The following is a 57,671-nucleotide window of genomic DNA, read 5'->3' as shown; positions in this document are numbered from 1 at the left end:
TCGCCGACCACTTCCATGTCAGGCTGGACCTGAAGGTAGGCAGATACGCCGATTCGCACCATTTCATGGTCATCCGCGAGCAATACCCGGATCATCTCGATTCCTCCGTTTCTTCAGATGGTGTTGCGGTCTCCGGCTCGATTTCCTTTAGTGGAATCGGAGCGGTGTCCGCTTCTTTTTCCGGCTGGCCGTCTTCTTCGGGGCGGGTCACCGGAAGCTTCACTTCGACAATCGTTCCCTGCGAGGGCACTGAGACGATCTTGCATGTGCCTCCGATTTCAATGGCGCGTTCGCGCACATTGCGCAGGCCGTAGGAGCCGCTTTTGCCGTCGCCGTCCCGGAACCCGATGCCGTTATCCTGGACGCGGAAAATCGCTAGTCCGTCCCGCTCGACGAACAGCACATCGAGCTCGGTCGCCTTTGCGTGGCGCAGCGTGTTCGACAGTGTTTCCTGGGCGATCCGGAACAGATGGTCTTCGGCTCCCTTGGACAGCGGAACGTCCTCGATGCGCCCGCGGATCGTAAAGTGGACCTTTTCATCCAATTCGTGAAGAAGTCCGCGGAGCCCTTCCGAAAGTGTCTTGTTGTTGAGCGGAGCGGGGCGCAGATGGAGGAGCAGCGCCCGCATCTCGAGCTGTGCCTGCTGAACGGTTTTTTCGACCTGTTCGAGCGTGCGCGAGGGGGCGCCGGTCTCTGCGCGTTCCCGTTCCGCCATCGCGGACAGGAGCATCGAGGCGGCGAAAAGCTGCTGGGAGACGGAATCGTGCAGCTCGCGGGCAAGCCGCTGACGCTCCTGTACGAGCCGTTCCTGGACCATCTGCTCCTGGTTTTCCGCCCGCTTGTCGGAAATCTCCTTCAGGCGTTCGCGTTGTGTTGTGAGAAGTTCCTCCACTTCACCGACTGCCCGCTCGGTGGGACCCGGGAGTTTGCGCTGCTTTTTGCCGGGTGCCGTCTCGAGCAGGCCATACAGCCGCTGTTCGACGGCGCGGATGTTCGTGCGGATGATCCCGGACGCCCAGAAGGCGAGCATCCATCCGGCCGCAATGGAGCCCGCGACGATCCAGACCGCAGCCGGGAGGCCGTATTGCTCCTCTTCGATCAGGAACCACCAATCGTCATCCGGCATGCCGAGCAGCAAGAACACAATCGCAGCCGAGACGGTGAGGAACAGGGTGGACAGGGTGAAAGCGCGTGCGATCAGGTGCTTCATTTGCGCGACACCTCCAGGTCCCCGAGCCAGGAGGAGACAGTGATGATCAGCTCGGCAGCCGGGCGCTCTTCTGTCCCGTAGCCGTCTTTCATATGCAGCTGTTCATTGAAGATGCGGTTCTGGTGGCGGCCGAACAGCCGGGAGTCGCCGAGAAGTGACGTGTAGTGGACGCGCACGGGAATTTCATACGGCACGTCGATCCTGACCTTGCCGATGCCCTGCCGGATCGAAATGAATGACGTCCCTTTTGGAAGTACGGTCTCCGTCACATCAACATGAATGTCGCCGAAGACCCCCTGGATGTGGACATCTTCCCACTCATAGGAGCTGAATGGCGTCGATTGCACGGAAAACAGCCGGTTTTTCAGGATGCCGTTCGGTGTTTCCTTTCTGGCATCCCGGAGCGGCCGGGTGATCTCCTCTGCCGGCACGCCTTTCCAAAGGCTGATGAAAATGTAGGCCAGCACGGCGAGGATTAGCAGACGGAGGCTCCAGAGGGAGAGAATCGCAATCCCGAGGAAGAACAAACCCGTCCAGAGGATCCATTTATTGCGGTGGCGGAAGCCATAATACGCCAGCCCGCCGCCGAGGATGACAAAGATGATGTTGCCGTCCCTGAAAAAGGCGGCTTCAATGAACACGAGCAGCACGAAGCTGATCACGATAAACCGGAGCTGGTCGGCCGATGGATGCATGGCGGGTTCCTCCTTTCGGGTGGTTTCAGTAAAAGCGGACATGTAGATCCGCATGATGCACAAAAGAAGGGGGAGACCCCCTTCCTATCTTACAAAATCCTGGAGCCGATGTCCCCGTCAGACGGTTTCTTTGTCGGCTTTTCCTGTGTTTTCTGCCTGTTCGATGATCGCAAGCGCGTCCAGCCGGCGCTCCATCGTGTCATGGCTATGTTCTTTCTCGATCTTATCGCCGATCTGCTCGACGTACGCCTTCATCTCGGAGTAAGGAGCCATCCCGCTGCTTTCATCCTGGATCACCTGGTCCATGCGGCGGTGGGCACGCGTCACGTTTTCCTTGCCCATCAGCTGGAGCTGGCGCACTTTCATGTCCTTGATCTTGTGCTTCATCTCTTCATACTTGCGCTCAAGGCCGATCAGTTCGGCATCCGTTTCGGCAAGCGTGCGGTCGAGTTCGTCGACGCGGTTGCCATAGGCACGGATTTCGTCCTGGGCGAAGGCGACCAGGTCTTCAATGCCCGCTTTCTCGGCAATTCCAAGCTGGTTGCGGCGCTTCTCAAGCATGGTTGCCGCTTCTTTCCGCTCTTTCTCAAGCTCTTCCTTTAGTTTTGCCTGACGGTCAAGCAACCGGCCAGTTGCTTCGGTCTGCTTTTCCGCCTGGCGGAGATATTCATTCAAAAGGGAGACGGGGTTTTTTTCTTCCTTTTTGTCGAGCAGCTCATGAAGGTCGGCCTGGACAGAGTATTTGATGCGGTTGAACAGTGAGTTCATATCGTTTTCCTCCTTATTGGGAACTTATTTCGTGATATTTTTCCATTCCCGTTCGAAATTAGCGAACGGGTCGCTATCTTTTTCGAACAGGACGGCTTCACGGGCATTCCACTTCTGGTACACGTACCAGAGTGCCGCGATGGCGAGCAGGCCGATGAATGCCGGGATGTTGCCGATGGCTGTCAGAAGGCCGATGATGCCGACCGCTGCCCAGCAAAAGCGTGCGAAGCCGGAAGTGCTCCGCTTGTAGTAGTGGTAGCCGGCATACATGATGGCGGCTGAGATGGCGAGACCGATGATCGCGCCGAGGTTGGCAAGGACGGTGATCCCTGCGACGATTCCGATAGTAATGAGAAGAAATTTCTTCAAGGTTTCCGCCTCCTTTCGTTGTTAACATTATTGTAGGCAGGAACTCAGGTTTTCCGAACGGGCTGCATGTTGATTTCCGTCTAGGTCCGGAGGCTGATTTTCACTCGGACCGGCAAGTCGATCCGGACGCCGAATGATATGGACGATGAGAACGTTTTCATGATACGATTCTTTCAAGAATAGTCTTTCTATTGTGATAAAGGGGGAGAGAGAATGAGAGAAGTCGTGATTGTCGAAGGCGTGCGTACGGCAGTCGGGCGGCGCAAGGGGGCGCTGTCGGAAACACGTCCTGACGAGCTGGCGGCGGTCGTACTGGATGAACTGGTGAAGCGTGCGGGGGTCGGGAAGGACAGGGTGGAAGATGTAATCCTTGGCTGCGTGACTCAATCCGGGGAACAGGGCGGCAACATCGCCAGGACCTCCGCTCTGATCGCGGGATTCCCGATCGAGGTGCCGGGCGTCACGATCGACCGCCAGTGCGGATCCAGCCAGCAGGCCGTCCACTTCGGTGCACAGGCGATTGCCGCGGGCGATATGGACATCGTTATTGCAGGCGGCGTCGAAAGCATGACGCGCGAGCCGATGTTTTCGAATGTCGGAGACGCCAGGCCGAGCGAAAAGCTGACCTCCCAGTACGAGATCATCAACCAGGGCCTGTCTGCTGAGCGCATCGCAGAAAAGTGGGGCATGAGCCGCACCGAGCTGGATGAATACAGCGCGAGAAGCCACGAGCGCGCATTTGCGGCAATCGGGGAAGGCCGGTTCAAAGATGAGATTGTACTCGTGGAAACGGCGGACGGCAACGTGTTCGATACGGACGAAGGCCCGCGGGAAGGCTCGACACCGGACGTGCTCGGCGGCCTTAAAACGGTGTTCAAGGAAGACGGAGTGATCACGGCGGGTAATGCCAGCCAGATGAGCGACGGCGCATCCGCGGTACTCCTCATGTCCCGTGAGAAGGCTGACGAACTCGGACTCAAGCCGAAGGCCAGAATCGTCGCGCGTTCAGTTGTCGGATCCGATCCGACACTGATGCTGACGGGACCGATTGCTGCAACGGAGAAAGTATTGAAGAAAGCCGGCCTCGCGATCGGGGATATGGACACCTATGAAGTCAACGAAGCCTTCGCGCCTGTCCCGCTTGCCTGGCTTAAAGAAACCGGTGGGGATCCGGAAAAGCTGAACGTCGACGGCGGCGCCATCGCACTCGGCCATCCGCTCGGCGCAACAGGAACAAAACTGCTTGTCACACTCATGAACCGCCTGGAACGGACCGGCGGGCGATACGGACTGCTTGCGATCTGCGAAGGCATGGGCATGGCCAATGCCACAGTCATTGAACGAATTGATTAATAATCATTAATTATACCGAATGAGCATTCAGTCAGGTTAGGGGGATTTGAGTTGGACATGAACAATGTGAAGGCGATCATCACCGGCGGGGCGTCAGGTCTTGGCGGTGCGACCGCGAAGCGGATCGTCGAAGCCGGCGGCAGGGTCGCCATCTTTGATCTGAATGAAGAAAAGGGCACAGGGTACGCGGCTGAGCTTGGAGAGGGCAACGCCTTCTTTTATCAGACGGACGTTGCAGACGGGAAAGCCGTCGAGGCGAACGTGGCGGCGGCAAAAGAAGCGATGGACGGACTCAACACCGTCGTTAACTGCGCCGGCATCGGCACGCCGGGCAAGCTGATCGGCAGGAAGGGCGTCCATCCGCTTGAGCAGTTCGAGCAAGTGATCCGCGTCAATCTGACCGGCACCTTCAACGTGATCCGCCTCGCTGCGGACGCGATGACGGACAATGAGCCGGGCGAGGACGGCGAACGCGGCGTCATCATCAACACCGCTTCCGTCGCCGCCTTCGAAGGCCAGATCGGCCAAGTCGCCTACAGCGCGTCCAAAGGCGGCGTCGCCGGAATGACGCTCCCGATCGCCCGCGAACTCGCGGCATACGGCATCCGTGTCATGACGATCGCCCCGGGCCTAATCAACACGCCGATGTTCGACGGCCTGCCGGACAGCGCCCGCACTGCGCTTGAACAGACCGTGCCGTTCCCGAAACGCCTCGGCCAGCCGGAAGAATACGCCCAGCTCGTCGAATCGATCGTGACAAACCGCATGCTGAACGGCACCGTCATCCGCTTGGACGGCGCCATCCGGATGCAGCCGAAGTAAGGGGGAGTTGGGTTGGAGGGAGCGGACGCGGAATTGGGTGTTGCAGTCGCGGATTTGCGGGTTGTCGGCGTGAATTTGCAAGTTGCCGCCGCGAAACCGACAGTTGCCGCCGCGAATCCAATCCACCCGCCCCAACCAACCCGTATATAAAGAAGGGAGTGATCGCCATGCCGCGATACCGATGGGAAACCGAAGAACATGATCTGTTCCGGGAGTCGCTCCGGAAGTTTCTCGAAAAAGAAGCCGTGCCGCATTATGAACAATGGGAACAGGACCGCCTCATTCCAAAATCGTTCTGGAAAAAGCTCGGGGAGATGGGGTTCCTCTGCCCGCAAGTTGATGAACAATACGGCGGGCTTGGCCTGGATTTCAGCTTCGGCGTTGTGATCGAAGAGGAGATGGAGCGGGTAGGTGCCGGGCTCACCGGCGTCGGCCTTCATAACGACATTGTCGTACCGTATATCGAATCGTACGGGACCGATGAGCAGAAAAAACGTTTCCTGCCGGGCTGTGTGACAGGGGATGTCATCACCGCCATTGCGATGACCGAGCCCGGAACCGGATCGGACCTTGCCAACATCAAGACGACCGCGATCAAGGACGGCGATCATTATGTCGTGAACGGCCAGAAGACGTTCATCACAAACGGAATCAATACGAACCTGGCACTGGTTGCGGTAAAGAGCGATCCTAAGGCGGAGCCGAAACACCGCGGGGTGAGTCTGCTTTTGATTGAAGAGGGAACACCAGGATTTACAAAGGGCCGCAAACTCGACAAGGTCGGCATGGACTCGCAGGATACGGCGGAGCTTTATTTCGAAGATTGCCGAGTCCCGGCCGTGAACCTGATCGGCGAAGAGGGCAAGGGCTTCCACTATATGATGGAAAAGCTGCAGCAGGAACGGCTCACCGTGGCGATCGGCGCCCAGACCGCGATGGAGGACATGCTCGAGATCACGATTGACTACGTCAAATCCCGCGAGGCGTTCGGCCGCCCGGTCGCCGCGTTCCAGAACACCCAGTTCAAGCTGGCGGAACTCGCGACAGAAGCGGAGCTCGGCAAGGCATTCCTCGAGTCGCTGATCGCCGATCATCTAGATGGCAAGGACATCGTGACGAAGGTGTCGATGGCGAAGTACTGGATCACCGAGACCGCGCGGAAGGCGGCTGCCGAGTGCATGCAGCTTCACGGCGGCTATGGCTATATGGAAGAATACAAGATCGCCCGCTGGTACCGCGATATTCCGGTCATGTCGATCTACGCCGGCACGAATGAGATCATGAAAACGATTATCGCGAAAAACATGGGACTGTCGGGAGGAAGGAAGGCATGACCAGCATGAAAGAAACCCGTAAGCGAAATGCCGTCCGCCCTCCAGGCGGGGGATTCCTGGAAGGCATAAAAGTGCTCGACGTGACATATTATCTCCCGGGACCGTATTCGAGTTACCGGCTCGCTGAAATGGGCGCCGACGTTACAAAAGTCGAGCCGCCCGGCGGGGAACCCGCCCGCCGCCTGGCCGGAGGGCTGATCCATGAAAAGAAAAACGCCGGCAAGACGATCGTCGAGCTCGACCTGAAGTCAGATGAAGGCCGTGAGAAGATGAAGGAATTCATTCGCGGCACCGATGTCCTGATCGAATCGTTCCGCCCCGGTACGCTGGAGCGGCTCGGCTTCGGAGAGGACGAGCTGTTTGAGCTCAACCCCGGACTCATCTACTGCTCGATGACCGGCTACGGCCTGGAGGGTGAGTTCGCCAGGGCCGGCAGCCATGACCTCAATTATCTGGCGCTGTCCGGTGTGCTTTCGCAACTTACCGATGAAAACGGCCGGCCGGTCCAGCCGAAAAACACGCTGGCCGACTTTGCCGGCGGGCACTTTGTCGCGGAAGCTGTGCTTGCGGCGCTTGTCAGGAAGATGAAAACCGGGGAGGGCGCCCGACTCGATGTTTCGATTACCGATGGCCTTACGCATTGGCAAAGTGTCCACAAAGCGTTCGAAGAAGCCGGCCTGTCCGACCGCGGAGTGCCGGATCTTGACGGCTCCCGCGCCCGATACGCCATCTACCCGACCGCAGACGGCCGGTACGTCGCGCTCGGTGCGCTTGAGGACAAGTTCTGGTACGCCTTCTGCGACTTCGCGGGCCATCCGGAGTGGAAAAAACGCGACGACATCCACGAAGAAGTAGCCCGCTACTTCGGGTCGGAACCGCTCAGCCACTGGCTTGATGTCTCGCTCCGGACGGACTTCTGCCTGACCCCGGTTCTGCGTCCGGGTGAGCTCGATGATCATCCGCACTGGAAGAAGGACTGAGCAGGGCGTAATCTTCAAACTCGGGGGCCTAATCTTCAAACTCAAGCGTGTAATCTTCAAACTCAAGCACCTAATCTTCAAACTCACACGGGATAGCCGCCAGCCATGCCATGCAGCACCCCACGCAACCAGACCTTCACCATCGCCAATCCACCATACAAAAGGAGATGGATTCAAATGATGAAGACGCCGCTGCTCTTGAAGACGTTCGTTGACCGCGCGGAGCGCTATTTCCCCGACAAGGAGATCATCTCGAAAACCGCCACACAGACGCACCGCATTCCATACCGCGAATTCGCGAAGCGCACCCGGAAGCTCGCTTCTCTCCTGACCGCACTCGGCATGGAGCGGGGGACGAAGGTCGGTTCGTTCGCATGGAACACGCACCGACACCTTGAGGCTTACTTCGGCGTCCCGTGCGCCGGCGCGATCCTGCATATGATCAACATCCGGCTGTCACCGGAGCACATTGTATACGTCATCAACCACGCAGAGGATGAAATCCTGCTAGTCGATGATGACCTGTTCCCGCTAATCGAGAAGCTCGCGCCGCAACTGAAGACGGTCAAGCACATCGTCGTTATGTCGGACTCGGACAAGCTGCCGGAAACGGCCCTGGAAAACGTCCACTCCTACGAGGCGCTATTGGCGGAAGCGGCAGACGACTTTGTATTCCCGGATGACCTCGACGAAAACACCCCTGCCGGCATGTGCTACACAAGCGCCACGACCGGCAATCCGAAGGGCGTCGTCTATTCGCACCGCGGGCTCGTCCTCCATAGCTACGCGCTTGGGCTTGCCGACGGCATGGGGCTGTCGGAGCGCGACATCACCCTATCGGTCGTTCCGATGTTTCATGCGAACGCCTGGGGCCTGCCGTTTGCCGGTGTCTTTTTCGGCATCACGCAGGTGCTGCCTGGGCCGGGCGGATTCAATTCGGACGTCCTGCTCGATCTGATCGAACAGGAAAAGGTCACGCTTACCGCGGGCGTGCCGACGATCTGGCTCGGCGTACTGAAGACCCTAGAGCAGAAGCCGCGTGACATCAGCTCGCTGCGCGCCATCGTCTGCGGAGGATCCGCCTCGCCGAAGGGCCTGATCAAGGCGTTCGAGGAAAAGTACGGCGTTCCGTTCATCGTCGGCTACGGCATGACCGAAACGTCGCCGCTTGTCAGCTTGTCGAACTACACCTCTTCGGTGGAAGAAAAGACTGCCGAAGAGAAGCTCGACCTCCGCGCCTCGCAGGGCATGACGATTCCGGGCATCGACACCCGCGTCGTCAACGAGCAGGGTGAAGTGCCGTGGGACGGCAAGACAATGGGCGAGCTGACCGTCCGAGGCCCGTGGATCGCCAGCGAGTATTATCGGGATGAGCGCACGAAAGACGCCTTCCGCGACGGCTGGCTCTACACCGGCGACATCGCCGTCATGACGCCGGAAGGCTACATCAAGATCACCGACCGGACCAAAGACCTGATCAAGTCCGGAGGCGAGTGGATCTCCTCGGTCGACCTCGAGAACGCCCTTATGACGCACCAAGACGTCTTCGAAGCCGCTGTTATCGCGGTTCCGCACGAAAAGTGGCTCGAGCGCCCGCTTGCCTGCGTCGTCCTGAAAGACGGCATCGAGCGGAACGAGGAAAAAAAGCAGGAACTCCTCGGCTATCTGGAAGGACAGTTCGCCAAGTGGTGGGTCCCGGACGATGTCGTCTTCCTGGATGAAATCCCAAAAACCTCCGTCGGCAAATTTCTCAAAGCGAAGCTGCGGGAGCAGATGGGGCAGACGGTCTAACCTTTCATAAAGATGCGATAAGAACCGGGCGATGCCCGGTTTTTCCATTTCTTGAAAATGCAATCAGAGGAGGGGATTGCGCTTTATTTTCTGTAGATTTCGTATTGACCGCCTACTCCTATTCACTTATATTTATACATATTCAAATTTCGACGGTCTTCGACCTCTAGGAGTGACATCATGGCCAACATCTCAGAACCCATCCGCAAAAAGCGGTTTAAATTCGAAGTCCCGCATCCATTTGCCATATTGTTCGCAGTGATCTTGCTGACGGCGCTCAGTACTTATCTGATTCCGGCTGGCGAATATGAGCGGACGACAAACGAAGAGGGACAGACCCTGGTCGTGGAAGGCTCCTATCAGCAGATTGAGTCCAACCCTGCCGGATTCATGGATATCTTCAAGGCGATCCATGCGGGCCTCACAACCAGTGCCGGCATCGTCTTCTTTATTTTCATCGTCGGCGGGGCGTTTAACGTCTTCAAGGAGACCAAAGCGATCGAAGGCGCATTCGGCTCCGTTTCGGGGAGGCTGGAGGGCCGGGAGATGCTGATGATCCCGGTGTTCATGATGTTCTTCGCCATCGGGGGCGCGACCATCGGCATGTTCGAAGAGGCACTGCCGTTTATTCTGATCCTGGTGCCGCTTGCGATGATGATGGGCTTTGACTCGATGACCGGTGCCGCAGTGGTCATGGTCGGAGTCGCCACCGGATTCACCGCTGCGTTCATGAACCCGTTCACGGTCGGCGTTGCACAGGGGATCGCCGAACTTCCAACCTTCTCCGGAATGGTGCCGCGGATCTTCTTCTGGTTTGCCTACGTGACGGTATCGATTCTCTTCGTCATGCGCTATGCGGCAAAGGTGAAAAAGAATCCGGAGCTGAGCGTGACGTTTGAAGAAGACAAAAAACGCAATGTGGACAAGGCGGCCGCGCTGGATATGAAGCTGTCCCGCAGGCAGGGTGTAACGCTTCTGATTCTGCTGGCCACATTCATCGCCCTTGCTTACGGTGTCATCAAGTACGGATGGTATATCCAGGAAATCTCCGCGCTGTTTGTCATCATGGCGATTGTAATCGGAATCGTAAACCGCATGGGGATCAACGGGACGACGATGGCGTTCGTCCGGGGATGCGAGGAGCTGATCGTCGGCGCCCTTGTCGTCGGATTCGCTTATGGTGCGGTCACGTTGCTTGAAAACAGCAACACGATCGACACCATCCTCTATGGCATCTCGGGCCTTGTATCGGAGCTGCCGACCGTGATGGCCGCGGGTGCCATGTTTGTCGTTCAGGCGTTCATGAACCTCATCGTTGCTTCCGGCAGCGGCCAGGCCGCACTGACGATGCCGCTTATGACGCCACTCGGCGATCTGCTCGGCGTCAGCCGCCAAACAGTGGTCCTCGCGTTCCAGATGGGGGACGGCATCACGAACATCTTCTCACCGACAAACGGGTTGCTGTTCGCGGCACTCGCCATGGCCGGTATTTCCCTTACGAAATGGTTCAAGTGGATGGCACCGCTGTTCGCCATCCAGTTCATCATGGCGATCATCATTGTCACGATCGCCCACCTGTTTATCTGGCCGGCATAATTGGCACATTCGGGGCGGCGGTTGCCGTCCCTTTAAAATGGAGGAGTAAAGAATATGAATCAACCATTATATGAACGGTTCAGCCAGCTGCAGGAGGAGCTTGTCGCCATCCGCCGAGATCTTCATATGCATCCGGAAGTCGGGCACACCGAGGAGCGGACACCGGCGTTTATTGCCGAGTATCTCCGCAATCTCGGCATCGAGGTCCGCACCGCTGTCGGCGGCCGCGGGGTTGTCGGGACGCTGAAAGGCGGCAAGCCCGGGAAAACCGTCGCCCTGCGAGCGGACTTTGACGCGCTGCCGATCCAGGACGAAAAAGAGGTTCCGTACAAGTCGACTGTGCCGGGCGTCATGCACGCCTGCGGCCACGATCTTCATACAGCCACGCTGCTGGGCGTGGCCAAGGTGCTTTCTGAAGTCCGCGATGAACTTTCAGGCAAGGTCGTCTTCCTTCATCAGCACGCTGAGGAAACGACGCCGGGCGGAGCGGACTTCATGATCCAGGACGGCTGCCTGGACGGGGTGGATGTGATCTACGGCGCTCATGTTATGGCCGATGAGCCCCTGGGAAGCGTCGGGGTGATGGAAGGCTATGCCTCTTCTGCACAGGACGATTTTGAGATCACGATTTTAGGCAAGGGCGGCCACGGAGCGGCGCCGCACACAACGATCGACCCGCTCGTGACCGGCAGCCAGCTCGTCGTCAACTTCCAGCAGATCCTCAGCCGCCGCGTGAACCCGATGCGCTCGGGCGTCATCACGGTCGGCTCGTTCCAGAGCGGGGACGCGACAAATGTCATCCCCGACAAGGCGGTTCTCAAGGGCACTGTCCGCACCTATGATCCGGAGGTGCGCGATCTGATTGAAGAAGCGATGGAACGCCTGACCCGCACTACCTGCGAAGGAAACGGCGCGGGCCATGAATTCAACTATGTCCGCGACTGCCCATCCATCAACAATGACGCAGAGGAGACAAAGCGCATTGCCAAGGTGGCGGCTTCCATCTTCGGCGCTAAAAATGTCCGTTACGTTGAACCGATGTCCGGCAGCGAAGACTTCGCCTACTACACCGAGCACGTGAAAGCTTCTTATTTCATCGTCGGCGGAGGCAACCCGGAGATCGGGGCAGACTTCCCGCACCACCATCCGAAATTCAATGTCGATGAACGTTCGATCCAGTACATCGGCAAAACCTTCATCGGCGCGGTCCTCGACTTTCTTGGGGACACGGCGGCAGAGGATAAAACGACAGAGATTCATGCATGAGGAATCGGGCTTCGGCCCGATTTTTTCATTTTTGGAAGGTGATATCATGCCTGAAGCATCCGGCGAGTAAATTGAAGTAAAGCAAGCTTCGGGCGCTGCAGTTACATAAGGGCGGATGGGACAGACGGATGATCCAGTCATAGAAAAGGAGGAGTTGTCATGCCGGCTGATATTTCGGGTAAAGACGCGGTGTCTCGTGCATTGACGGTCTATAATGACGGGTTTGCGCTGGTCAAGGAAACGAGGAAGTTGCCGGAGTTTCCTGTGGACGGGGTGCTGCGGTACCTGGACGTCGCACAGCGGATCGAGACGGAGTCCATCCTCGTAGAGGGGCTCAATATCCGTGAGATGAACTACGAATACGACCTCGTGGACAAGAATAAATTGCTGGAGAAGTATATCGGGCGCGAGATTACGATTGTCGACCCGGAGTCCGGGAAGCGGATGCGCTACCGCCTGCTCAGTGTCGCGAACGGCATAGTCGTCGAAGATCTGGAGACGGGCGAGATTGTCCTTGATCCGGAAGGGCAAGTCCGTCTGCCGGAACTCCCGGGGGGCCTGATTTTGACGCCGGCACTTGTCTGGCATGCGGCACCGCCCGGATCGGACGAGGTGCGCGTGAGCTACCTGACACAGGGGATGACATGGGAGATGGACTATGTCATCTCGCTGCCCGCCGAGTCATCCGGCGAGGAGACATTCAGCCTGACCGGCTGGATGACGCTCCGGAACGAGTCGGGGATGACGTATGAGGATGCAGTCCTCCGAGTACTAGCGGGGGAGGTCCACCGTGCGGAAGACGCGGATCCGTATGTCCTCTACAGCGCCATCCCGGAGCGCGGCATGCCGGAACAGGAATCCTTCGCCGACTATCACCTATATACGATTCCGGGCACCGTCACCATCAAGGATCGTCAGCAAAAACAGATCCTCCTGATCGGCGCGGAGGGAGCGAAGGGCCGCACCATTTATGAAGCAGGTCCGTATGACCGCAACCCGGCAATCTATTTTGAGTTCGACAACACCGAAGCAAACGGCCTCGGCTTCCCGCTCCCGCAGGGGACGGTAAAGTTCTACCGGAACAATTCTTCCGACGGTACGGCAGAGTTTATCGGTGAAGACCGGATGGATCACACCGCCACGGGGGAGAGGGTCCGTCTCCGTCTCGGCAATGCATTCGACATCACCGTGGATTCAGGCCTCACATCGTCCGGGAAAGAGGGGCGCTACGATCTCGAGTCCTATATGTATGCGATCCGCAACGCGAAGGACGTGCCCGTGACGGTCATCATCCGCCATCCGGTCCACGAACGACACTGGGACATTGCCGAGTCCGACCACCCGGCGGAGCGGGAGTTCGGAGATGTCCTGATTCCCGTCACGGTGCCGGCAAACTCTGAAGAAATCGTCCGCTTCACGCTCCGGATCGACCGGTCGGTCACCATCGCCGACGAAGAGGAATAACCGGGAACCTTCCCGGGCCGGCTGCGTCTCTATGAATCTCGGGAGAACATCCCGTGCGTCCTGCAGGCCGTACGGCACGTGCGACGCACGGCACGTCTTCCCAAAACGTACATTCTTTAGTAAACTGGCTAAAGGAAAAAATTCGGAGGGAACTGATGGAAAACTGGATTACCGACATCATGGAACAGTTCGGTTACCTCGGTGTATTCGTCCTGATCATGGTGGAAAACGTGTTCCCGCCCATTCCGTCCGAAGTGATTCTGACTTTCGGCGGATTCATGACAACAGCGAGCTCACTGACAAAGGTCGGCGTTATTGCGGCAGCGACCGCAGGGTCTGTCGGTGGCGCGGTCATTCTATATGGGATCGGCCTGCTGCTTGATGTGGAGCGGCTTGAGAAGATCGTCGACCGCTGGGGCAGAGTGCTCCGGCTGACGAGGGAAGACATCCACAAAGCAGATGCCTGGTTCGATAAGTACGGACCGTGGACGGTGTTTTTCTGCCGGCTCGTGCCGCTGATCCGGAGTCTGATCTCGCTTCCGGCAGGGATGTCGAACATGAACTTCCTGTTGTTCCTTCTCCTCACAACGCTCGGCAGCCTGATCTGGAACACCGTTCTCGTATCGCTCGGAGCGGCTGTCGGTGATAACTGGGAAAGCATCGTCCATTATATGGATATCTATTCCAACATTGCATATGCCGTCATAGCGGTGCTGGGGATTGCAGCAATCATCTGGTACATTAACTTCAGAAGAAAGCGGGCTTAATAAAGTATGGATTGGTTTGACCTGTTAAAAGCCATTATTCTGGGGTTCGTCGAAGGGATGACGGAGTTTGCTCCGGTCTCCTCGACGGGCCACCTGATCATCGTCGACGATATGTGGCTGAAGACCGAAGAATTCCTCGGCAAGTATCCGGCGAATACATTCAAAATCGTCATCCAGCTTGGATCGATCCTGGCCGTTGTCATTGTGTTCTGGAAGCGGCTGTTCAGCCTGATCGGGCTGTACCAGGTGGAGACGCGCGAAGGCGGCAGCACCCGGTTCAACCTGATGCACGTCATCATCGGCATGCTTCCGGCGGTCGTGCTCGGATTTGCGTTCAAGGACCTGATCGATGACTACCTGTTCGGCGTCGAAACTGTCATCTGGGCGCTGGTCGCCGGGGCGATCCTCATGATCGCGGCCGACAAGTTCGGCCCGAAGACGCCGAGCGTCACGTCGCTTGACCAGCTGACGTACAAGCAGGCCTTCTCGATCGGCCTCGTCCAGTGCCTTTCGCTCTGGCCGGGCTTCTCGCGCTCCGGCGCGACCATCTCGGGCGGCGTCCTGTTCGGCCTGAACCACAAGACTGCCGCCGACTTCACCTTCATCATGGCCGTCCCGATCATGGCCGGTGCGAGCCTCGTCTCCGTCGTCAAGAACATGGACATGATGTCGATGGACTACCTGTCGTTTTATGTGGTCGGCTTCGTGAGCGCGTTCCTGTTCTCGCTCCTGTCGATCAAATTCTTCCTGAAACTCATCGACCGCATCAAACTCACCCCATTCGCCATCTACCGCATCGTCATCGCCGCGGTTCTGGCGTGGATCGTGTGGATGTAATGTAATAACCCCGCTGCGGCGGGGTTTTTTGTGTGGGCGTAACACTCAGACGGGCGTGTGTAACACTCACGGGCGGTTGTGTAACACTCAGGTGGGCTTGTGTAACACTCACGGGCGGTTGTGTAACACTCAGCTCCCGTTCCGTAACACTCACGGTTTCAGCAGTTGGTTGAGCGCTTCAAAGTCAGTGTAATCAATCCGGTAAAGGGTATGTTTTCCACCTTTCCCCTCGACCTTGGTCAGCCGCATCCGGCCCAGCAGCCTCCATGCACTCTGTCTGTGAATGCCGAACAGCGCGGAGCATTGCTGGACAGTAATGGTTTCACTCCGCAGCAGAAACCAATCCAACAATGCATGTCCGTAGGAGGGCGTCCCCTGAAATTTGCAGTTCTCACAGCTCCATCGCCGCTCCGTCGATTTAACCAGCCGAGACCCGCATCCGCAGCGCGGCCCCCACTGTATCGTCGCAGGATCAATCCCATAACGCCCACAGAGTGGGTAAGGGATAAAGCGGGAGCGGCTTTTTTCGATCGTATTGACGAGAAGCCGGACGTCCTTTGAGCTAAGAACAGGCTCGGCCTGAACAGCAGACCGGATAAAACCGCGAAGTTCCCGCAGGCTGATGATTGGGAGATTAGGTGGACCTTCGATCACCGGATTGGTCGTGAACACGACAGACCCGTCAACGGGGGCCCGGAACCCCCTCGTTGCCAGCCAAAGGGTAAAGCTATCCCGCTGATCTTCAAATTGAGCGGCCGGACAATCCATCACAAGTGTGACTTCGCCGTTTTCGACTTTTTGAAGGGCAGCCGGATTCTGGACAAACCGCAGCCTTCCCGCGATCTGCTTGGACTCAAAAATCAGCACACCATGCCTGAGTACCATTACAATATCCATCTGGATAAACACGGAAGGGGACAATGGCAGGCCGACGTCCCAGAAAATCGGGGTGTCTGGAGGCAACCCTGCAGACTGAAGCACCTCGATTACCCGCTCTTCGCCGGCCATTCCGGCACGACGGTTCCTCTGCTGTTGTTCCAGCTCGTCCCGCTTTGGTTCCCATTTCGGAAGCACCGCCATCAATCGCTCATGAGCATAAACATTCCAGTAAGCAGACCCTTTTAGAGAGATTTCCCCCACCATCCCCGCTCCTTTTCATCCACCATACCACTGAACATCCTGATCGGAAAGAGGCCTGGAAACCGCATTACACCGCGGATTTGGCCGTTTTTCAATCTTGCGCCTGATCAGGTAGCCAAGTTTTAATTTTGCCTATGTAAAATGAGTGGTTGGACCTATATGGCGTGATAGAGCAATCTACTTCGACCTACGAAAGACTTCAACATTTCACCCCATTGAATCACACGGCATCCACTCCGTTTGGCATCCCTTTTCCCAATGATTCGACAGCGCACTGGATCTATATGACTGAATATTAGAACAGTTATTGAGCAACTCCATGAACCTTGCTATGCTTGCGTTGAACATACCGAAGGGGAGTGGAGATAGATGAAGAAGTGGGTTGGCGTGACGGCGGCAATCGCCATGGCCGCAGGGATCGCCCTGCCGGCAGCACCGGGGGAGGCGCTGGCGAAGGAAGAGTCGCACCATGAGTTTTCAATCAAGGGCTTTACTGATTATGCGGAGCTGACGAAGAAGCTTCAGCAGATTGAGAAGACGAGCAAGGGGCTCGTGTCCGTTGACGTGGCGGGCCAATCGAATCAAGGGCGTGACATTTATACGGTGCGCGTGGGCTCGGGTGAAAAAGTCATTCTGATCCAGAGCGAGATCCACGGCAACGAAAAGACCGGGACTGACGCAATCCTGAATCTCCTGAAGACGGTATCGGGCAGTTCACCTTATGCGCAGCAGCTGCGCGAAGAGATCACGTTCGTCTTCATGCCGATGATGAACCCGGATGCATCCGTTGGGGACAAGCGCCGCAACACGATGACATGGTCGGAAGTGGTTGAGGACTTCCCGCAGCTTAGTGGTGCACAGCCTTCCTGGAACTACCTGGACGACCGGATCCAGCAGAATTATGATTACAGCCAAAACCCGGGCTTTGACGTGAACCGTGACTTTAACCCGGATCTTAATTACGTGCCGCAGCCGGAGGACTTCCCGGGTAGCTCGAGCGATCCGGGCTGGTTCATCACGCCGGAATCGCAGACATCCCGTGACGTTTACAAATCGCTTGTTGCTGAGTTCGGCAAGGTCGATGTCTTTATCGACCTACATCACCAAGGGATCTACTACGTGGATGGCACTCCAGACGAAGTGACGCTGTCGCTATCGGCGCAGTTCGTCCCGGACCCGTCAAGCCCTGAAGGCGCAGAGTACGCCGAGTACGCGGACAAGTACAACTATGACTTCTCGCGCCAGCTGAACGTTGCCGCCTACGACGCGCTGCAGGCCAAGGGCAACTCGGGCTTCAGCAACATCTCGCTTTATTCTCAGGGACTCGATCTGCCGGGAACGGCACTCGGCTCGTACGCCCTGAACGGCAGCGGCACCGTCCTGTTTGAAGTGAAGGGCCAGACCCAGTCGTATGGCCAGAAAGAAAGAGGCCGTCTCGTGAAAGCGGTGGAGACCGGACTTCTCGGCATCGTGAATGCCGTCGCGGACGACTCTGTACATGACCTTAATCCGGAAGATTACGAAGACATCCCGCTGACGTCTTACCGCCCGGCGGAATAAAGGCTCCTGCGGACGGGTCCATGCCTGGAGATGTTACGGACAGGACCCGGTCCGTTGCGGGACGGAACGGACGGGGGAAATGATTGCGGAACCGATTAAACAAAGGGGAGTGGGAACATGAAGAAACAGATGATCACGCTGGCTGCAGCGGGGGCGCTCCTGTTGAGCGCGGCGCCATTGCAGGCGGATGCGGTGGGGAACGGACCGAACTACGGGGGAAATGAAACGATCAACACGTCGATCCTCCATACGTACAGCGAGCTGGCGTCTTACCTGCAGAAGCAGGAGGCCAAGCAGCAAGACATGGAGCTTGAGGTGATCGGCCAGTCGGTCAAGGGCCGCGACCTGTACCTCGTGAAGTATATGAAGAACCCGGAAAACCCGACGATCCTTTTCCTGACGCAGCAGCACGGCAATGAGCAGCTGACGACGGAAGGCGCGCTTGAGTTCATCAAGCATCTTGGCACGGGCAAGATGAAGGGCGTGACGGACAACGTCAACATCCTCATCGTGCCGATGCTGAATCCGGACGGGGCAATGGGGGATGTCGACTTCTCGCTGGATGACTATGTCGCTTCCGGGGACCGCCACCTGACGCGCTACAACGCGCTCGGCGTCGACCTGAACCGCGACCACGTCACGAAGATCCAGCCGGAAACACAGGCGCTGCACAGCAATGTCATGCAGAAGTATGACATTGATTATATGATTGATCTGCATCATCAGGGCACGCGCAGCGAACGTGACGGAGAACTTGTATCCGGCTCGATTCTCTACCCGACAACACCGAATGTTGATCCGGAAGTGCTCGAGGGCTCGAAAAAGCTGGGAGCGGTCGTCTTTGATGCCGTTGACTCCACAGGCTGGGGCCACCTCGGCAAGTATGTCGGCGGCACGGCCGAGACGATTTCCCGCAACGGCATTGCGGTTGAATACGGCATTTCCACGCTTCTCTTTGAAATGCGCGGCATGTCCGACCATGAATACGAACCGTATGTCCTCGGCCAGAAAAGCAATGGCTACCTAATCAAGCAGACGATCACCACACTTGATTCAACTGTCCGCGCAATTGCGGACGGCTCGATCGAGACAAAGGATACCTCGTTCTGGGATACGCTCGCGGAACAGAGGAACCGTCAATCTGAAGATGAATAAACCTTTAGCCCCGGCCGCTTCGGCCGAGGCTTTTTATATCGTCCACCGATTGTAAAGGTTCGCCCTATTTCACCAATTAGAACATATTGAAAACACCTTCAATTCTTCGCCAGTCCACGATATACTGTGCAAAGCGTAATTTTCTGAACGCTAAATTGACCGAATATTATTTGTCATCTAAGAAAGGAGATAACATGGAAACGACCAAGAAAAAAGGGTTCGTCCAGAAATTCCTAGATACGATCGAAACGGTCGGGAACAAGCTGCCCCATCCGGTCACACTATTTGCCGGGCTGGCGCTTCTCGTGCTCGTCCTTTCCGCAATCGTCTCGTCCTTCGGCATCTCGGTAGAACACCCGGGTAAAGAAGGGGAAATCATCGAGGTCAAGAACCTCCTCAATAAAGAGGGAATCCATTACATATTCACGAGCATGACCGATAACTTCATCGGCTTTGCGCCGCTTGGCGTCGTGCTCCTCACAATGCTCGGCATCGGGGTCGCGGAACATTCCGGCCTCATCTCTGCGCTTCTGCGCGGCTTCGTCATGTCGGTGCCAAAGCGCCTCATCACGCTCGGCCTCGTATTCGCAGGGGTTATGTCGTCCGTCGCATCCGATGCGGGCTATGTCGTCCTGCCTCCGCTCGGTGCGGTCATCTTCGCCGCGCTCGGCCGGCACCCGCTAGCGGGTCTCGCTGCCGCTTTCGCCGGCGTATCCGGCGGATTCAGCGCGAACCTGCTTTTGTCGGGAACGGACGCGCTCCTCGGTGAGCTGACGATTCTTGGCGCTGCGATCATCGACCCGGCATATGCTGATGGCATGAACATCGCCATGAACTACTACTTCATCATCATCTCCGTATTTGTTCTGACATTCGTCGGTGCATGGATCACGGAGAAAATCGTCGAGCCGCGTCTCGGCGAATACAAGGGCGAGTTCCGTGAAAGCATGGACAAGCTCACGGCTGTTGAGAAAAAGGGCCTCGTCTGGGCAACGGTTTCCGTCGTTGTCGCATCGGCTCTTATGGCATTGCTTGTCCTGATCCCGGGCGCTCCGCTCCGCGGCGATGAGGCGGACATGCCGATTATCCGCTCGCCGTTCATGAGCTCGCTCGTGCCGATCATCGCGATCCTGTTCTTTATCCCAGGCCTTGTCTACGGAATGGTCACAAAAGCGATCCGCAATGACAAAGACGTCGCCGAAATGATGGGCAAGACGATGGCATCGATGGGGATGTTCATTGTCCTCAGCTTCACCGCTGCCCAGTTCGTCGCCTACTTCTCCGAATCGAACATGGGCCTTGTCCTCGGCGTGTACGGTGCAGAATTCCTGCAGAGCATTAACCTCACAGGCATTCCGCTCGTCCTGCTCTTCATTCTGATCGCCGCGTTCATTAACCTGTTCATCGGTTCCGCTTCCGCGAAGTGGGCCATGATGGCACCGATATTCGTGCCGATCATGATGCAGCTCGGCTACTCGCCTGAGCTCACGCAGATGGCGTACCGCATTGCGGACTCCTCAACGAACATCATCTCGCCGCTCATGACGTACTTCGCGATCATCATCGCGTTCGCACAGAAGTATGACAAGAAAATGGGGATCGGGACACTCGTCTCCACGATGTTCCCTTACTCCATGGCGTTCCTGTTAGTCTGGTCGGCTGTCCTCATCATCTGGATGCTTCTCGGCCTCCCGCTCGGACCGGATGCACCGATCTACTACAACGGAAACTGATCATAGGGAACCCCTTCGCTTCGGCGAGGGGGTTTTTGTGTGGGGTGAGACGGGTTTGAAGATTAGCCGCCTGAGTTTGAAGATTAATGCCGTGAGTTTGAAGATTACGTCCCCGAATTTGAAGATTAGCCCGTTCCCTCCCTGGCGGGGTTTTTTGTGTGCATCCGCGGAATTGCATTGACCGCGCAGTGTGAGTTGAATATATTGGACATATTGTTCAGAAAGATAGATGGAGGGGATCCGGATGGGAAGAAGATGGGACACGCCGGAAGCGCGGAGGGCGCTGATGAGTGAATTGGTCAGCTGGGACAGCCGGACGCTGACGGAGGGGGAGCGGCTGTTTGCGCAGCGGCTTGAAACGAAACTGCGGGAGATGACGCATTTCCAGCAGCATCCGGAAAGGATTGGGCTCCATGATGCCGGCCTCGGCCGCCAGACTGTGACCGCACTCTATAAACATCCGGATGCGGCAGACACGATTGTGCTGATCAGTCACTTTGACACAGTTCAGACCGAGGAATACGGTGCCCTTCAGGCGCTTTCCACGCTACCTGAAGAGCTGACCGCCAAGCTCCACGGGGTCAAAGATACGCTTCACGCCGAAGCACGTACCGACCTGGAGTCGGGAGAGTACCTGTTCGGCCGCGGCACGATGGACATGAAGGCAGGGCTCACCGCCCATCTTTCATTGCTCGAGCAGGCGATTGACGAAGACTGGCCGGTGAACCTTCTTCTCCTGACCGTACCGGATGAGGAAGTGAACTCAGCCGGGATGCGTGTTGCGGTCGATGTCCTGCTCGATATCGCCGAACGAGAAGGCCTCACGTACAGCCTGTTTTTGAACGGGGAGCCTTCCTTCACGCAGCAACCGGGAGACGCGAAGGAGTACATCTACTCCGGGACGATCGGCAAGATCATGCCGGCCGCTCTGTTTTACGGGAAGGAAACCCATGTCGGAGAGCCGCTCCAGGGCCTGACCGCCAACTATATCGCTTCCTATCTGACACAGCGGATGGAGTTCAGCGACCTCTTTGAAGAAACCGCCTTCGGAGAGAAGACGCCGCTGCCGGTATCGCTTTACCAACGGGATCTGAAGGATCAATACTCCACCCAGACCCCGTACCGCGCTGCCGCGCTCTACAACGTCTTTCTCTTCAAACGCACCGCGGCGGACGTCATGGAAACGTTCGAGCAGGTCGCGAGAGACGCGGCATCCGCCTGCAACTCGGCCTACCGCGAGTTGTGCAGCCGACATGGCGTGAACGGGGTCGGCGAGGTAAAGGTGTACCGCTACGAGCAGATCGTGGCACACGCTGAAGACAAGCTGGGCGCCGAGGCGGTCCGCAAACTCAAGGAAAAAGCCATCGCCAGAGCCGGAGCGGACGAGCGGGCGCAAAGCTTTGCCGTCGCCGACCAGCTGATGATCGAATGCCAGGAACTGTCTCCGGCAATCGTCCTCCTGTACGCGCCGCCTTACTACCCGGCAGTGAACTCCACGGAAGACGCGCTCGTCCGGGACGCGGTTGCCCTCATGCAGGACACCGCCCGCAAGCTCGGCACCAAACTCGAGCAGATTCACTATTTTAACGGCATCTGCGACTTGAGCTATGTGAATTACAAGGACGACAGCGAGGGGTGGACCGCCTACGAGCGCAACACCCCGGTCTGGAGCGACACGTACACCATCCCGTTTGAAGGCATGCGGAAACTCACCGCGCCCGTATTGAACGTTGGGCCACTGGGCCGCGACGCCCACCAGCGCACTGAACGCGTCCACATCGACAGCGCCTTCCGCAGGCTGCCGATCATGCTGGAGACGCTGATCAGGAAGATGTTTATTGAACGCAATGAACAGGCCGCAACCCAAAATAATCATTGATCCTGAATGCGTGCTAATCTTCAAAACCGGAGCGGTAATCTTCAAACTCGGGACATGAATCTTCAAACTCAGGCGGGTAATCTTCAAACTCAGGACACTAATCTTCAAACCCGTCTAATAACGCTCGTATGAATGCCCCGCCAGCCGGGGCATTTTTCAATTTTGACATGCAATAATGCTTCAAAATCCAAAGATGCCAAGTTGTCTTCCGGCTTGTTCCCCGATATGGTATGGTTCGGAAAAAGGAAGGGGAGGATCCGTTGGGGAACGAATCGATGTCGGTCCTTAAAGGGAATGCGCATGAACGGCTGCTTGTCCGTGTTGGCAGCCGTCACCGATCTTACACAGATATTCAGGGGAAAATGAATTCCATCAAGGCGGGAATAGCGGGAGAAGAAAAGGTCCTGAACTACATCCGGCGACTGAAAGTCCCGTGGCCCATTCTTTGGGATGTCAATTTGGAAGTCACGCCCGGGCAATACGTTCAGATCGATGTCCTGATCCTCCTGCCCTCGGGAGCGGTTATTTATGAAGCCAAGAATATGGCCGGAAGGCTCCGGTTTGAGGAACACCCCAAGAGGCTGGACAAGGTAGATGAACATGGAAGCATCACTGACCGCTACGACTGCCCCATGCTGCAGTTGCAGGACGAAATCGCCAACCTGCAGGTCTGGTTTCATCTGCACGGTATACCGTTCGGGGCAGATGGCGCTGTCATCATGACGGGAAGTGCGATCATCGAGAAACCTCCAGCCAATGGACGCATCTTCAGCCTCCGTGAAATCCGTAGACACCTTGCCGAAAAAGAGAAGAAGACGGGAATGACCGTCCAGGAACTCCGTCAACTTGCCGACTACATCCGCCGCCATAACAGGCCCTATATCGCCTTCCCGCTGATCGGACGGTTTGGCATTTCTGCCGAAGAGGTTGAGTGGGGGCCGCTCTGTGAAACTTGTAATAGCCGGCTCGGACGAAAAAGTGAACGGGTCTGGTTGTGCCCGGCCTGCAAATGGAAAACTGCCGACCCCTTCACCCGCACATTGCAAGACTGGTTCACCCTAAGGAGCGGGACGATTGTGAACAGACAGGTCCGGGAGCTGTTCGGCATGAAAAGCCCGGGAGCCGCCTCCCGTCTGCTTCAGTTCTATCCACTGAACAAAGACGGCGACGGGCGGTCGACCTGTTATGCCTGGGACTATACCACGCCCCTGACGCGCCGGCAGGAATGAGGAAAGGGGTTCGCCGCGGCGAACCCCCTTTCTATTTCGAGTGAGTTTGAAATAAAACGGTCTGAGTTTGAAGAATAGGCGTCCGAGTTTGAAGATTAGGGCCTTCCTTCATCACCTGTGGTGTACGAAAAATGGTCCCGTATTCCGCAGCGGAATACGAGACCATGATTAGGCCTTTTTCACGAATTCAGATTTCAGTTGCATGGCACCAAATCCATCGATCTTGCAATCAATATTGTGGTCACCATCAACGATGCGAATCCCTTTTACTTTCGTACCGATTTTGAGGACTGAGGAACTGCCCTTCACTTTTAAATCTTTGATGACGGTCACCGTATCTCCATCTTTCAAAACATTGCCGTGGACGTCTTTTACAACGTTTTCCTCACTTTTTTCACCATCTTCATGTGTCCACTCGTTTCCACATTCAGGACATACGAATACATTGCGGTCCTCGTAAGTATACTCCGATTGGCATTTGGGGCAATTCGGCAAAACAGCCATGATCGTTTATCCTCCTTCAGATAAAAGTCTGCAGCATCAACTACAACATTCTATATGATTAGCCAGAAATGGCAAATTAGCACCACAAAGAACAGGGTTCCGCCATCCCCGACGGAACCCTGTTCTCATTCATACCTCTATAACTTCTCCAGCTTCCGCCAGCCTCGCACTCCCGCCGAACGCTTCCTGCGCGGCCGACAAGATCAGCTGCACGTCGCCTTCCTGCGGCAGGTGGGTCAAAAGCAGCCGCTTCGCACCGGCGAGCCGCGCCAGCTCACCGGCCTCGCTGCCCGCCATATGCCCCGGCGACTTGCCCTTATATTCCTCATACAGATTCGCCTCGCTCACAAGCAGGTCGGCGCCCGACGCGAACTCCGCGAGCGGTTCATGGAACTCCGTGTCTGCGGTGAAAACGACCGCCTTGCCATCGACCTCAAACCGTGCCGCCAGGCAGTACACCGGGTGCACCGTCTCGGCGAATGTCACCGAAAACGGGCCGATTTCGTAGGTCTCATCAGGCGCTACCGCATGCCCCTCGGCAACTTCCTTATACGTCAGCTTCCCGAAGCCGTCCGCATCCCGGTCATGTGCGTAAAACGTCAGCTTCCGGAGCGGCCGCCCCGTGTAGTACGCAATCAGATGATGATACTGCAGGCTCCCGATATCCGCCACATGATCCGCATGATAATGGCTGATCACAACTGCATCAATCTCATCAAGCCTGATGTACCGCTGCACCTGCGCCAGCACCCCGCTCCCGCAGTCGAACAGCACCCGGAACCCTTCATGCTCGATCAGAAACGATGACGTCGCCGACTCCGCCTTCGGATAACCACCCCAGATCCCGACAGGAATCACCTTCATCCAAATCCCTCCTCTGAAAACTCGTTACCCTCAGTGTACCACCGGAGCATGCGGTGAACCCTTTTGGGGAGAAAAGCCGTGCGTCATACCCGCAGGGCAGGCCGGTTGGACGAGCGGAGAAACCCCTGAATCTCGTCATTCGTGCCTCCGATTTCGTCATTCGGCCGATGAATCTCGTCATTCCCGCCCCCAGTCTCGTCATTCAGCCGTCCAATCTCGTCATTCGCCTACCCAAGCCACCTGTCCATGCCCTTCCGCCCTTGACGCCGAAATCCATCCCAATCATAGTTATAGGTAGAAAGAGAAGGAGGCAGGCGTCATGGCAGAACGGATCCTGATTGTGGAGGACGAGGAGAATATCGCGCGGGTGCTGCAGCTGGAGCTTGAGTTTGAGGGCTACGAGGCCGGGGTGGCGCATGCGGGTGACGAGGGGCTGATCAAGTTCCGCGATGGCGGATGGGATCTCGTGCTGCTCGATCTGATGCTTCCGGGGCTGTCCGGGCTGGATGTGCTGCGCCGCATCCGGGCGAGTGATACGGCTGTTCCGGTCATTCTCCTGACGGCGAAGAGTGATGTGGAAGACAAAGTGGCGGGGCTGGATCTCGGAGCGAACGATTACGTCACGAAGCCGTTCGAGATCGAGGAGCTTCTGGCGCGCATCCGTGCGACGCTGCGCGTGGCGCAGGCACTCGCCGGACCCAAAGAAGAAGCGCCGGAGCATATTCATTCGTTCGCGGGACTCACGATCAATGAAGAAACGCGCGATGTAACCCGTGACGAGCGTTCCATCGACCTGACCCCGAGGGAGTATGACCTGCTGCTGTATCTCCTCAAAAACCCTAACCGGGTATTCGAACGTGACCAGCTGCTGGATGCGGTATGGGGGTTTGACTACTACGGCGATACGAATGTTGTGGATGTGTATGTCCGTTACGTTCGCAAGAAGATCGGTGACGGGCTCATCCATACGGTTCGCGGGGTCGGCTACGTGCTGAAGGAATCACCGAAATGAAGCTGAGGACGAGGATCCACGTGTTCACGACACTCCTCATGTTCCTGATTCTCGCGGGCTTAAGCATCGGCATCTACTTCCTGTTCGAGAAGATGACGTACGAACGTCAGGCGGACCAGCTGATGGCGAGGGGCGAGGAGCTGACCGCGGCGCTGCAGGAGACCGCAGCAGAAGATAAAAACATGGTCATCAGGGCCTACATGCCGCCGGACGGCTCGCTGCTGATCGTGGGTTCAAACGGGCAGGTGATTGATGAAGTGGAAAGCGACAGGCGGCTGCGCGGCTTCCCGGCTGAACCCGATGGAAGCGGCCCGTATACGATCACCGATGTAAAAGGTGTGCCTGCCGTAACAGTGGCCATGCCGTTCATCAGTACAGGTGGAGAAGTGGCCGAGCTCCGCATCACACAGCTCGCCGACGACATTGCGAACGAACTTTCCACACTCAGACTGATCCTCATCGGCCTCACCGCCGCTGCGATGATCCCGGTCATTGCATCGAGTGTTGCGCTCGGACGCATCGTCACCCGGCCGATCAATGAACTGACCGGTACGATGAGGGACAACCGTGAAAAGGGGACTTATGAAAAGATCGATGAAAGCCGCGGCAAGGACGAACTGCACGAAATGACCCTTGCCTACAACGACATGATGGACCAGCTGGGCCGGAACTACGAAAAGCAGGAACGATTCGTGTCTGATGCCTCGCACGAACTGAAGACGCCGATCACCGTCATCGAAAGCTACGCACGTTTGCTGAAGCGTCGCGGGTTCGATGACCGGAATGTCGCGGATGAAGCCGTCGGGGCCATTTTGTCGCAGGCGGTCCGCATGAAAGACCTGACGGCACAGCTCCTGGACCTCGCACGATCCGACCGGGCTGCAGCCTACTCCTTTAAACAGGCAGACATCCGGAAGATTGCAGAAGAAACAGTCCAGCCGATGCGCCAGGCATACGGCCGGGAATTTTCGATCGAAGGGCCTGAAGAACTCCTTGCCGTTACCGACCCGGACAAGCTCCGTCAGCTGCTGTTCATCCTCTTGGATAACGCACGAAAGTATAGCGACGGAGCAGTCCGGCTTATATTGGAAGAAAGCGGCGGCCGCGTCGAACTCGCCGTTGCCGACCACGGGCCGGGCATTCCGGAAACGGATCTTCCGCATCTCTTCGACCGCTTTTACCGCGTCAACAGCGACCGGAACCGCAAAACCGGTGGCACCGGTCTCGGCCTCGCGCTGGCCAAGGAAATCTCAGACGGCCTTGGGGCGGATATCAGTGTGGAGAGCGTCGTCGGTATCGGAACGGTATTCAGGGTGGGCTTGCCGAAAGAGCGCCAAGAATAAGTGGAGCATTCTCAGCGTTTTTTAATTTTCACCCTCTATAATGGGAAGAAAGGAGGGGGTCGTTCAGCATGGATAACCGAAAATGGCTATGGCTCGCGGCAATCGGAGCGGCAGCTTTGATTATGGTCGTGGTGTCTGTCATGGCGCTCCGCGGCGGCGAGGCGATGGCGGCAGATGATGTCGAGCAGAAGCTTCTGAATATGTACGGCGGCGAGGTGCAGGAGATCGTGCAGGACGGCGACCTCTACCGCGTCACGCTGGAACGTATCGACGGGGTCTTTGAGGCGGTCGTCGACAGCGACGGCGGCGCCATCATCTCGATGGAAAAGACGGGAAGCGTCGATCCGATTCCGGAAGACGACATGAAAGCGAAGATCGCTGAACAATACGGCGCAGAGCCGTCGGCGATCGCGCTGAAGGATAACGTCTACAGCGCAATGGTCGAAGAAGAAACCCGCACGACCGAAGCAGAGTACGACGCCGTCACAGGGGAGCAGATCAAAGAATCTGTGACAGAAAAAGAGCCTGCCGCACCACCGGAAAAGGAAGAGACACCGCCGGCACAGGAAGCACCGAAACCATCCGTCCGGCTCACCCCGGGCGAAGCGGCGAATATCGCCCTCAAGGAGGTTGCGGGCGAACTGGACGATGACATTGATTTTGAAGAAACCCAGGACGGCGGCTATTACATCGTCCAGGTCGAAACCGCGGATGACCGGGAAGCTGACATCCAGATCCATGCCATCACCGGCAAGATTCTGACCGTAGCTTGGGACGATTAATAAATGAACCATTCAGGGCCGGGGTGATTCCCGGCCCTTCTTACATAAAAAGGGGGAAGCGAACATGAATGTGGAGCTGACACGTTTCCGGGTAAAGCCAGGCATGTCCGAAAAGGTGGATGAATGGTTGGCGTTTCTGAAAGAACATATGGAAGATGTGCTTGTCACACTCGAGGGTGAGAAAATGCATGTGGAGACCATTTTTCGCGAAGTGCTGGACGGGGAGGAATATTTATATTGGTATTCCATTCAAGGCGAGGGCGGCCAAGAAGTTGAAGAATCGGACCACTGGATCGACAAAAAGCATCTTGAGTACTGGGATGCGTGCATCGACCCGGATTTCCGGCCGGTTGACCTGAAAACTGAAGTCGTGATGATTCCCGGAAAGATCCGCCAGGCAATGGATTAATTCATTCTCATCAATCTCTAATCTTCCCCTCAGCGTCCCTTAATCCTCCCCGGATAAGATGAAGACAACAACAAACAAGGAGGAACACAACATGAAAAAACGTTGGTTTATTGCACCGGTCGCAGCAGGGGTATTGGCATTCGGAGGCATGGCAGCTTTTGCAGAAGACACAGGGAAGCTCGCACCGATCGAAACGGCGGAAGCGAAAGTGAAGCAGGTGACATCCGGATGGATTTCGGCGGATAAAGCCACAACGATTGCACTTGAAGCGGCAGGCGGCGGAGAAGTCCGGGAAATGGAACTGGACCGTGACGACCGTGAGTACGAATTCGAAATCCGGGGCGAATCCGGTGAAGTGGATGTCAAGGTCGATGCAAAATCCGGTGATGTGCTCAAGACCGAGCGTGACGACCAGGATGATGACCGCGACGACCGGGATGACCGTGATGACGACCGCCAGGCGGCACCGGACAACCTGATTTCCCAGGAAGAAGCGATCCAGATCGCGAAAGGCAAAGCCGGATCGGCAGCCGAAGTCATTGAAGCGGAACTCGACGAAGACGATGGCCGCTGGCACTACGAGCTGGAACTGCGGGATGACCGCCACGAGTATGAAGTGGACATTGACGCAGAAAACGGCAACGTCATCAACTTTGAAAAAGACGAAGACTAATCATGCATAAAAGACCGCTGCCGAATTGGCCAGCGGTCTTTTGGCGCGCAATAAAAAAAGGATCCGCCAGACAACTTGGCGGATCAAAGACCTGCATTCTCTAAAAGGGGGAAATAGAGAAGTGGGGCTGGTCATAGGTTACCCGGTCCATCGGATTTTAATCCTTAAGAAAGAAAAATCTTCATTTTTTCGTTCCGCCAGGGAGAGAACAGGTTCCGCACGTCTTCCCACAAAAAAATGCCCGCCGACATCGCCGGCGGGCCAGGACCTGCATTCTCTAAAAGGGGGAAATAGAGAAGTGGGGTTGGCAATAGGTTACCCGATTAATAGGGAAAGTAATCATTTATCCTTTGTGGGCAAGTTTATGGTCAACAGACAGTACCGAGCGATCGGCGAGTACAAAGTACAGGGAAGCCGCAAGCAGGATCAGATCCAGTTCGTAGCCCGCCATCTGTCCATTGCCAAGGAAGCCGAGCGAAAGCTTTGCGGTAAAGATGGCACCGATCATGATGATGGCGAAAAGAATGCTGACAATCTTTGTCCCGATGCCGAGAATCATGGCCAATCCGCCGATAAGCTCAATGGAAGCAACGGCATATGCCATGAATCCCGGGATGCCGAGGCTGTCAAAGTATCCTGCGGTATTGGCAATGCCTCCCTGGAACTTGTCCAGCCCGTGAATGAAGAAAGCAAAACCGAGGATGACCCTCAAAATGACTTTCGCGATATCGTTCTTGTTCATATTTAAACAACTCTCCTTTTGTTTCTAAGTTACTTAATATAACTATGTAATGAAGTATAATCTTAAATTCGAGATTTGACAGGAACCTGACGAAAAGAAAGATAAGTGGAAATAATTCCTCCTCGTACAAAAACACAAAAAAATGCCCGCCGACATCGCCGGCGGGCCAGGACCTGCATTCTCTAAAAGGGGGAAATAGAGAAGTGGGGTTGCTCATATGGTACCCGGCTCACAGAGAGTTATTCATGTTTTGCTGAAAAAAATTGGAGTTTTCCGGTAAACTGGTGGGAAAGGGGGTCTGCGTGATGGAGTTTACGGTGTTTTTGGTGGAGGATGATGAAGCGATTCTCCGGTCACTGTCCGAAAAGCTGGGGCAGTGGGGACTTAAAGTCACGGGGCCGGAAGATTTTCATGAGGTGATGGAGGCCTTCCGGGCTGCCGGTCCCCATCTGGTGATTCTCGATATCGGGCTGCCGGCATATGACGGATACCACTGGTGCCGCGAAATCCGTGCAGAGTCGAACGTGCCTATCGTCTTTTTGTCATCGCGCGACCACCCGATGGACCAGGTGATGGCGATGTCGATGGGGGCAGACGACTTTATCCAGAAGCCGTTCAATTCCGATGTTCTGCTGGCGAAACTCCAGGCGATCCTGCGGCGCACGTATGCCTATACCGACGAAAAACCGGATATTGTTGAGTGGAACGGAGCGGTGCTAGATCTGAAGCGAGGGGTGATCCGATCGGGGGGCACAGACGTAGAGCTGACGAAAAACGAATTCTTCATCCTCGCCGTCCTTGTCGAGTCGCGCAACGAAATCGTGACACGCGACGAGCTGATCCGCAAGCTCTGGGACGACGAGCGGTTCGTTAACGACAACACCCTTACGGTGAACATCAACCGGTTGCGGAACAAGCTCGAAGAAATCGGAATCGGGGATAAGATTGTGACAAAGAAGGGCATGGGATATATGGCGGTGGAGGAATAGGGTGTGCGGACAGCGGACGCAGTCGAATCGGTTTCGTCATTCACGGCTTCGGTTTCATCATTCGTCGCCCCGGTTTCGTCATTCATCACCTTCTGTTAAACGAATGACGAAACTTTTCGCTCCAATGACGAAATTGAATGGACGAATGACGAAATTAAAGAAGATTGGTGAGCCAAATCTGTATTATCGATAAAAGGAGGCAAGCCCGGCATGTTCATTCCCTACCTGAAATCCCGTCTCCCATGGATCCTGTTTTTCCTCGCATCACTTCTCCTCGCGGATCTCATCATTGCCCTCGACGACGGAATCGAAATCGAGGCGGCGTCCGTCCTTTACATGAATCTCCTGCTTATTGCAGCATTCGTCCTGTTTATCACCTGGCGCTGGCGGCGCGAGACGGTGTTTCTGCGGGAAGCTTCCCGTCTGTCGGACGAACCGCTCCGGGAGTGGGAGGAGCTGTTGCCGGAGCGGTCGTCGGCGCTTGAACAAACGACGGCAGGACTTCTCACCGCGGCCTCCCGGGCGCACCGGGAGGAGCTGGCAAAGCTTGCCGATGCGCAATATCTGGAAGCAGATTATCTGGCGGCCTGGGTGCATGAGGCGAAGGCGCCGCTGACGGCGATGAAGCTGATCCTGGACGAGCATCGGGCGGACCCCGTGATTCGGCGGCTTCAGACTGAGTGGCTGCGCCTCCATCTCCTGATCGACAGGCAACTGTACATCTCAAGAATGCCGACGCTCGCAGCTGATTTCCTGCCGGAGTCGGCGAGCGTGCGCTCGCTCATCGCGCCCGAAATCCGTGAACTCGCCGCCTGGTGCATGGAAAAGGACGTGGCGGTTGAGTTGGAAGGAGCCGGCCTCTCCGTCCGGACCGATGTAAAATGGGCCCGCTTCATCATCCGTCAGGTACTGACGAATGCCGTGAAATACAGCCCGGCCGGCGCTGCGATCACCATTACCGCCGACTGTTCTCCCGATGGGAATGTCCGGGTGCAGATCAACGACGAAGGCCCTGGCATCCCGTCCCAGGACCTGCCGCGGATTTTCGAAAAGGGCTTCACCGGCGGCACAGGCCGGATCCATAATGCCGCGACCGGACTCGGCCTTTATCTTGCCGACACAGTTGCGGCGAGGCTCGGCATCCGCCTTTCCGCCGATTCCAAACAAGGGCAGGGCACCGTTCTGACGCTGACTTTCCCGAAGGACAATGAATTCGACCGGATCATGGGAGGCTAGGATTCCTTATGTTTTTTCAGAGACGGCCAGCCGGACCGAGTCCAGGATGACCCCTGAAGTAATTCTGGCAAGCCGGAGAACCGTGTCCAATCGGGTGCTGTTCAGCGAATCGGCAGGGAAATGCGGATCGAGATGGTTCACAACGCCCTTGAAATGACAAACGCCCACGCCCGGAAGCGGATTTCGGATGGCGAAGCCGGGAATAAGGGGCCCCTCATTAAAGAGGATGGAGCCGATCCGGTCGGCACTGCCCAGGCAGGCATCGACGCTGACAATGAGCGGTTCCGTTGTCCGGCTTCGTATCTCGCTGAGTGTCTCACTTATATTCAGAGCGTGAACGGGCTTCTCAATAGTTCCATAGACAGGATAGGGGCATCCGTGTTCCTTCAGCAGCGCCCCGACAAATGGCCCGTAAGAGTCTCCGGTCGAGCGGTCAGAACCGATACATAGAAATACGATATCGCCCGGATGCGATTGGTACATCCCGGCAAGCTCCTTTGTGATATCGCGCAGCACGCCGTCATCTGGAGATCCGGTGGCGTAGCAGTATGAAAACTTGGGGTCGCATGTTTCGACCGTTTTTCTTCTGACAAAAGGAAACATCGGCAGGCCTCCTTTCCGTGATGCTTTCCTGTTTCGACGGAGGAGAGGCAAACCCTCTATTTGGAAGGCCGGACAAGCAGATCCGGCCTTCATGCTACAATGGATCATAGAAAAGCATCAGAAAGAAGTGCAGGATGATGAAGTCACCAGAGAAAAAGAAAGTCTTTCCATTTATACAAGCGTTGCTGTGTGGCCTCGCAGGCGGAGCCGTGTTTGCCTGGATCGGCCTGCCGCTTGCCTGGATGCTCGGACCGCTGACGGCCGTAATTATCTGGAATCTGTTCGTCAAAAGGGAATTATACTGGCCGAAAAGCTTTAAAAATGGAGGACAGATGCTGCTCGGCTACGGCATGGGTCTGGCATTTACGGCGGAAAGTGCAAAGCAGATTGCCGGCCAGTTGCCGACAATGACCATTTCTACCATTCTGATGATCGCGGGCGGTCTCGGCATCGCCATCATCGCTTCAAAGCTTGCCGGCATGAATACTCCGACCGCAGTGATGGGAACAACGCCAGGCGGCCTTTCTCAAATGACGATGCTGAGCGAAGAGATCCGGGGAGCAGACCCGGCCGTAGTCACCTTCATGCAGACCGTCCGGATGCTCACGGTCACCTTTATGGTACCCATGCTGTCCACATACGCGTTTTCGGATGGAACGGTATCCGCAACGGGCCTTCAGTCATCCGGAGCAGCCGTGCAGGCAGGTGCCCCGGGCTTGCTTCATATCGCGGCAACCATAGTCATCGTCACCATCGTCACGCTGTGCGCCTTAAGATTCCGGTTTCCCACACCCTGGATACTCGGCCCTCTGATCGCGGCTGCCATCCTGACGGTGAGCGGCTTTGCGCCGCCGCACCTTCCGCCTATCCTGACAATCATCGCGCAGCTGTTCCTTGGAGTTTATCTGGGGCTCAGCATCCGGCCGGGCATGCTGAAAAGCTGGAAAACGCTGTTGCCGTTTTCCTTGCTGACCGGGTTGCTCATGGTCGGCTTCGCCCTGTTTCTGGCCTGGATGATGCACCAGATCCACCCGATGTCTTTGGCAACAGCATTCCTCTGTGTTGCGCCTGGCGGCCTGCCGGAAATGGGCGTGACCGCGCAGGAAATCGATGCGGACGTCTCTCTGGTCGCAGCGTACCAGCTGTTCCGAGTGCTGTTTATCCTGTTTATCGTGCCGGTCATGCTGAGGCTGGTGTTTGGCAGGCATGACTCGGTGGACACCTATAAACCTTCAATGACAACAAAGTAAAAGCGGTGCTTGTGCATCGCTTTTTTAATTCCTACTTTTTGCCCCAGTCGTTATACACGGTATACGTTAATGAAATAGGCGAAAAGTTAGATTTAAAATATTCTGACTATATGTATACTTGCAGTTAATAAAAGGAAGTTTGTGAGGCATTGTTAGTTAGTAAGTTTTACTAACTAATGTATGTATGCGCTTTCTTTTAAATTCGAATCATGAAAGGGGTTAGAAGTTTGAAGAGGTTATGGTACGGTGTGCTTTCCATCTTGCTGGTGCTGTCCATTCTGCCGCAGGCTGTGTTAGGAGACAGCCGGGAGCAACCTGACGTGGATCTGTGGAACGCTGTGAAGCCATTGGATACGACGGTCACGTTCCTGAATACGGGTGCCCATCCGGATGATGAGCGCAGTGACTTCCTCGCTTATTTGTCGAGGGGGCTGGGTGTGAAGACAGCCAGCATGATTGCCAACCGCGGAGAGGGCGGGCAGAATGCAATCGGGAATGAACTGGGTAACGGTCTCGGCATCATCCGCTCCAACGAGATGATTGAAGCGGCAAAAGTCAATGGCGTAAAAGCATATCACCTTAGCGACACGACCTCGGACGCCATCTATGATTTCGGCTTCTCGAAATCTCCGGAAGAAACTCTGGAGAAATGGGGAGAGGAAGTGACCTATTCCCGCCTCATCGAATTTATCCGTACGTATCAGCCGGATGTGGTGATGCCGTCCTTCCTGGATGTGGATAGCCAACATGGTCACCACCGGGCGATCAATGTCCTGTCGGTAAAAGCATTCGAGGATGCGGCCGATCCGACGGTCTTTCCTGAACAGATCGAGAACGGACTGGAGCCTTGGCAGATCAAAAAGCTCTACCTGCCGGTTTCCCAAGATGAAGCGACTGTGTCCATCGAGATCGGTGACTACGATCCGATTTACGGGATGAGCTACCCGCAGCTTGGTGAAGCGTCTCGCTATCTTCATAAGAGCCAGGGAATGGGCCGGGATATTCCCGTTGAGCCGCGCCAGGTTCATCTGAAGCTTGCAGAATCTGCGGTACAGGAGAATTCGGACGATCTGTTCGACGGTATTCCTTATGACTTCAATGCATGGGCAGATGAAATTTCAAACCAAGGGCTCAGCGAATCTCTCCGTTCCCTTCAGCAGAACCTGGACCGGATCGTTGAACTTTACCCAAATCGCGGAGCCATCCTTCCAGAATCCCAGAAGGCACTGAGGGATGTAAGGAAATTGTCCGGAAAGGTGGCCTCCTCAAAGCTGGATCAGGCTACCAAAAATGATCTTCTCCATAAACTGAATCTGAAAGAGGAACAACTCGTTGAAGTAAGCCGGGTGGCTTCCGAGCTGACGGTAGACATTACAATTGATTCTTATGTGCTGACCCAGGGTGAGCAGGCGAAAGTGGAAGTGACAGTCACTAATGAAGGGAACCGAAAACTTCATCACGTTGAAGCGGAATTGCTGACTCCTGAGGACTGGGAGCATGAAAAAGCCGTTAAGCTCAAGCATTTGAAACCTGGTGAATCCAAGGCTGCCAGCTTCAACGTAACTGTTCCGGAAGATGCGGAATACTTTGAGCCTTATGCCGAAGCTGCTATCCAAGCACAGCTTTCATTCAAAGAGAATGGCGTGGACACTGCATTTGTCAGTGACCTCGATAACACGGTCAGTGTCCTGCCTGAACTGGGCGTAACGCCTGATCCGATCAATATTACCGTTAACACGGCTGATGTGCAGGAAAAGATTCCGGTCAGCGTGAAAGTGAAGAACTACGATGACGCTACTCAGAAAGCTGAGGTTTCACTAAAACTGCCTGAAGGTTGGAGCAGTGAGCCGGAATCGGCAGAGGTGAATCTGGAAGAGCGTTTTGAAGAAAAAAGCGTTTCTTTTGATCTGATCCCGCCCTCCGATGTGGAGGAAGGCGAGTTCACAATTGAGGCCATTGCCGAGGCAAATGGCAAGATGCATAACACTACCGTCCAAGAAATCAAATACGAACATATCAATGACTCTTATTACCTGTACCCATCCTCCATCAACGGCGTTGCATTTGAACTTCTTAAGCCGGAGAACCTGAAGGTCGGATACATCGACAGCGGTTTTGATACGATCGCTGATTCGTTCATCAATGCCGGCTTTGACATCACCAAGCTGACTCCGGAAGATCTTGCATCGGCTGATCTGTCTCAGTACGACACGATCGTGTCAGGCATCCGGGCGACTCTCGGCAGGGAGGACCTGCTTGCAAACAATGACCGGATCAAGGAGTACGTGAGGAACGGCGGGCATTTCGTCATGCAGTATGTCACGGCCTCCGATCCATGGGATGCAGAGCTGACGGCCCCTTATCGCCTGAAAATCGGAACCCCGTCCATCCGCTGGCGCGTAACGGATGAAAATGCGGAGGTGACGGTGACCCAGCCGGACCATCCGCTGCTCAACTATCCGAACAACATTACAGACAGTGACTGGGACAACTGGGTACAGGAGCGCGGCCTGTATTTCCCGATGGATTGGGATGAGCGCTTCGAGACATTCGTGTCGATGGCAGACCCGGGGGAAGATCCGTTCACAAGCGGAATCCTCATGGCAGAATACGGAGAAGGGACCTATCTGTATACGAACCTCGTATTCTACAGGCAGATCGGTGCCCAGGTTCCGGGCGGTTACCGGATTTTTGCAAACCTGATCAGCTACGGAGCCGATCAATAAAACGGGGTACTCAATCATAGACTGCAGAGACTTGCAGTCTATGATTTTTTTAGAAAGAAAAGTAAAAAAAGTTCGTGAAAGCGGTTTACATTTTAAATTTCATTGATTACAATGTTTTCAAATAAGTTAGTAAGTTAAGTTAACAAACTAACCTTTTAGGGGCATTGCCATGCAATATGTGAATGACGAATCAAATATTAACCGCAACGCACGGCAAGTGCTCAGATGTGTGCTGGAAACAGAACCTACGACCCGGACGGCAATTGCCAAGAAGCTGTCCCTCAGCAAGCCGACTGTCTCAGCGGCCATCTCCCGGCTTATTGATGAAGGGTGGGTAACCGAGACGGGCAGCGGCGAGGCCTCGGCAAGCGGCGGACGAAAACCCGTGAACCTGAAATTCAATCCGAAAAAGGCACATTGTATCGGAATTGACATAGGGGGAACAAAGGTGGCGGTCGGAATCACCGATCTTAAAGGGGAGCTTGAGAGTTACCGGACATTTCCCACGCAGGAATACTTGGATCACGATTTCTTCCCGACAATCCGGAAGATGGCCGATGAAATGATGGCAGAGCTATCCCTGGAGCAGGAAGAAATCCTGGGTGTCGGCGCCGGCGTTCCTGGGGTGACCAACGTAAAGACCGGTATTGTCGAAGAAGCACCGGCCTTGAAATGGAGGGATTATCCTGTCCGTGAAAAGTTGGAGGAAGTGTTTCCGTATCCGGTATACGTAGACAATGACGTCAACATTGGCGTACTGGGGGAGCATTGGACGGGACGCGGCAAGGGCAAGCAGAACCTGATCTATATTGCCATCGGAACGGGTATCGGCAGCGGAATTATCCTGAACGGTCAACTGTTCAGGGGAAGCCAATACAGTGCGGGTGAGCTCGGTTATATGGTGACGGATCGGAAACTTGCCAAAACGTACCGGCCATCCTTTGAAGGTTATGGATTCCTTGAAAGTGTCTCGGGAGGAACGTCTGTCGGCACGGCGCTGTCTGAGCATCTTGGCAGGGAAGTGACGGCTGCCGAGGCGTTCGAATTGTACCGGTCCGGTGACAAGGTTTCAGCCGAAGCGCTCGGGAACGCACTGGAACATCTCGGGATTGCAGTTGCGAATTACGTGTCGCTTCTGAATCCGGAGTTGATCATTTTAGGGGGTGGTCTGTCACAGTCATTCGATGTGATCCAGCCGATTGTCTCAGACAACGTGAAGCGGTACGCACCGAAAGAATGTGAGATCGTCAGGACGGCGTTCGGAAAGGAAGCCGGCGTGATCGGCGCTGTTGCATTGTTGCTGAAAGAACATGAGGGGTTGTACAACATTTAAATCAGAAGGGGGCAGTTTGGATGGGAAAATGGATTAAGAAAAGCTGGTTGCTTGTTTTGACGGCACTGTTTGCGCTTGCTTTGGCAGGGTGTATGGCCGATTCCGGCGGAGGAGAGGAAGAGGATTCTTCCGGAACATCCGGAGATGCGGGCGGTGAAACTTCCGCTTCAGAGGAACTGGAGGAGAAAGTCGTCGTTTATTCTCCGCATGGCAGTGACATTTTGGGGGACTTCAAGCAGCGCTTTGAAGAAGAGTACGGCATCACGATGGAGTTCCTGGACATGGGCTCGCAGGAAATTCTGGACCGGGTCCGCTCCGAGAAAAACAATACACAGGCTGACGTCTGGTGGGGGGCTCCTCAAGTAAACTTCGACCAGGCCAAAGATGAAGGGCTGCTTGCAGAATACAAGCCGTCCTACGCGGATGCGCTTGATGAAATGTATCACGACGAAGACTGGATGTGGAGCGGTACTTCGATGACGCCGGAAGTCATCATGTACAACAACAAGGAAATCTCCGAAGAAGAAGCACCGAAAGACTGGGACGACCTGATTGATCCGAAGTGGCAGGATGAGCTGATCATCCGCTATCCGCTTGCATCCGGTACGATGCGTACCATCTATTCGGCAATGATCTACCGGACCTACAAGGATACGGAAGATCCGCAGGAAGGCTACGCATGGCTTGAGAAGCTGGACAACAACACGAAAGAATACTCGGCCAACCCTGAGCTGATGTACAACCAGCTCGCCAAAGGCGTCGGCTCCCTGACGGTCTGGAACATGCCGGATGCCGTCATGCTCGCGGAAGAAAAGGGCTATCCGTTCGGTTATGTCCTGCCGGAAAGCGGAACGCCGGTCCTTACGGAAGGTATTGCAATCGTCAAGGATGCGCCTCATCCGAAAGCGGCAGAAGCGTTTTATGAGTTCGTCAACACACCGGAAGCTGCAAAACTGCTCGCGGAAAAATACTACCGTATTCCGACACGTGAAGACGTGACCGATCTTCCGGAATGGATCACTGAAGCCGAAGAAGATATTAAGCCGATGGAAATCGACTGGGGACTGTTCCAGGAAAAATCCGATGAGTGGATGGATCACTGGGATAACCAGATTAAAAACGCAGAAAAAGAAACAGGCGAGTAACCTGCAGGCTGCATGGGCTCCGTATAGCGTTTACTTTTGACGTTGGACTATCGCGGGCAGCAATGCCTGCGGTAGTCCAGTGTTTTTACAGGGAAGGGAGTGGTTGCTGTGTCAACCGTTCATTTATCGGCAATTACCAAGCAGTTTGGAAAAGTCACGGCAGTGGAGGATCTTGAGCTCCTGATTAAGGAAGGGGAATTCTTCACGTTTCTCGGACCGAGCGGCTGCGGGAAGACGACGACACTCAGGATGGTTGCCGGGTTTTATTATCCGACAAAAGGAGTCGTGAAGTTCAACGACCGTGACATGACGACCGTTCCGCCGGAAAAACGAAATACCGGCATGGTGTTCCAGAACTATGCGCTGTTCCCGCATATGACGGTTTTCGAGAATGTCGCGTTCGGCCTGAAAGTACGAAAGTTAAATAAGGCAGAGACGAAAAAACGGGTAGAAGATGTGTTGCGTAAAGTCCGGCTCGACCAGTATGCAGAACGCCAGGTAAGCCAGCTTTCCGGAGGTCAGCAGCAGCGTGTGGCTTTAGCTCGTGCGCTCGTCATCGAGCCGGACATCCTGTTGCTGGATGAGCCGCTCAGTAACCTGGATGCCCGCCTGCGGGATGAGATGCGGGCGGAAATTCTACGTCTGCAGAAGGAATATCAGATCACGACCATTTATGTGACCCATGACCAGGTCGAGGCCCTGACGATGAGCGACCGGATCGCCGTATTCAACTTCGGCAAATGCCAGCAGGTCGGTACACCGACGGAGATCTACAATGAACCGGTCAACGACTTTGTCGCGGAATTCATTGGAGAGACCAACTTGCTGCCTGTCGTGGAGGCCGGCTCGGGAGAGAGCCACCGCTCATACCATGTAGAAATGCTGGGCAGTGACGTGACTGTGAACAATACTACCCTGAATGTTGCCGAGTATACCGAGAGTGATGAACTGAGGATGTCGGTCCGACCGGAAGCGGTAGAAGTTTCGGACCAGCCGATCACCGGGGCAAATGTTTTTCCCGGTAAGGTGAAAATGGTCCAGTTCACCGGGGCGGCCGTACATACCTATGTAGAGATGAATGACCAGCTGACACTAGTTGGAACTGCCCTGAACCAGGGGCCGAGCACCTATCTGCAAGAAGGCGCTGAAGTATATGTGCGTCTTCCAGAAGACCAGATCCGGATTGTGCCGAAAGCGGGGGTGTAATCCATGAGAAATTGGAATCCTGCACGCCCTTGCGGAAGGAGGACGCCGACATGCTGAACGCTGAAAAAAGGAAAACCCTGCTGCTCCTCATTCCAGTCATTCTCGTCCTGATCGGCTATGTGCTCTACCCGACTTTGAGGACAGCTTATGAGAGCTTTTTCCACAACGGGGTCCCGTCCCTTCAGAACTATGAGGACTTCTTCGGGTCAAAGGCAAAGGCGAACCTGCAGGCGCTTTGGAATTCGGTCTGGATTTCCCTGCTGTCGGTCCTGTTCAGCGCACTGATCGGTGTGCCGCTTGCATACATCTTCAATCGGTATGAGTTTCCCGGCCGCCGATTCTTCTCCAATATTGCCATCATGCCGATCGTGCTGCCGTCGCTCGTCGGCGTCATGGCGTTTATGTTCCTCTACGGTGAAGCCGGCCTCATTCCCAATGCGATCAAAGACTTGCTGAACCTATCAGAAGTACCGTTCAAAATCGGCGGGATATCAGGCATCCTGATTGTCCACGCCTATACGATGTATCCATATTTCTATATGACGACGGCATCTGCCTTGTCGAACCTAGATCCATCACTCGAGGAAGCGGCCTCCAACCTGGGTGCGAATCGCTTCAAGGTGTTCTGGCAGGTTACATTCCCACTGCTGACACCGGGACTTGTGGCCGCATCGCTCCTGGTCTTTATGGTGTCGATGGCCAGCTTTAGTGCACCGTTCCTTCTGGCCGGCGGGTTCCGGGTGCTGAGTTTGCAGATTTACTTCTCTAAAATCAATGGCGATCTTGAAATGGCCGCAACACAGTCGGTCATCCTGTCGATTGTCTCGATCACGTTCCTTCTGTTTATGCGCTGGTATCAGGGCCGGAAGGATTACCGGATGGCGTCCAAGGGAATCGGCGCGCACCGGAGTGAAGTGAGCAATCCGCTGCTGAAGTGGACGATGGTCACACTCGGGGTCATCGCAATGATCGTCCTTCTGCTGCCCCATGCAACGTTGCTTATCCTGTCACTCGTGCCGGAAGGGACCTGGACATGGCAGACCTACCCGACCGCATTCAACTTGGAAAACTATGCGATGCTGTTTGATACGCCATATATCTGGGAACCGGTCCGCAACAGCCTGATCATGGCGTTTATCGCCTGTCTTGGTGTATTTGTTTTCGGGATTTTCACTTCCTATGCGCTTGTCAAACGGAAGTTCGTCGGGAAGAACCTCCTGGATATTCTCGTGATGATTCCTTGGGCTCTTCCGGCGACCGTTGTCGGGATGAACCTGATTCTGGCGTTTAACTCGCCGAACCCGTTTTCGTTCGGACAGATCCTTGTGGGGACCTTCTGGATCCTGCCGCTCGCCTACTTTATCCGTTTCTTGCCGCTTGTTGTGCGATCAACGAATGCTGTTCTCGAGCAACTGGACGACTCCATCGAGGAAGCCGCGCAGAATCTGGGGGCCAAATGGTTCTATACATTCCGGAAAGTCGTCATTCCGATCATCCTTCCGGGTGTCCTGAGCGGTACACTGCTCGCGTTTGTTCAGGCGGTCGGGGAATTCCCGACATCCGTCCTTCTCTACACGATCGGCAACCGTCCGATTTCGATTGAAATCATGAACCAGCTCCGGATGTTCAACATCGGGCAAGCTGCAGCATACGGCATGATCCAGGTGGCTCTGATTGCAGTGGTCATGTTCATATCCAGCAGGTTCCTCGGGGTCAAGGCAGAAAAGTCATTGGGTTAATCAAAAAGAATTTGAGGTGTCAGCATTATGAGTGCATGGAAAAAAGAATTTGTTGTGGCCGACGGGGATGTCTTCCCGGGAAAAACGTATGTGGACGTTCTTCTGCGCCCTGTGTTTGACGACCAGCGTGACTACCTCTTTGATGCAATGTTCGAGGTACACGCCGCCCATACCCAGATGCTCGCCGAGCAGAAGATCCTGGCCGAAGCGGAGGCGGGCAAGATTCTGAACGCCATCCGGGAAGTCTGGAAGATGGACCGGGCGGAACTCAAGTACTCCGCGGAGCATGAAGACCTGTTTTTCCTCGTGGAATCGAAGATCGGCGAACTGATCGGCGAGGAACTGGCGGGGAAGATGCATATCGCGAAAAGCCGGAATGACATGGGCGAGGCGATGTACCGGATTGTCCTCAGGCAGTATTTGGCCGAGACGGTCGAACAGGCAGAAGCGTTGGCGGAAGCCCTGCTCGCCCAGGCGGAGGAGCATGTGGAGTCCGTCATGCCGGCGCACACCCATACCCAGCCTGCCCAGCCGACGACGTTCGGGCATTACCTGGTCGCCATCTACGACAACCTGATCCGGGACATCGAGCGGCTGAAGCGGGCCCGCCATACCGTGAACCAGTCGCCGATGGGCGCAGCCGCGATCACAACGACCGGTTTCCCGATCAGCCGGGAGCGGATGGTTGAACTGCTCGGGTTCGAGGGGATGATCGAGAACTCGTATGACGCGATCGGGACCGGGGATTACCTGATCGAAGCCGCCCAGAGCCTGGTGAGTCTCATGACGAACATGGGCCGCTGGATCCAGGAATTCCTCCGGATGGCGTCCAAAGAAGTCGGCCTGCTGCGGGTATCCGATGCTTACGTGCAGATTTCGAGCATCATGCCGCAAAAGCGGAATCCGGTCTCGATGGAGCACTCCCGTGCACTTGCTTCAAGTGCCGCGGCGGAAGGCCTTGCGGTCATCCACATGATCCACAACACGCCATACGGAGACATCAATGACACCGAAGATGACCTCCAGCCGCATCTGTATACCGGCTTTGAAAAGGCGACCCGTGTGCTCCGGCTGATGCATGCCGTGGTGACCACGCTCACCTTCAACAAAGACCGCGCCCTCCGCCAGGCGAGGGAGAACATGATCACAATCACCGAGCTCGCGGATGTGCTCGCCAGGGACTACGGCGTCTCATTCCGCCGGGCCCATCACAAGGCGAGCCTCATCGCCCGCGAAGCCGACCGCCAGGAAAAGGAACTGTACGAGATCCCGCTCGAGACGGTCAACGGCTGGCTCGATGACGTGGCACTCACCGCCGAAGACTGGAAAGCCATCGCCGACCCCGTCGCCTTCGTCGAACGCCGACGAATCACCGGCGGTCCGGCTCCGGACGTGGTACGGGGGATGATCGCGAAGAGGAAAGAGGGGCGGGACCCGGGACAGACGGGGCAAGGGAAGTAAAACAGCTCCGCACTGTTCCCGGAGTCAGTTTGACGAACCCCGGAGTGAGGACTATACTTTTAAAGGAAAATGACTGACCGGCGGATCTTGCATCCGTCTTTTTTTCAGTAGAATAGAAGGAGTCCTTATCATGAAAATCCTCTACAATCGGGCGTTCGGCCAGTATTGGAACCCGGTTATGGCGCTGGTGGCGGCCGGCATCTTCAGTGCGGCCTACTTCGGGCTCACCGGCACGGTGTGGGCGGTGACCGGCGAGTTCACGCGGCTCGGCGGGCATGTCGTTGAGTTCTTCGGCGTGGATACATCGACCTGGGCCTATTTTGACCTGGTTCATCTGGAAGGCTCGACGTTCGCCCGCTCCGACGGCTGGATCGTCTGGGGCATGCTGATCGGAGCATTGATCACCGTCCTTCTCGCCAATAACTTCAAGATCCGCAAGCCGAAGCAGAAGCGACGCTACGTACAGGGCCTGATCGGCGGAACGATCGCCGGGTTTGGCGCACGCCTTGCGATGGGCTGCAACCTTGCTGCGTTCTTTACCGGCGTCCCGCAGTTCTCGTTCCACTCGTGGATCTTCATCGTCGCGACGGGATTCGGAACGTTCCTGGGCGTGAAGGTCGCCAAGACCAAATGGTGGAAAGGGAAGCCGAAGCTCATGAAAGGCGGCCCGGCACCGGTAACCGCAAAGGAAAAGCGGGTCATCCAGCCGTATGTCGGCGGCCTGATCGCGTTGCTTTACGCAGCTCTGATCGTCTGGTTCTTCATGACCGGCCGTCCGCTTCTCGGCACCGCAGCGATCTTTGGCGCCTTCTTCGGCATCCTGATCGAACGCGGCCAGATCTGCTTTACGTCAGCATTCCGAGACCTGTGGATCACCGGCCGCACGCTTATGGCAAAGGCGATTGTAATCGCCATGGCGATCAGCTCGGTGCTGACAATCATCATCATCGCGAATACCGGCATGACGCCGATCACCCAGGTCACCTCCATCGGCACATTCGTCGGCGGCTTCCTGTTCGGGCTGGGCATCGTCCTTGCCAGCAGCTGCGAGACCGGAATGATGTACCGCCTCATGGAAGGCCAGGTGCTGTACCTGTTCGTCTTCGCCGGAAACCTCATCGGCGTCACGGCGCTCGCCTTTGCCTGGGATCACCTCGGCGTCTACAACCTGCTTGTTGCAGGCGGCGAGAAGTTGAACCTCATCCCGGCGATGGGCCCGGTATGGGCGATCACCGCCACGCTCACGATGCTAACCGCGTGCTATCTGTTCGTCGACCTCTACTCGAAACACAAACGCGGCACACTGATCCTACCGAAAGGGGAGAAACGAATTGTCAGCTGACTTCACACTCGACCTGCGCGGCGAATCCTGTCCGTACCCGGTCATCTACACACTTGACGCTCTCGAAGAAATGCAGAAGGGCCAGGTCCTCCACGTCGTCACCGACTGCCCCGGCTCATTCCGCAACGTTCCGGAAGAAGTCGTCACCGCCGGCTATAAACTCGCCAAAGAACCAGAGAAGTCCGGCCAGGAATATCTTTTCTATATCGAAGCATGACAAAAGGGACGCGCGATGCGTCCCTTTTTTGATGGGGAAAAGCCGATAGATCGTACAGTTTTTATGCGAAAGTGATGAATGCGTAGCTGAAAGTGACGAAACAGTTCCTGAAAGTGACGAACCGGCCTCCGAAAGTGACGAATCCACCCCTGAAAGTGACGAATTATCCCTGTCGAACGCTCATGGCAAATTGATCTGCCAGGACACACCGTACTTATCATTTACCCAGCCGAATTTCCGGCTGAATCCGTGGTTGCCGAGTGCCATGAGTTCCATACCGCCTTCTGCTAGCTTGCTGTACAGATGGTCGATTTCCTCTTCGGTGTCGACGTCCACGAAAATCGAGAATGACGGGGTGAAGTCGAACTGGTGGCGGATGCTGCTGTCAATGCACTTGAATTCACGGCCGTTCAATGTGAATGTCGCAAGCATAACAGTGCCTTCTTCGCCGCCAGGAACATCCGGGCCATAACGGACGATGTTGGTGATCTCGGAGTTTTTGAAGAGCGATGTGTAGAAGTTCATTGCTTCCTCTGCGTTGGCTTCCTGGAACATGAGGAACGGGGTAATGTTGGTTATGTTTGAATCTCTCCTTTTATGAGCGCTATTCGTGCAACACTGTTGAAGGCATAACGTGAAAATGCGGTCGCATGGCTTCCGGCCATTCCTTTTGAGTCTATATAATTCACCAAATTATATCATGAATATCCCGATGCCCGGCGCGAATGTCCCGTTTCATTCCGCCTTGCACGCTCAACCTTACAGAATCGTCACTTGCGCCACCTTGATTGTAACCAATATCGAACGACCGCAGTCGTCTGTGCGCGTTATGATAAACTCAACAAATTGGGCGGGGCTATGAATCCCGCCGCCGGGAGGAATCATCATGGTGACAAACACCAACCATATACAAGGCCGCACGGTACTGCAGGCGCATCAGATCCGCAAATCGTTCGGTTCTAAACTGAATTCTACCGAAGTGCTAAAAGGGATTAATCTCCAAGTACGTGAAGGGGAGTTTGTCGGAATCATGGGACCGTCGGGAGCGGGGAAGACGACACTTCTGAATGTGCTCGCGACGATCGACCGTCCGACATCAGGCACAATCACGATCGACGGACAGGAAACATCGAAGATGAAGGATGCGCAGCTGTCGACGTTCCGCCGCGACAAGCTCGGATTCATTTTCCAGGACTACAACCTGCTGGATACGCTCACGGTCAAAGAAAACATCCTTCTTCCGGCGTCCCTAGGCGGGCTTTCGAAAAAGGCGGCCGAGGAGCAGTTCAACGACATCGCGGGCATCCTTGGCATCAAGGAGCATGGCCACAAATACCCGCATGAAATCTCCGGCGGGCAAAAACAGCGGACGTCCGCGGCGCGTGCGCTCGTCAACCATCCGTCGATGGTGTTCGCAGATGAGCCGACAGGAGCGCTCGACTCCAAGTCGGCCTCGGCACTTCTCGGCACGCTGGAAGACGTCAACAAATCACGCGGCGTAACGATCATGATGGTCACTCACGATGCGGTCGCGTCCAGCTACTGCAGCCGTGTCATCTTCCTGAAGGACGGCGCGATGTACTCCGAGCTGTACCGCGGTGACAAGGCGCGCCAGGCATTTTTCCAGGACATCCTGAACATGCAGGCTGTGCTCGGAGGTGACCGCGTTGACGCTCGTTGACCTCGTGATCCGCAGCATGCGGAAAAACCTGAAGCATTACTATCTGTACTTTTTCGCGCTGATCTTCGGCGTTACGCTATTTTTCATCTTCTCGACGCTCCAGCATGATTCGGCTGTCGTGGAACAGACCGACCTGTCGGCGAAGATGGCATCCGGCTTTCAGGCAGCGACTGTCCTGCTGTTCGGGATCCTCATCATCTTCGTGACCTATGCGAATGACCTGTTCCTGAAGCGCCGGAGCCGGGAAATCGGGCTTTATCAGCTGGTCGGCCTGACAAAAGGCGCGGTATCGCGTCTCCTCATCATCGAGAATATCCTGCTCGGTGCCGGTGCCTTCATCGTCGGCATCGGAGCGGGGATGCTCGTCTCCAGGCTGTTCTTACTGCTCCTCATGAAACTCGTCGGCTATGACGGGTTCGTCAACCTGTCATTCAGCGGAGCGGCGTTTCTCCAGACCGCGGCAGTGTTTGCTGTCCTGATCGTCATCACATCGTTCCGTATGTTCTGGAAAGTCCGCCGCTCGCAGCTGATCGATCTGTTCAATGATGATAAAAAGGATGAACATCCGAAGCAGCCAAAGCCAGTCCTGTCGGCACTTCTCGGAATCCTGGGCGTCGGCATGATCGGCTTCGGCTACTGGTTCGTCAACTCTGAATATATGATGACCGCGTTCCTGTTTTTCAATATGCTGCTTGTCCTCATGCTCGTCATAGTCGGAACTTACATCGCCTTCCGTGTGACGATCGGCTGGCTGATGACTCTCGTCAGGAAAAATCAGAATGGGCATATCGGTCTTGCCGGCGCCTTGTCCCTCGCACCGCTCATGCACCGGATGAAAGCCAATGCAAAGTCGCTCACCGTCATCACGACGTTGTCCGCGATGACTCTCGCCATGGCTGGATTTGCCTATTCGATGTATTACACAACCGAGCAGGAAACGCGCGTAAGGGTTCCGCATGACTTTCTGATTGACGAAGTAGGAGAAGGAAAAGAGGGAACTTCTGCGGAAACAGCCGCACAGTTCGCCGAAGACTTGGACAGTGCAGGCATCGGATACACCCAACAGCCCATCACTTATCTGGAGCTGACCGGTGCATTAAGCGGGGAAAATCTGCCGGATCTTCTGAATTGGGAAGGGAACACGGTCGAGCTGCTCGTATTTGATACACGGGAGCTGAAAGCGGCAGGACTCGACATCGAAGAGCCGGAAACAGGAGAAGCGACGATCCATAATAATGGGATTTCCTGGCTTCTAACCAAAGAAGTCTTTCCGATTGGGGCTTCTGTCGCTGTGGAAGGAAGAACGGAGAAACTGAACGTCACTTCCATCGGTACACAGGAAGTGGCAAGCGGTTATGCGGGAGTTTATACTCAGCTGACTTTGAATGGTGAAACATTCGACCGCATCAAGGAAGCGGCTCCGGCAGAGTCCCAGCGTCCGCTTGTCGCTTTTAATCTGGATGACAAGGGTGACCTTGCAGAAGCCTCCGCTATCTTCAAAAACTACAGGGAAGAAATGACCCTCGATTTCTATTCCACCTATAAGGAATCATTGTCATACAACGGCATCATGATCTTCATCACCGGCTTCCTCGGCCTCGCGTTCCTCGTATCAACCGGCAGCATCCTGTACTTCAAGCAGATGAGCGAGGCCGAACAGGAAAAGCGCAGTTACACAACACTCCGCCAGCTCGGATTCAAGACCGGCGAAATCATGAAAGGCATCCGCCGAAAGCAGGCATTCGTCTTTGGAATTCCGCTGCTGATGGGCCTTGTCCACTCGGTGTTCGCCATAAAATCTGTATCGTTCTTGTTCACGTCAACTGATATCACACTGCCTGTCACCATCGCGATGATTGCCTACGCCCTGATCTATCTTGTTTTCGCCGTACTCACCATCGGCTACTACCGGAAAACAATACAGGCCGCACTTTAAATGAGACGCCTTTTCCCGACGTGGAAAGGGCGTTTTCGACATTTCCCGGGAAATAAAGTCGGAAATTGTCCAGTAAAAGGTGTCTTTACACCTGTAAAGAAAGGCGGTATGATGAAGCCAATATCATCCGGGAGGTATGCATCATGGGAAAAGGAATGATTCTGGGGACGATGATTCACGGAGCGGGGGAACGCCGGACGGACTGGCGGCACCCTACAATCCCGTCTGATGCCAGTGTCAGCCTTGATTTCTATAAGGAACAGGCTCTTGTTTCGGAACGTGGGAATTTCGATTTTGTCTTTGTCGCGGACGCGATGTACATCACCCCACAGTCGGCTCCCCACTATCTGAACCGCTTCGAACCGCTCACAATTTTGTCCGCGCTAGCGGCTGTTACTTCCCGGATCGGGCTCGTCGCGACGGTTTCGACCACGTACAGCGAGCCCTACACTGCAGCCCGGCAGCTGGCCTCACTCGATATGCTGAGCGGGGGGCGTGCAGGATGGAACGCTGTCACGACAGGCCTTGGCGGCACCTCGCTTAACTTCGGTCACCGCCGGGACATGCACCCGGAGCATAGTATCCGCTACCGGATGGCCGCCGAATTCACCGAAGTGGTTCAGAAACTGTGGGATTCCTGGGAAGATGATGCGTTTGTGCGCGACAAGGCGAGCGGCGACTTCTTTGATCCGGACAAGTTGCACGAAGCGGATCATAACGGGGAGTTTTTCTCAGTCCAAGGAGCGCTCAACATCGCCCGGTCACCGCAAGGTCAGCCAGTCGTCTTCCAGGCAGGCAAGTCGGAGGACGGGCGCAGGTTTGCGGCGGACACGGCGGAAGTGGTGTTTGCAATCGACGGGGAGATCGGCGCAGCCCGCGAATATTATGGGGATATGAAAAAGCGGACGATACGTGCCGGCAGGAACCAGGACGAATTGCTCGTTATCCAGGGCATCAGCCCGATCGTCGCTGAGACGGAGGAAGAAGCGTTCCGCATCCGCGAAGAGCTTACCGCCACCGTCTCGCTGGATGAAGCGCTCGCCGACCTCGGCCGCCACTTCGACCATCATGATTTCACCCAATATGATCCGGACGCGCCGTTCCCGGATTTGGGCGGACTGGGCGAGAACGGATTCCAGAGCGATACCGAGCGCATCATCAGAGGCGCCCGCCTGGACGGCCTCACTTTAAGGGAAGCGGCCATGCGAGAAGCCGCACCGAAAACTCCGTTTATCGGAACACCGGAACAAGTGGCCGACCGGATTGAAGAGTGGTACCGGACTGCTGCGGCAGACGGATTCATGCTGATCGCCAACCTGCCGGGTCTTCTCGAGAGTTTTGTGGACGGAGTCGTTCCGATCCTCAGGGAGCGCGGCCTGTTCCGGGAGGATTATGAAGGTGTGACCCTGCGCAATCATCTCGGCCTGCCGTTCAAGGAAAACCGGTACGCACGGGTTGCGGAGGCGAGCCTCGTCTGAGGGGTGGGGGAGCTTGCTGTACTTTCAAGAGCCGATGGTGTACTTTCAAGGGCCGATGGTGTACTTTCGTGTGCCGATACTGTACTTTCATCACCCGATTGTGTACTTTCACGCGCGCTTACTGTACTCTCGCGACTCCAAGCCCGAGAGTTGCCGCCCGCGGCCGATTTGCTATAATGAAACCAACCTCATACGAACAAGTCCCCTAGGGTTCCGCGGCGCCGAGTTCGCCGGTCTGGTCCGAGAGGGGGCTCACGGCAATAATTGCCGTGCCACGGAAGGATAAAAGCCTGGGAGATGCTGTCGGATCAGCATGCTCCCGGGCTTTTTTGTTTGGACAGGGTGCCGATCCGAGAGGGTGAGGAAATCAAAAGAGGAGGACAACCACATGAAAGACTGGGGAAAAATCATTGTCGCATCTGTCTTTGAAGTCGGCTGGGTGATCGGACTCAAGCACGCGGACAGCGCCATAGAATGGCTTGGAACCGCAGTGGCCATCTGGGTGAGCTTCTATCTGATGATCGTTGCTAGTCGTACACTTCCTGTCGGCACTGCGTATGCCGTCTTCGTAGGACTCGGCGCGGCAGGAACTGTCATCGCCGAGATCATCCTGTTCAGTGTGCCGGTCAACCCGGCCAAACTGATCCTGATCGCCGTCTTGCTCAGGCGTGATCGGCCTGAAATTCGTCACGGATGAAGGAGGGGAAAAAGAATGGCATGGCTCTCACTGATCGCCGCCGGTCTGTTTGAAACTGCCGGGGTTCTGAGCATCAACCGGCTCAACCGGGAACGCAACGCCAAATCGTTCCTGCTGCTGGTCGGTGCATTCGGTGGCAGTTTCATCCTGCTCGCGTACGCCATGAAGTTCCTTCCTATGTCCACCGCCTACGCCATCTGGACAGGGATCGGCGCATCCGGCGGAGCACTTGCCGGCATGTGGCTCTACGGAGAATCCAAAGATTGGCGGAGGGTATTATTTATTTTGATGATCCTCGGGGCTGCGGTAGGGCTGAAATTGGTGGAATAAACGAACGCCCTTGCCGGGAGTGATATGTCTGTTATAGTAGAATCCGTGTGTGGATGACACGCTTCGCCAAATTTCGTAGCCTTTCGTCCTATTCACGTTTAAAACACAATATGTTAGGCTATATGAGCATTAACAACACAATATATTGTAGTAACGATGGGTTGGTACCGATCGCGGTTTAAAAGGGAATCCGGAAAATCCGGAGCTGTCCCCGCAACTGTAAGCGCCGACGACCGCCGAAAAAGCCACTGCAGCTGATGCTGCGGGAAGGCCGGCGGAAGGAAGAAGCGCGAGCCAGTAGACCTGCCACCCATCGGCAAGCGACACTTTCTTCGGGGGTTGAGAGGTGGATGCGAACGGGCGCCGGCCATTCATATCTTTTATTCATCTCTTCATTCATCCCCGGGCCCGATCCTCCATTACCCACACGCAAACAGCGGAAGCCCCGCCGAAGAATTCTTTCTTCGGACGGGGCTTTTGCGCGTCTGAAGACCGGTTTCGCGCCGGCACCGCGCCAGTTTGCGACCGCAGCTCCGAATTTCACGCCGGCAAGATGCCAATTCGCGACCGCAACCCCAGATTTCACGCCGGCAACACAACATTTCGTATCGCCATAACCACTAAGGAGGAATATCCATGGTCATCACCAAACAGACAGATCAGCTCGACATCCTATCCGCACTGGAACAGGAATTCACAGCAGATAAAATCGCCCCGCTGCTCCGAGCGGCAGAGGGCTATAGCGGACCGTCCCTTTCGCAACACCTCATTCGCGAGTCGCTTGGCCGGGTGGATGAATCGGAAACGTATTGGACGGATGTCGCGGCACGCATTTTGCTCGCTCAACTTTACCGCGAGCAGCAGGAGCGCCGAGGCAGAGAGGAAGTCTACGGCGACTTCGCTCACCATGTCCGCACACAGGCTGAAGCCGGCTTCTACTCATCCGCGCTCACCGAGCAATACTCTGAACGCGAGCTCCGGGAAATCGGTACGTTTCTCGATCCGTCACGCGACCGGCTGTTCACGTACACCGGCCTGAAGACACTCACAGACCGCTATGTGGCCACTGATTTCAATAAAAAGCCGGTTGAGTTGCCACAGGAGCGCTGGCTTGTTATCGCGATGACGCTGATGAGGAACGAAACGGAAGACCGGCTCGGAAAAATCGAGGAAGCCTACTGGGCACTATCAAATCTCTATATGACCGTCGCGACGCCGACGCTCGCGAATGCCGGAAAGCCGCACGGCCAGCTGTCATCCTGCTTTATTGACACTGTCGACGATTCGCTACAGGGCATCTATGATTCGAACACGGACATCGCAAACCTGTCCAAATACGGCGGCGGGATCGGCGTTTACATGGGGAAAGTCCGCTCCCGGGGCGCCGCAATCCGAGGTTTCAAGGGCGCATCATCCGGCGTCCTACCGTGGATCAAGCAGCTGAACAACACAGCCGTTTCCGTGGATCAGCTCGGCCAACGGCAAGGCGCGGTCGCCGTTTATCTTGATGTTTGGCACAAGGACATCCTCACGTTCTTGGACCTGAAACTGAACAACGGTGACGAGCGCCTCCGTGCCCATGACATCTTCACCGGTGTCTGTCTGCCTGATCTGTTCATGGAACAGGTCGATGCGCGTGGCGACTGGTATCTGTTCGACCCGCATGAAGTGCGCACCGTCATGGGCTGGTCGCTTGAAGACTTCTACGACGAAGAGCGGGGGAGCGGTTCGTTCCGCAAGCGGTATGAAGAATGCGTTGCGCACCCGGATATCCATTTTGTAAAGGTGCCGGCGATCGATATTATGAAGCGCGTCATGCGCAGCCAGCTCGAGACAGGCGTGCCGTTCATGTTTTACCGGGACGAGGTGAACCGGATGAACCCGAACAAGCATGAGGGCATCATCTACTCGTCCAACCTGTGCTCGGAAATCGCGCAGAACATGAGCGCGACGAGCGCATCACAGGAAGTGCTGGAAGACGGAGTGATTGTCAGCCGCCGTACGCCAGGTGACTTTGTTGTGTGTAATCTTTCGTCCATCAACCTTGGTAAAGCGGTTCCGGCGGGTGTGCTCGGCAGACTCATCGACATCCAGGTCCGCATGCTCGATAACGTCATTGACCTGAATAAAATCCCCGTCCTGCAGGCGCAGGTGACGAACAGCCGCTACCGCGGCATCGGCCTTGGCACATTCGGCTGGCATCACCTGCTTGCACAGAACAACATCCAGTGGGAGTCGGAGGAAGCTGTGGAGTTCGCAGACAAGCTATATGAAGACATTGCCTACCACACAATCAAGGCGTCCGCGAAACTGGCCGGGGAGAAGGGCGCGTATCCGCTCTTTTTCGGGTCGGATTGGCAGACCGGCACCTACTTCGAGCGCCGCGGATATAAAGGAGAGCGCTGGGAGTCGCTCAAAGAGGAAGTCGGAAGGAACGGCGTTCGCAACGGCTATATGATGGCTGTTGCCCCGAACTCCTCGACATCCGTTATCGCCGGCTCCACCGCATCGATTGATCCTGTCTTCAAGCCGTTTTATCACGAGGAAAAGAAAGACTACAAACTCCCGGTTGTGGCGCCGGACCTTGATCACCGGACATACGACGTCTACCGCCGCTCCGCCTATATCGTCGACCAGCGCTGGAGCGTCCGGCAAAACGCCGCCCGCCAGCGTCACATCGACCAGTCGATCTCATTCAATTTATATGTCCCGAATACCATCCGCGCCAGTGTCCTGCTGGATCTCCATTTGCAGGCATGGAAGTCGGGGATGAAGACGACCTACTACACGCGCTCCACGGCGAGTGACGTGGAGGAGTGCGAATGGTGCCAGTCGTGAACATTTCTGAGAGTTAAGATTAGGTCCGTGAGTGTTAAGATTCTCGGGCTGAGAGTTAAGTATATGGTCGGCGCACCACCAAGGGAGGGTCGCATATGGACGTGCTGATCGCCTACGCCACATACAGCGGCAACACGAAGGAAGCGGCTGAGCTGATCGCCGATTTCATTGAGGAGGCGGACCATTCCGTCAGTTTTCATTGGATCGGAGGTGAGCCAGCCCCCGATGTTTCCGCGTATGACGCGCTAATATTAGGCTCATTCACCTGGGCAGAGGGCAGTGTTCCTGAGGAAGTGAAGGACTTTATCCTGGACGTGGGCTATAAACCGCCAAATACGTTCATCTTCGGAACCGGCGACACACAACTCGGCGGTGATGCGCTTTTCTGCCGGGCCGCCGTCAAACTGGCCCGTTTCTATGATTCCCTGTTGCCGCCGCTCAAGGTTGAACAGAGCCCCCGCGGCGGGCAGGAGGAAAGCGTGCGGGAATGGACATCCCGCGTTGCAGAGTGTCTGGATGGCCAATTGAGCGCTCGCTCGGCCAGATAATTGATTTGATACACCTTAACATTAGAGAGGAGTCACTATCCATGACGACACAATCGGCCCAACTGCTTACCCGCGTGAAGGTGCTGGACCCGGTCAATCCGAACCGGGCGACGGCGATCTTCGGCGGGGAGGCGAGCGGTATTCTGAACTGGAACGACCTGAAATACCCTCATTTTTATAAACTCCGCCAGCGGATCCGATCCTTGTTCTGGACCGCGAATGAGGTGGACATGACACAAGACGTCAAGCAGTTTCCGAACCTCTCCCCAAAAGAACGGGAGGCGTTTCTGAAGATTATCGGCCTGCTGGCGACATTGGATGGGCCGCAGACGGATGTCGCAGCAAAGCTCGCGAATTATGTGACCGACCCTTCCGTCAAATCGTTGTTCGCGACGATCGCCGACCAGGAAAGTGAGCACAACCACAGCTACGCGTATGTCCTGAGTTCGGTCACGACCTTCGACAACCAGGTGAAATCTTTTGAAACCGGACGGCATGACCCGGTGCTTCTGAAGCGGAACGAGCGCATCGCCGAGGTCTACAATGAGTTCGCGATCCGGCCGACTGCGGAAACTGCACTTAAGGCGATGGTGTATACGACGCTTCTGGAAGGCCTGTTCTTTTATTCCGGCTTCGCTTTCTTCTACAATCTTGCGCGAAACGGGAAGATGGTCGGGACGTCGACAATGATCAGTTACATCAACCGTGACGAGCTCGAGCACGGGAAGGCGATGAGTGATGTGTTCCGCGCGGCGATGGGGGAGAATCCAGACCTGAATACGCCGGCATTCACCGAATGGATCTATGATGCATACCGTCACTCGGTCGAACAAGAGACGCTGTGGAGCCGATATGTGCTGGACGGTGTGGACGGCATCGATTTGGTGGAGATGGAAGGCTACATTAAATATAGGGCTAACAAAATGCTGAGGATGCTCGGCCTGTCCGAGTTGTATCCGGAACACATCGATAATCCGATGAAATGGATCCGTGCTTATGTTGACAGTTTTGATGATACAAAAACAGACTTTTTTGAACAGACCTCCAGGCAATACACGAAGACAAGTGACTTAAACGGCTTCGACGACCTGTAATCCCTTTAAATCAAACCATTTTTCTACAGAAAATATGCAATTTCCTCCTTTAACTATGGACAATGGACATCATAAATTTGTTATAATTGCGTCAATGATAATTTGTTCAAGGGGGAAATGCGCATGGCGGCTAATGTGATGGAAGATAAAGAAGCAAAACCACAAAAAACGTTCGAGGAAAGACTCCGGGCGGTGAATGAAGTCCTGGAAAAGAAGCGGAAAAAGGGAGCGGTCGCGCGTGAGTTCGGCGTCCACCCGAATACGCTGAAAAACTGGCTAGATGCCTATGAGGAATCCGGCGAGGAGGGCCTCATCCCGAAAAAGCGCGGCCGCCAGCCAAAATCCCCGGGCATTGACCCGAACCGCCGGCTCCGCGACCTGGAGCGCGAAGTTCGCCGGCTGCGGGAGGAAAACGAGATTCTGAAGAAATTCACATCGATGATCGACGTCAAGAAGAATGAGCGTTTTGATGCGATCCATGAGATGAAGGACGAGCACAAGGTTCGCCGGCTCTGCCTGACGCTCGATGTATCGGAAAGCGGCTACTACAACTACGTAAACCGGCCGGAAAACAAGCTGTCGGACCGTGACCGCGAGGACATCGCCCTGATGCGCCATCTGATGGAGCAGGAAGATGTTCTGGATCCGGACTGGATCCTGCTCGAGCTGCGAAAGGCGGGTCGCACGATCAACCGCCGCCGCCTCCTCCGTCTGCTTGACCAGATCGATGAGGTCGAGGTGCTTGAGGTGGAAGTTGACGTGGACGATCACTCCGAGGAAAAGGAAGCCGTCACGGCAAAATAACGCTTAAACAAAACCGTCGGAATGCAGTTTCCGGCGGTTTTTCACAGTGAAAGGGGATGCGGGGAATGAAGAAAATCTTTATCACACGAAAGCTGCCGGAACAATCCGTCGCCGGGCTCCGGGAAATGTTTGACGTGGACATGTGGCACAGTGAGGACGAGATCCCGTCGAAAGATGTGCTGGTTGAAAAGGCGAAGACTGCGAATGCGCTCTGGACAAATGTGGCCGACACGGTCGACCGCGAGGTGATTCAGGCGGGGGAGAATCTCGAAGTGATTGCAAACCTTGCCGTCGGGTACAACAACATCGATATCGAGGCGGCTAAGGAAAGAGGAATCAGCGTCACAAATACGCCGGGTGTCCTGACTGAAACGACAGCGGACCTTGCGTTTACGCTGATGCTCGCTGCCGCGCGCCAGACCGGTCAGGCGGAGCGGTTCCTGCGCGAGGGGAAATGGACGTCCTGGTCGCCGATGGGCTTCACCGGCATGGACATTTTCGGTGCCACACTCGGAATTGTCGGCATGGGCCGCATCGGGGAAGGCGTCGCCCGTCGCGCCGCCGGTTTTGATATGGATGTGCTCTATCACAACCGCACCCGCAAAACAGAAGCCGAGTCGATGTTCGGCTTCAGATACGCGGAACTGGACGACCTCCTTTCGAAGTCCGACTTCGTCGTCGTTCTCACGCCGCTAACCGACGAAACCCGTGGCATGATCGGCGAACGCGAGCTCAGCCTGA

51 protein-coding genes, 1 pseudogene and 2 riboswitches (2 of these 54 running past the window's edge) are annotated in these 57,671 nt (G+C 55.7%); of the genes and pseudogenes, 41 read left to right on the top strand and 11 right to left on the bottom strand.

Annotated features, from left to right (window positions below; translation table 11 throughout):
- The 5 genes from AC6CHQ_RS02885 to AC6CHQ_RS02865 all read right to left on the bottom strand — a co-directional run.
- Positions 1 to 95: the beginning of a response regulator gene (locus AC6CHQ_RS02885; protein WP_251239887.1), read on the bottom strand. The gene continues 535 nt to the left of window position 1, outside the view; 95 of the gene's 630 nt are visible here — the first part of the coding sequence; it begins with the start codon at positions 93 to 95; the stop codon falls past the left edge of the window.
- Complete coding sequence (locus tag AC6CHQ_RS02880) at positions 92 to 1,210, bottom strand: sensor histidine kinase (RefSeq protein WP_498080845.1); 1,119 nt, start codon at positions 1,208 to 1,210, stop codon at positions 92 to 94. Before AC6CHQ_RS02880 ends, AC6CHQ_RS02885 begins: the two co-directional genes overlap by 4 nt.
- Entirely contained in the window at positions 1,207 to 1,905 is a 699-nt protein-coding gene (liaF, locus tag AC6CHQ_RS02875; RefSeq protein ID WP_498080844.1) for a cell wall-active antibiotics response protein LiaF, read from the bottom strand. The genes AC6CHQ_RS02880 and liaF overlap by 4 nt, the downstream gene beginning before the upstream one ends.
- 117 nt (positions 1,906 to 2,022) lie before the next feature.
- A complete protein-coding gene (locus AC6CHQ_RS02870; RefSeq protein WP_251239890.1) occupies positions 2,023 to 2,673 on the bottom strand; it encodes a PspA/IM30 family protein in 651 nt (216 codons plus the stop codon).
- A gap of 24 nt (positions 2,674 to 2,697) precedes the next feature.
- Positions 2,698 to 3,042: a lmo0954 family membrane protein gene (locus AC6CHQ_RS02865; protein ID WP_251239891.1), complete on the bottom strand. Its 345-nt coding sequence runs from the start codon at positions 3,040 to 3,042 to the stop codon at positions 2,698 to 2,700.
- Between the two features lie 213 nt (positions 3,043 to 3,255).
- On the opposite strand from AC6CHQ_RS02865, the gene AC6CHQ_RS02860 reads away from it, so the two are divergent.
- The 10 genes from AC6CHQ_RS02860 (at position 3,256) to AC6CHQ_RS02815 (ending at position 15,252) form a co-directional block, all read left to right on the top strand.
- Positions 3,256 to 4,395, top strand: coding sequence for a thiolase family protein (locus AC6CHQ_RS02860; RefSeq protein WP_498080843.1), 1,140 nt, complete (start codon positions 3,256 to 3,258; stop codon positions 4,393 to 4,395).
- A gap of 51 nt (positions 4,396 to 4,446) precedes the next feature.
- On the top strand, positions 4,447 to 5,217 hold the full coding sequence (locus tag AC6CHQ_RS02855; RefSeq protein WP_498080842.1) for a 3-hydroxyacyl-CoA dehydrogenase: 771 nt from the start codon (positions 4,447 to 4,449) through the stop codon (positions 5,215 to 5,217).
- Between the two features lie 167 nt (positions 5,218 to 5,384).
- Positions 5,385 to 6,551, top strand: coding sequence for an acyl-CoA dehydrogenase family protein (locus tag AC6CHQ_RS02850; protein ID WP_498080841.1), 1,167 nt, complete (start codon positions 5,385 to 5,387; stop codon positions 6,549 to 6,551).
- Positions 6,548 to 7,531 (top strand): CaiB/BaiF CoA transferase family protein, encoded by a 984-nt coding sequence (locus AC6CHQ_RS02845; RefSeq protein ID WP_498080840.1) that lies wholly within the window; start codon positions 6,548 to 6,550, stop codon positions 7,529 to 7,531. Before AC6CHQ_RS02850 ends, AC6CHQ_RS02845 begins: the two co-directional genes overlap by 4 nt.
- A gap of 177 nt (positions 7,532 to 7,708) precedes the next feature.
- Positions 7,709 to 9,322 (top strand): long-chain fatty acid--CoA ligase, encoded by a 1,614-nt coding sequence (locus tag AC6CHQ_RS02840; RefSeq protein ID WP_498080839.1) that lies wholly within the window; start codon positions 7,709 to 7,711, stop codon positions 9,320 to 9,322.
- A 180-nt stretch (positions 9,323 to 9,502) separates the two neighbouring features.
- Entirely contained in the window at positions 9,503 to 10,918 is a 1,416-nt protein-coding gene (locus tag AC6CHQ_RS02835; protein WP_498080838.1) for a YfcC family protein, read from the top strand.
- A gap of 54 nt (positions 10,919 to 10,972) precedes the next feature.
- Positions 10,973 to 12,184: a M20 metallopeptidase family protein gene (locus AC6CHQ_RS02830; protein WP_498080837.1), complete on the top strand. Its 1,212-nt coding sequence runs from the start codon at positions 10,973 to 10,975 to the stop codon at positions 12,182 to 12,184.
- A 159-nt stretch (positions 12,185 to 12,343) separates the two neighbouring features.
- Positions 12,344 to 13,648, top strand: coding sequence for a DUF4139 domain-containing protein (locus tag AC6CHQ_RS02825; RefSeq protein WP_498080836.1), 1,305 nt, complete (start codon positions 12,344 to 12,346; stop codon positions 13,646 to 13,648).
- Between the two features lie 155 nt (positions 13,649 to 13,803).
- Positions 13,804 to 14,415 carry a DedA family protein gene (locus tag AC6CHQ_RS02820; protein WP_498080835.1) on the top strand — a complete coding sequence of 204 codons (612 nt, stop codon included), beginning with the start codon at positions 13,804 to 13,806 and terminating at the stop codon, positions 14,413 to 14,415.
- A 6-nt stretch (positions 14,416 to 14,421) separates the two neighbouring features.
- Complete coding sequence (locus tag AC6CHQ_RS02815; protein WP_092050399.1) at positions 14,422 to 15,252, top strand: undecaprenyl-diphosphate phosphatase; 831 nt, start codon at positions 14,422 to 14,424, stop codon at positions 15,250 to 15,252.
- Between the two features lie 150 nt (positions 15,253 to 15,402).
- Here the strand turns inward: AC6CHQ_RS02815 and AC6CHQ_RS02810 are convergent, their stop codons facing one another.
- Entirely contained in the window at positions 15,403 to 16,392 is a 990-nt protein-coding gene (locus AC6CHQ_RS02810; protein WP_251239900.1) for a nuclease-related domain-containing protein, read from the bottom strand.
- A 369-nt stretch (positions 16,393 to 16,761) separates the two neighbouring features.
- Between AC6CHQ_RS02810 and AC6CHQ_RS02805 the strand changes: the two genes are divergently transcribed.
- The 5 genes from AC6CHQ_RS02805 to AC6CHQ_RS02785 all read left to right on the top strand — a co-directional run bounded on the left by AC6CHQ_RS02805 (position 16,762) and on the right by AC6CHQ_RS02785 (position 23,948).
- Positions 16,762 to 17,952: a M14 family zinc carboxypeptidase gene (locus tag AC6CHQ_RS02805; RefSeq protein ID WP_498080834.1), complete on the top strand. Its 1,191-nt coding sequence runs from the start codon at positions 16,762 to 16,764 to the stop codon at positions 17,950 to 17,952.
- A 117-nt stretch (positions 17,953 to 18,069) separates the two neighbouring features.
- Complete coding sequence (locus tag AC6CHQ_RS02800; RefSeq protein ID WP_424237024.1) at positions 18,070 to 19,107, top strand: M14 family zinc carboxypeptidase; 1,038 nt, start codon at positions 18,070 to 18,072, stop codon at positions 19,105 to 19,107.
- Positions 19,108 to 19,301: 194 nt separating this feature from the next.
- Positions 19,302 to 20,840 carry an AbgT family transporter gene (locus AC6CHQ_RS02795; protein ID WP_498080833.1) on the top strand — a complete coding sequence of 513 codons (1,539 nt, stop codon included), beginning with the start codon at positions 19,302 to 19,304 and terminating at the stop codon, positions 20,838 to 20,840.
- 244 nt (positions 20,841 to 21,084) lie between these two features.
- Positions 21,085 to 22,719 carry a M20/M25/M40 family metallo-hydrolase gene (locus AC6CHQ_RS02790; protein WP_498080832.1) on the top strand — a complete coding sequence of 545 codons (1,635 nt, stop codon included), beginning with the start codon at positions 21,085 to 21,087 and terminating at the stop codon, positions 22,717 to 22,719.
- Between the two features lie 260 nt (positions 22,720 to 22,979).
- Complete coding sequence (locus tag AC6CHQ_RS02785; protein ID WP_251240669.1) at positions 22,980 to 23,948, top strand: nuclease-related domain-containing protein; 969 nt, start codon at positions 22,980 to 22,982, stop codon at positions 23,946 to 23,948.
- 168 nt (positions 23,949 to 24,116) lie between these two features.
- Here AC6CHQ_RS02785 and AC6CHQ_RS02780 read toward each other — a convergent pair whose 3' ends face one another.
- Positions 24,117 to 24,452, bottom strand: a complete 336-nt coding sequence (locus AC6CHQ_RS02780; RefSeq protein WP_092050375.1) for a zinc ribbon domain-containing protein YjdM — start codon at positions 24,450 to 24,452, stop codon at positions 24,117 to 24,119.
- 129 nt (positions 24,453 to 24,581) lie between these two features.
- Positions 24,582 to 25,316: an MBL fold metallo-hydrolase gene (locus AC6CHQ_RS02775; RefSeq protein WP_498080831.1), complete on the bottom strand. Its 735-nt coding sequence runs from the start codon at positions 25,314 to 25,316 to the stop codon at positions 24,582 to 24,584.
- A 319-nt stretch (positions 25,317 to 25,635) separates the two neighbouring features.
- On the opposite strand from AC6CHQ_RS02775, the gene AC6CHQ_RS02770 reads away from it, so the two are divergent.
- The 5 genes from AC6CHQ_RS02770 (at position 25,636) to AC6CHQ_RS02750 (ending at position 29,535) form a co-directional block, all read left to right on the top strand.
- Positions 25,636 to 26,328 carry a response regulator transcription factor gene (locus tag AC6CHQ_RS02770; RefSeq protein ID WP_498080830.1) on the top strand — a complete coding sequence of 231 codons (693 nt, stop codon included), beginning with the start codon at positions 25,636 to 25,638 and terminating at the stop codon, positions 26,326 to 26,328.
- Positions 26,325 to 27,671, top strand: a complete 1,347-nt coding sequence (locus AC6CHQ_RS02765; protein WP_498080829.1) for a sensor histidine kinase — start codon at positions 26,325 to 26,327, stop codon at positions 27,669 to 27,671. The genes AC6CHQ_RS02770 and AC6CHQ_RS02765 overlap by 4 nt, the downstream gene beginning before the upstream one ends.
- A 68-nt stretch (positions 27,672 to 27,739) precedes the next feature.
- A complete protein-coding gene (locus tag AC6CHQ_RS02760; protein ID WP_498080828.1) occupies positions 27,740 to 28,453 on the top strand; it encodes a PepSY domain-containing protein in 714 nt (237 codons plus the stop codon).
- A gap of 64 nt (positions 28,454 to 28,517) precedes the next feature.
- Positions 28,518 to 28,862: a DUF6176 family protein gene (locus AC6CHQ_RS02755; protein ID WP_498080827.1), complete on the top strand. Its 345-nt coding sequence runs from the start codon at positions 28,518 to 28,520 to the stop codon at positions 28,860 to 28,862.
- Between the two features lie 91 nt (positions 28,863 to 28,953).
- Positions 28,954 to 29,535, top strand: coding sequence for a PepSY domain-containing protein (locus AC6CHQ_RS02750; protein ID WP_498080826.1), 582 nt, complete (start codon positions 28,954 to 28,956; stop codon positions 29,533 to 29,535).
- A 343-nt stretch (positions 29,536 to 29,878) separates the two neighbouring features.
- Here the strand turns inward: AC6CHQ_RS02750 and AC6CHQ_RS02745 are convergent, their stop codons facing one another.
- Positions 29,879 to 30,277, bottom strand: coding sequence for a DoxX family protein (locus AC6CHQ_RS02745; RefSeq protein ID WP_498080825.1), 399 nt, complete (start codon positions 30,275 to 30,277; stop codon positions 29,879 to 29,881).
- Positions 30,278 to 30,582: 305 nt separating this feature from the next.
- Between AC6CHQ_RS02745 and AC6CHQ_RS02740 the strand changes: the two genes are divergently transcribed.
- Positions 30,583 to 31,266, top strand: coding sequence for a response regulator transcription factor (locus AC6CHQ_RS02740; RefSeq protein WP_424237011.1), 684 nt, complete (start codon positions 30,583 to 30,585; stop codon positions 31,264 to 31,266).
- A 210-nt stretch (positions 31,267 to 31,476) separates the two neighbouring features.
- Positions 31,477 to 32,502: a sensor histidine kinase gene (locus tag AC6CHQ_RS02735; protein WP_498080824.1), complete on the top strand. Its 1,026-nt coding sequence runs from the start codon at positions 31,477 to 31,479 to the stop codon at positions 32,500 to 32,502.
- A gap of 6 nt (positions 32,503 to 32,508) precedes the next feature.
- Here the strand turns inward: AC6CHQ_RS02735 and yyaC are convergent, their stop codons facing one another.
- Positions 32,509 to 33,105, bottom strand: coding sequence for a spore protease YyaC (gene yyaC, locus AC6CHQ_RS02730; RefSeq protein WP_498080823.1), 597 nt, complete (start codon positions 33,103 to 33,105; stop codon positions 32,509 to 32,511).
- Between the two features lie 134 nt (positions 33,106 to 33,239).
- On the opposite strand from yyaC, the gene AC6CHQ_RS02725 reads away from it, so the two are divergent.
- The 9 genes from AC6CHQ_RS02725 (at position 33,240) to yedF (ending at position 45,524) form a co-directional block, all read left to right on the top strand.
- A complete protein-coding gene (locus AC6CHQ_RS02725) occupies positions 33,240 to 34,355 on the top strand; it encodes an AbrB family transcriptional regulator (protein WP_498080822.1) in 1,116 nt (371 codons plus the stop codon).
- Between the two features lie 227 nt (positions 34,356 to 34,582).
- Positions 34,583 to 37,081, top strand: a complete 2,499-nt coding sequence (locus AC6CHQ_RS02720; protein WP_498080821.1) for an NEW3 domain-containing protein — start codon at positions 34,583 to 34,585, stop codon at positions 37,079 to 37,081.
- A gap of 169 nt (positions 37,082 to 37,250) precedes the next feature.
- Complete coding sequence (locus AC6CHQ_RS02715) at positions 37,251 to 38,414, top strand: ROK family transcriptional regulator (protein WP_251240681.1); 1,164 nt, start codon at positions 37,251 to 37,253, stop codon at positions 38,412 to 38,414.
- Positions 38,415 to 38,434: 20 nt separating this feature from the next.
- Positions 38,435 to 39,559 carry an extracellular solute-binding protein gene (locus tag AC6CHQ_RS02710; protein WP_251240682.1) on the top strand — a complete coding sequence of 375 codons (1,125 nt, stop codon included), beginning with the start codon at positions 38,435 to 38,437 and terminating at the stop codon, positions 39,557 to 39,559.
- A gap of 108 nt (positions 39,560 to 39,667) precedes the next feature.
- Entirely contained in the window at positions 39,668 to 40,765 is a 1,098-nt protein-coding gene (locus AC6CHQ_RS02705; RefSeq protein ID WP_498080819.1) for an ABC transporter ATP-binding protein, read from the top strand.
- Between the two features lie 50 nt (positions 40,766 to 40,815).
- A complete protein-coding gene (locus AC6CHQ_RS02700) occupies positions 40,816 to 42,504 on the top strand; it encodes an ABC transporter permease (RefSeq protein ID WP_251240684.1) in 1,689 nt (562 codons plus the stop codon).
- A 27-nt stretch (positions 42,505 to 42,531) separates the two neighbouring features.
- Entirely contained in the window at positions 42,532 to 43,965 is a 1,434-nt protein-coding gene (argH, locus tag AC6CHQ_RS02695; protein WP_251240685.1) for an argininosuccinate lyase, read from the top strand.
- A 130-nt stretch (positions 43,966 to 44,095) separates the two neighbouring features.
- Complete coding sequence (yedE, locus tag AC6CHQ_RS02690; RefSeq protein WP_498080818.1) at positions 44,096 to 45,307, top strand: selenium metabolism membrane protein YedE/FdhT; 1,212 nt, start codon at positions 44,096 to 44,098, stop codon at positions 45,305 to 45,307.
- Positions 45,297 to 45,524: a sulfurtransferase-like selenium metabolism protein YedF gene (yedF, locus tag AC6CHQ_RS02685; RefSeq protein WP_498080817.1), complete on the top strand. Its 228-nt coding sequence runs from the start codon at positions 45,297 to 45,299 to the stop codon at positions 45,522 to 45,524. The genes yedE and yedF overlap by 11 nt, the downstream gene beginning before the upstream one ends.
- 180 nt (positions 45,525 to 45,704) lie before the next feature.
- Here the strand turns inward: yedF and AC6CHQ_RS02680 are convergent, their stop codons facing one another.
- The gene (locus AC6CHQ_RS02680) at positions 45,705 to 46,103 is read right to left on the bottom strand and encodes a VOC family protein (protein ID WP_251239529.1); all 399 of its coding nucleotides are present in this window, start codon (positions 46,101 to 46,103) and stop codon (positions 45,705 to 45,707) included.
- A gap of 307 nt (positions 46,104 to 46,410) precedes the next feature.
- Here AC6CHQ_RS02680 and AC6CHQ_RS02675 point away from each other — a divergent pair, with 307 nt between their 5' ends.
- From AC6CHQ_RS02675 to AC6CHQ_RS02630, 10 genes and pseudogenes are all read left to right on the top strand, one after another.
- Entirely contained in the window at positions 46,411 to 47,205 is a 795-nt protein-coding gene (locus tag AC6CHQ_RS02675; protein WP_251239530.1) for an ABC transporter ATP-binding protein, read from the top strand.
- Positions 47,183 to 49,141, top strand: a complete 1,959-nt coding sequence (locus AC6CHQ_RS02670) for an ABC transporter permease (protein ID WP_498080816.1) — start codon at positions 47,183 to 47,185, stop codon at positions 49,139 to 49,141. The genes AC6CHQ_RS02675 and AC6CHQ_RS02670 overlap by 23 nt, the downstream gene beginning before the upstream one ends.
- Positions 49,142 to 49,284: 143 nt before the next feature.
- Complete coding sequence (locus AC6CHQ_RS02665) at positions 49,285 to 50,619, top strand: LLM class flavin-dependent oxidoreductase (RefSeq protein ID WP_498080815.1); 1,335 nt, start codon at positions 49,285 to 49,287, stop codon at positions 50,617 to 50,619.
- Between the two features lie 194 nt (positions 50,620 to 50,813).
- A riboswitch (guanidine-I (ykkC/yxkD leader) is annotated at positions 50,814 to 50,918 on the top strand.
- Positions 50,919 to 51,007: 89 nt separating this feature from the next.
- A pseudogene (locus tag AC6CHQ_RS02660) lies at positions 51,008 to 51,350 on the top strand (DMT family transporter).
- Positions 51,332 to 51,646 carry a DMT family transporter gene (locus AC6CHQ_RS02655; protein ID WP_498080814.1) on the top strand — a complete coding sequence of 105 codons (315 nt, stop codon included), beginning with the start codon at positions 51,332 to 51,334 and terminating at the stop codon, positions 51,644 to 51,646. Before AC6CHQ_RS02660 ends, AC6CHQ_RS02655 begins: the two are co-directional and overlap by 19 nt.
- A gap of 145 nt (positions 51,647 to 51,791) precedes the next feature.
- Positions 51,792 to 51,971: riboswitch (cobalamin riboswitch) on the top strand.
- A gap of 311 nt (positions 51,972 to 52,282) precedes the next feature.
- Complete coding sequence (locus AC6CHQ_RS02650; protein ID WP_498080813.1) at positions 52,283 to 54,484, top strand: ribonucleoside-diphosphate reductase subunit alpha; 2,202 nt, start codon at positions 52,283 to 52,285, stop codon at positions 54,482 to 54,484.
- A 95-nt stretch (positions 54,485 to 54,579) separates the two neighbouring features.
- Positions 54,580 to 55,032, top strand: a complete 453-nt coding sequence (locus AC6CHQ_RS02645) for a flavodoxin (protein ID WP_498080812.1) — start codon at positions 54,580 to 54,582, stop codon at positions 55,030 to 55,032.
- Positions 55,033 to 55,073: 41 nt separating this feature from the next.
- A complete protein-coding gene (locus tag AC6CHQ_RS02640) occupies positions 55,074 to 56,126 on the top strand; it encodes a ribonucleotide-diphosphate reductase subunit beta (RefSeq protein ID WP_498080811.1) in 1,053 nt (350 codons plus the stop codon).
- Positions 56,127 to 56,249: 123 nt separating this feature from the next.
- Positions 56,250 to 56,930, top strand: a complete 681-nt coding sequence (locus AC6CHQ_RS02635) for a transposase (protein WP_177168266.1) — start codon at positions 56,250 to 56,252, stop codon at positions 56,928 to 56,930.
- Between the two features lie 65 nt (positions 56,931 to 56,995).
- A protein-coding gene (locus AC6CHQ_RS02630; RefSeq protein WP_498080810.1) for a 2-hydroxyacid dehydrogenase crosses the window boundary here: on the top strand, positions 56,996 to 57,671 show its 5' portion. The gene runs 284 nt beyond the window's last position; only the first 676 of its 960 coding nucleotides appear in the window; the start codon lies at positions 56,996 to 56,998; its stop codon lies beyond the right edge, outside the window.

It is taken from the genome of Bhargavaea sp. GQ12, from assembly GCF_059758705.1.
This window is presented reverse-complemented; position numbering and strand designations above follow the sequence as displayed.

Bases quoted from the DNA above. Each gene is read 5' to 3' on its own strand.
- AC6CHQ_RS02745 (WP_498080825.1), bottom strand. From the start codon at position 30,277: ATGAACAAGAACGATATCGCGAAAGTCATTTTGAGGGTCATCCTCGGT.
- AC6CHQ_RS02860 (WP_498080843.1), top strand. From the start codon at position 3,256: ATGAGAGAAGTCGTGATTGTCGAAGGCGTGCGTACGGCAGTCGGGCGG.
- AC6CHQ_RS02635 (WP_177168266.1), top strand. From the start codon at position 56,250: ATGGCGGCTAATGTGATGGAAGATAAAGAAGCAAAACCACAAAAAACG.
- AC6CHQ_RS02870 (WP_251239890.1), bottom strand. From the start codon at position 2,673: ATGAACTCACTGTTCAACCGCATCAAATACTCTGTCCAGGCCGACCTT.
- AC6CHQ_RS02640 (WP_498080811.1), top strand. From the start codon at position 55,074: ATGACGACACAATCGGCCCAACTGCTTACCCGCGTGAAGGTGCTGGAC.
- AC6CHQ_RS02655 (WP_498080814.1), top strand. From the start codon at position 51,332: ATGGCATGGCTCTCACTGATCGCCGCCGGTCTGTTTGAAACTGCCGGG.
- AC6CHQ_RS02850 (WP_498080841.1), top strand. From the start codon at position 5,385: ATGCCGCGATACCGATGGGAAACCGAAGAACATGATCTGTTCCGGGAG.
- argH (WP_251240685.1), top strand. From the start codon at position 42,532: ATGAGTGCATGGAAAAAAGAATTTGTTGTGGCCGACGGGGATGTCTTC.
- yedE (WP_498080818.1), top strand. From the start codon at position 44,096: ATGAAAATCCTCTACAATCGGGCGTTCGGCCAGTATTGGAACCCGGTT.
- AC6CHQ_RS02755 (WP_498080827.1), top strand. From the start codon at position 28,518: ATGAATGTGGAGCTGACACGTTTCCGGGTAAAGCCAGGCATGTCCGAA.
- AC6CHQ_RS02795 (WP_498080833.1), top strand. From the start codon at position 19,302: ATGGAAACGACCAAGAAAAAAGGGTTCGTCCAGAAATTCCTAGATACG.
- AC6CHQ_RS02675 (WP_251239530.1), top strand. From the start codon at position 46,411: ATGGTGACAAACACCAACCATATACAAGGCCGCACGGTACTGCAGGCG.
- AC6CHQ_RS02880 (WP_498080845.1), bottom strand. From the start codon at position 1,210: ATGAAGCACCTGATCGCACGCGCTTTCACCCTGTCCACCCTGTTCCTC.
- AC6CHQ_RS02770 (WP_498080830.1), top strand. From the start codon at position 25,636: ATGGCAGAACGGATCCTGATTGTGGAGGACGAGGAGAATATCGCGCGG.
- AC6CHQ_RS02715 (WP_251240681.1), top strand. From the start codon at position 37,251: ATGCAATATGTGAATGACGAATCAAATATTAACCGCAACGCACGGCAA.
- liaF (WP_498080844.1), bottom strand. From the start codon at position 1,905: ATGCATCCATCGGCCGACCAGCTCCGGTTTATCGTGATCAGCTTCGTG.
- AC6CHQ_RS02825 (WP_498080836.1), top strand. From the start codon at position 12,344: ATGCCGGCTGATATTTCGGGTAAAGACGCGGTGTCTCGTGCATTGACG.
- AC6CHQ_RS02710 (WP_251240682.1), top strand. From the start codon at position 38,435: ATGGGAAAATGGATTAAGAAAAGCTGGTTGCTTGTTTTGACGGCACTG.
- AC6CHQ_RS02780 (WP_092050375.1), bottom strand. From the start codon at position 24,452: ATGGCTGTTTTGCCGAATTGCCCCAAATGCCAATCGGAGTATACTTAC.
- AC6CHQ_RS02740 (WP_424237011.1), top strand. From the start codon at position 30,583: ATGGAGTTTACGGTGTTTTTGGTGGAGGATGATGAAGCGATTCTCCGG.
- AC6CHQ_RS02815 (WP_092050399.1), top strand. From the start codon at position 14,422: ATGGATTGGTTTGACCTGTTAAAAGCCATTATTCTGGGGTTCGTCGAA.
- yyaC (WP_498080823.1), bottom strand. From the start codon at position 33,105: ATGTTTCCTTTTGTCAGAAGAAAAACGGTCGAAACATGCGACCCCAAG.
- AC6CHQ_RS02765 (WP_498080829.1), top strand. From the start codon at position 26,325: ATGAAGCTGAGGACGAGGATCCACGTGTTCACGACACTCCTCATGTTC.
- AC6CHQ_RS02650 (WP_498080813.1), top strand. From the start codon at position 52,283: ATGGTCATCACCAAACAGACAGATCAGCTCGACATCCTATCCGCACTG.
- AC6CHQ_RS02735 (WP_498080824.1), top strand. From the start codon at position 31,477: ATGTTCATTCCCTACCTGAAATCCCGTCTCCCATGGATCCTGTTTTTC.
- AC6CHQ_RS02805 (WP_498080834.1), top strand. From the start codon at position 16,762: ATGAAGAAGTGGGTTGGCGTGACGGCGGCAATCGCCATGGCCGCAGGG.
- AC6CHQ_RS02800 (WP_424237024.1), top strand. From the start codon at position 18,070: ATGAAGAAACAGATGATCACGCTGGCTGCAGCGGGGGCGCTCCTGTTG.
- AC6CHQ_RS02645 (WP_498080812.1), top strand. From the start codon at position 54,580: ATGGACGTGCTGATCGCCTACGCCACATACAGCGGCAACACGAAGGAA.
- AC6CHQ_RS02760 (WP_498080828.1), top strand. From the start codon at position 27,740: ATGGATAACCGAAAATGGCTATGGCTCGCGGCAATCGGAGCGGCAGCT.
- AC6CHQ_RS02700 (WP_251240684.1), top strand. From the start codon at position 40,816: ATGCTGAACGCTGAAAAAAGGAAAACCCTGCTGCTCCTCATTCCAGTC.
- AC6CHQ_RS02835 (WP_498080838.1), top strand. From the start codon at position 9,503: ATGGCCAACATCTCAGAACCCATCCGCAAAAAGCGGTTTAAATTCGAA.
- AC6CHQ_RS02840 (WP_498080839.1), top strand. From the start codon at position 7,709: ATGATGAAGACGCCGCTGCTCTTGAAGACGTTCGTTGACCGCGCGGAG.
- AC6CHQ_RS02790 (WP_498080832.1), top strand. From the start codon at position 21,085: ATGGGAAGAAGATGGGACACGCCGGAAGCGCGGAGGGCGCTGATGAGT.
- AC6CHQ_RS02775 (WP_498080831.1), bottom strand. From the start codon at position 25,316: ATGAAGGTGATTCCTGTCGGGATCTGGGGTGGTTATCCGAAGGCGGAG.
- AC6CHQ_RS02725 (WP_498080822.1), top strand. From the start codon at position 33,240: ATGATGAAGTCACCAGAGAAAAAGAAAGTCTTTCCATTTATACAAGCG.
- AC6CHQ_RS02665 (WP_498080815.1), top strand. From the start codon at position 49,285: ATGGGAAAAGGAATGATTCTGGGGACGATGATTCACGGAGCGGGGGAA.
- AC6CHQ_RS02845 (WP_498080840.1), top strand. From the start codon at position 6,548: ATGACCAGCATGAAAGAAACCCGTAAGCGAAATGCCGTCCGCCCTCCA.
- AC6CHQ_RS02830 (WP_498080837.1), top strand. From the start codon at position 10,973: ATGAATCAACCATTATATGAACGGTTCAGCCAGCTGCAGGAGGAGCTT.
- AC6CHQ_RS02750 (WP_498080826.1), top strand. From the start codon at position 28,954: ATGAAAAAACGTTGGTTTATTGCACCGGTCGCAGCAGGGGTATTGGCA.
- AC6CHQ_RS02820 (WP_498080835.1), top strand. From the start codon at position 13,804: ATGGAAAACTGGATTACCGACATCATGGAACAGTTCGGTTACCTCGGT.